50 protein-coding genes, 1 tRNA gene and 2 pseudogenes (1 of these 53 running past the window's edge) are annotated in these 57,671 nt (G+C 60.6%); 28 read left to right on the top strand and 25 right to left on the bottom strand.

Annotated features, from left to right (window positions below; genetic code table 11):
* The 9 genes and pseudogenes from IPF85_RS06880 to IPF85_RS06840 all read right to left on the bottom strand — a co-directional run.
* Positions 1-693: pseudogene (locus tag IPF85_RS06880) on the bottom strand (type I restriction endonuclease subunit R); it reaches 2,507 nt to the left of the window's first position.
* A complete protein-coding gene (locus IPF85_RS06875) occupies positions 690-1,475 on the bottom strand; it encodes a hypothetical protein (RefSeq protein WP_343407334.1) in 786 nt (261 codons plus the stop codon). The pseudogene IPF85_RS06880 and the gene IPF85_RS06875 overlap by 4 nt, the downstream one beginning before the upstream one ends.
* A 216-nt stretch (positions 1,476-1,691) precedes the next feature.
* The gene (locus IPF85_RS06870) at positions 1,692-2,384 is read right to left on the bottom strand and encodes a restriction endonuclease subunit S (RefSeq protein ID WP_343407333.1); all 693 of its coding nucleotides are present in this window, start codon (positions 2,382-2,384) and stop codon (positions 1,692-1,694) included.
* Between the two features lie 164 nt (positions 2,385-2,548).
* Positions 2,549-3,690 (bottom strand): annotated as a pseudogene (locus IPF85_RS06865) (PDDEXK nuclease domain-containing protein).
* Positions 3,691-3,700: 10 nt separating this feature from the next.
* On the bottom strand, positions 3,701-4,069 hold the full coding sequence (locus IPF85_RS06860; protein ID WP_343407332.1) for a type II toxin-antitoxin system VapC family toxin: 369 nt from the start codon (positions 4,067-4,069) through the stop codon (positions 3,701-3,703).
* On the bottom strand, positions 4,066-4,167 hold the full coding sequence (locus IPF85_RS06855; protein ID WP_343407331.1) for a twitching motility protein PilT: 102 nt from the start codon (positions 4,165-4,167) through the stop codon (positions 4,066-4,068). The genes IPF85_RS06860 and IPF85_RS06855 overlap by 4 nt, the downstream gene beginning before the upstream one ends.
* Entirely contained in the window at positions 4,164-4,388 is a 225-nt protein-coding gene (locus IPF85_RS06850) for a hypothetical protein (RefSeq protein ID WP_343407330.1), read from the bottom strand. The genes IPF85_RS06855 and IPF85_RS06850 overlap by 4 nt, the downstream gene beginning before the upstream one ends.
* Positions 4,389-4,399: 11 nt before the next feature.
* On the bottom strand, positions 4,400-5,986 hold the full coding sequence (locus IPF85_RS06845) for a class I SAM-dependent DNA methyltransferase (RefSeq protein ID WP_343407329.1): 1,587 nt from the start codon (positions 5,984-5,986) through the stop codon (positions 4,400-4,402).
* Between the two features lie 271 nt (positions 5,987-6,257).
* Positions 6,258-6,330 (bottom strand) — tRNA-Lys (locus IPF85_RS06840).
* 386 nt (positions 6,331-6,716) lie between these two features.
* Here IPF85_RS06840 and IPF85_RS06835 point away from each other — a divergent pair.
* Positions 6,717-7,892: an MFS transporter gene (locus tag IPF85_RS06835; RefSeq protein WP_343407328.1), complete on the top strand. Its 1,176-nt coding sequence runs from the start codon at positions 6,717-6,719 to the stop codon at positions 7,890-7,892.
* A gap of 20 nt (positions 7,893-7,912) precedes the next feature.
* Here IPF85_RS06835 and IPF85_RS06830 read toward each other — a convergent pair whose 3' ends face one another.
* Complete coding sequence (locus tag IPF85_RS06830) at positions 7,913-8,707, bottom strand: alpha/beta fold hydrolase (protein WP_343407327.1); 795 nt, start codon at positions 8,705-8,707, stop codon at positions 7,913-7,915.
* 419 nt (positions 8,708-9,126) lie between these two features.
* Between IPF85_RS06830 and IPF85_RS06825 the strand changes: the two genes are divergently transcribed.
* Positions 9,127-9,693, top strand: coding sequence for a histidine phosphatase family protein (locus IPF85_RS06825; protein WP_343407326.1), 567 nt, complete (start codon positions 9,127-9,129; stop codon positions 9,691-9,693).
* A gap of 15 nt (positions 9,694-9,708) precedes the next feature.
* Here the strand turns inward: IPF85_RS06825 and IPF85_RS06820 are convergent, their stop codons facing one another.
* On the bottom strand, positions 9,709-10,971 hold the full coding sequence (locus IPF85_RS06820) for an MFS transporter (protein WP_343407325.1): 1,263 nt from the start codon (positions 10,969-10,971) through the stop codon (positions 9,709-9,711).
* A gap of 155 nt (positions 10,972-11,126) precedes the next feature.
* Between IPF85_RS06820 and corA the strand changes: the two genes are divergently transcribed.
* The 3 genes from corA (at position 11,127) to IPF85_RS06805 (ending at position 14,186) form a co-directional block, all read left to right on the top strand.
* On the top strand, positions 11,127-12,092 hold the full coding sequence (gene corA / locus IPF85_RS06815) for a magnesium/cobalt transporter CorA (protein ID WP_343407324.1): 966 nt from the start codon (positions 11,127-11,129) through the stop codon (positions 12,090-12,092).
* Positions 12,093-12,309: 217 nt separating this feature from the next.
* The gene (locus IPF85_RS06810; RefSeq protein ID WP_343407323.1) at positions 12,310-13,353 is read left to right on the top strand and encodes a UPF0158 family protein; all 1,044 of its coding nucleotides are present in this window, start codon (positions 12,310-12,312) and stop codon (positions 13,351-13,353) included.
* An 86-nt stretch (positions 13,354-13,439) separates the two neighbouring features.
* Entirely contained in the window at positions 13,440-14,186 is a 747-nt protein-coding gene (locus tag IPF85_RS06805; RefSeq protein ID WP_343407322.1) for a CDP-alcohol phosphatidyltransferase family protein, read from the top strand.
* Here IPF85_RS06805 and metF read toward each other — a convergent pair.
* Positions 14,174-15,052 (bottom strand): methylenetetrahydrofolate reductase [NAD(P)H], encoded by an 879-nt coding sequence (gene metF, locus IPF85_RS06800; RefSeq protein WP_343407321.1) that lies wholly within the window; start codon positions 15,050-15,052, stop codon positions 14,174-14,176. The two genes, IPF85_RS06805 and metF, sit on opposite strands and share 13 nt — an antisense overlap.
* 189 nt (positions 15,053-15,241) lie before the next feature.
* Here metF and IPF85_RS06795 point away from each other — a divergent pair, with 189 nt between their 5' ends.
* From IPF85_RS06795 to IPF85_RS06775, 5 genes are read left to right on the top strand one after another with little or no spacing between them, the layout of a single operon-like run.
* The gene (locus IPF85_RS06795) at positions 15,242-16,396 is read left to right on the top strand and encodes an ABC transporter substrate-binding protein (RefSeq protein WP_343407320.1); all 1,155 of its coding nucleotides are present in this window, start codon (positions 15,242-15,244) and stop codon (positions 16,394-16,396) included.
* Positions 16,397-16,413: 17 nt separating this feature from the next.
* On the top strand, positions 16,414-17,469 hold the full coding sequence (locus IPF85_RS06790) for a branched-chain amino acid ABC transporter permease (protein ID WP_343407319.1): 1,056 nt from the start codon (positions 16,414-16,416) through the stop codon (positions 17,467-17,469).
* A 14-nt stretch (positions 17,470-17,483) separates the two neighbouring features.
* Positions 17,484-18,410, top strand: coding sequence for a branched-chain amino acid ABC transporter permease (locus IPF85_RS06785; RefSeq protein WP_343407318.1), 927 nt, complete (start codon positions 17,484-17,486; stop codon positions 18,408-18,410).
* 6 nt (positions 18,411-18,416) lie between these two features.
* Entirely contained in the window at positions 18,417-19,205 is a 789-nt protein-coding gene (locus IPF85_RS06780) for an ABC transporter ATP-binding protein (RefSeq protein ID WP_343407317.1), read from the top strand.
* A gap of 52 nt (positions 19,206-19,257) precedes the next feature.
* On the top strand, positions 19,258-19,986 hold the full coding sequence (locus IPF85_RS06775; RefSeq protein ID WP_343407316.1) for an ABC transporter ATP-binding protein: 729 nt from the start codon (positions 19,258-19,260) through the stop codon (positions 19,984-19,986).
* A gap of 141 nt (positions 19,987-20,127) precedes the next feature.
* On the opposite strand, the gene IPF85_RS06770 is transcribed toward IPF85_RS06775, so the two are convergent.
* A complete protein-coding gene (locus IPF85_RS06770; protein WP_343407315.1) occupies positions 20,128-20,769 on the bottom strand; it encodes a histidine phosphatase family protein in 642 nt (213 codons plus the stop codon).
* Positions 20,770-20,896: 127 nt separating this feature from the next.
* On the opposite strand from IPF85_RS06770, the gene IPF85_RS06765 reads away from it, so the two are divergent.
* From IPF85_RS06765 to IPF85_RS06755, 3 genes are all read left to right on the top strand, one after another.
* Positions 20,897-21,196 (top strand): DUF4143 domain-containing protein, encoded by a 300-nt coding sequence (locus tag IPF85_RS06765; protein WP_343407314.1) that lies wholly within the window; start codon positions 20,897-20,899, stop codon positions 21,194-21,196.
* A 273-nt stretch (positions 21,197-21,469) separates the two neighbouring features.
* On the top strand, positions 21,470-22,843 hold the full coding sequence (locus IPF85_RS06760) for a hypothetical protein (RefSeq protein WP_343407313.1): 1,374 nt from the start codon (positions 21,470-21,472) through the stop codon (positions 22,841-22,843).
* Positions 22,844-22,923: 80 nt separating this feature from the next.
* On the top strand, positions 22,924-24,381 hold the full coding sequence (locus IPF85_RS06755; protein WP_343407312.1) for a M23 family metallopeptidase: 1,458 nt from the start codon (positions 22,924-22,926) through the stop codon (positions 24,379-24,381).
* Here IPF85_RS06755 and IPF85_RS06750 read toward each other — a convergent pair.
* Both IPF85_RS06750 and IPF85_RS06745 read right to left on the bottom strand, forming a co-directional pair.
* The gene (locus tag IPF85_RS06750; RefSeq protein ID WP_343407311.1) at positions 24,314-24,673 is read right to left on the bottom strand and encodes a HigA family addiction module antitoxin; all 360 of its coding nucleotides are present in this window, start codon (positions 24,671-24,673) and stop codon (positions 24,314-24,316) included. The two genes, IPF85_RS06755 and IPF85_RS06750, sit on opposite strands and share 68 nt — an antisense overlap.
* Before the next feature lie 12 nt (positions 24,674-24,685).
* Positions 24,686-24,967: a type II toxin-antitoxin system RelE/ParE family toxin gene (locus tag IPF85_RS06745; RefSeq protein WP_343407310.1), complete on the bottom strand. Its 282-nt coding sequence runs from the start codon at positions 24,965-24,967 to the stop codon at positions 24,686-24,688.
* A gap of 241 nt (positions 24,968-25,208) precedes the next feature.
* Between IPF85_RS06745 and IPF85_RS06740 the strand changes: the two genes are divergently transcribed.
* Both IPF85_RS06740 and IPF85_RS06735 read left to right on the top strand, forming a co-directional pair.
* The gene (locus tag IPF85_RS06740; protein ID WP_343407309.1) at positions 25,209-26,591 is read left to right on the top strand and encodes a hypothetical protein; all 1,383 of its coding nucleotides are present in this window, start codon (positions 25,209-25,211) and stop codon (positions 26,589-26,591) included.
* Between the two features lie 684 nt (positions 26,592-27,275).
* Positions 27,276-28,973 carry a hypothetical protein gene (locus tag IPF85_RS06735; protein WP_343407308.1) on the top strand — a complete coding sequence of 566 codons (1,698 nt, stop codon included), beginning with the start codon at positions 27,276-27,278 and terminating at the stop codon, positions 28,971-28,973.
* Between the two features lie 87 nt (positions 28,974-29,060).
* On the opposite strand, the gene IPF85_RS06730 is transcribed toward IPF85_RS06735, so the two are convergent.
* The 3 genes from IPF85_RS06730 to IPF85_RS06720 all read right to left on the bottom strand — a co-directional run bounded on the left by IPF85_RS06730 (position 29,061) and on the right by IPF85_RS06720 (position 33,059).
* Complete coding sequence (locus tag IPF85_RS06730) at positions 29,061-30,818, bottom strand: alpha-glucosidase (protein ID WP_343407307.1); 1,758 nt, start codon at positions 30,816-30,818, stop codon at positions 29,061-29,063.
* A 10-nt stretch (positions 30,819-30,828) separates the two neighbouring features.
* Positions 30,829-31,539, bottom strand: a complete 711-nt coding sequence (locus IPF85_RS06725) for a Type 1 glutamine amidotransferase-like domain-containing protein (protein WP_343407306.1) — start codon at positions 31,537-31,539, stop codon at positions 30,829-30,831.
* A gap of 119 nt (positions 31,540-31,658) precedes the next feature.
* Positions 31,659-33,059: an MFS transporter gene (locus IPF85_RS06720; RefSeq protein ID WP_343407305.1), complete on the bottom strand. Its 1,401-nt coding sequence runs from the start codon at positions 33,057-33,059 to the stop codon at positions 31,659-31,661.
* Positions 33,060-33,266: 207 nt separating this feature from the next.
* On the opposite strand from IPF85_RS06720, the gene IPF85_RS06715 reads away from it, so the two are divergent.
* The 13 genes from IPF85_RS06715 to IPF85_RS06655 all read left to right on the top strand — a co-directional run bounded on the left by IPF85_RS06715 (position 33,267) and on the right by IPF85_RS06655 (position 50,641).
* Positions 33,267-34,808 (top strand): hypothetical protein, encoded by a 1,542-nt coding sequence (locus tag IPF85_RS06715; protein WP_343407304.1) that lies wholly within the window; start codon positions 33,267-33,269, stop codon positions 34,806-34,808.
* Positions 34,809-35,037: 229 nt separating this feature from the next.
* Positions 35,038-35,652: a superoxide dismutase gene (locus IPF85_RS06710; protein WP_343407303.1), complete on the top strand. Its 615-nt coding sequence runs from the start codon at positions 35,038-35,040 to the stop codon at positions 35,650-35,652.
* A gap of 459 nt (positions 35,653-36,111) precedes the next feature.
* Positions 36,112-37,542, top strand: coding sequence for a hypothetical protein (locus tag IPF85_RS06705; protein WP_343407302.1), 1,431 nt, complete (start codon positions 36,112-36,114; stop codon positions 37,540-37,542).
* A 39-nt stretch (positions 37,543-37,581) separates the two neighbouring features.
* Positions 37,582-40,464, top strand: coding sequence for a hypothetical protein (locus IPF85_RS06700; protein ID WP_343407301.1), 2,883 nt, complete (start codon positions 37,582-37,584; stop codon positions 40,462-40,464).
* A complete protein-coding gene (locus IPF85_RS06695) occupies positions 40,461-42,374 on the top strand; it encodes an RHS repeat-associated core domain-containing protein (protein ID WP_343407300.1) in 1,914 nt (637 codons plus the stop codon). The genes IPF85_RS06700 and IPF85_RS06695 overlap by 4 nt, the downstream gene beginning before the upstream one ends.
* Before the next feature lie 4 nt (positions 42,375-42,378).
* Positions 42,379-42,786, top strand: a complete 408-nt coding sequence (locus IPF85_RS06690; RefSeq protein ID WP_343407299.1) for a hypothetical protein — start codon at positions 42,379-42,381, stop codon at positions 42,784-42,786.
* Between the two features lie 44 nt (positions 42,787-42,830).
* A complete protein-coding gene (locus IPF85_RS06685) occupies positions 42,831-43,325 on the top strand; it encodes an RHS repeat domain-containing protein (protein WP_343407298.1) in 495 nt (164 codons plus the stop codon).
* Complete coding sequence (locus tag IPF85_RS06680) at positions 43,258-45,372, top strand: RHS repeat-associated core domain-containing protein (RefSeq protein WP_343407297.1); 2,115 nt, start codon at positions 43,258-43,260, stop codon at positions 45,370-45,372. Before IPF85_RS06685 ends, IPF85_RS06680 begins: the two co-directional genes overlap by 68 nt.
* Before the next feature lie 41 nt (positions 45,373-45,413).
* On the top strand, positions 45,414-45,863 hold the full coding sequence (locus IPF85_RS06675; protein ID WP_343407296.1) for a hypothetical protein: 450 nt from the start codon (positions 45,414-45,416) through the stop codon (positions 45,861-45,863).
* Positions 45,864-45,890: 27 nt separating this feature from the next.
* A complete protein-coding gene (locus IPF85_RS06670) occupies positions 45,891-47,522 on the top strand; it encodes an RHS repeat-associated core domain-containing protein (RefSeq protein WP_343407295.1) in 1,632 nt (543 codons plus the stop codon).
* A 2-nt stretch (positions 47,523-47,524) separates the two neighbouring features.
* Complete coding sequence (locus tag IPF85_RS06665) at positions 47,525-48,208, top strand: hypothetical protein (protein WP_343407294.1); 684 nt, start codon at positions 47,525-47,527, stop codon at positions 48,206-48,208.
* Positions 48,209-48,486: 278 nt separating this feature from the next.
* On the top strand, positions 48,487-49,638 hold the full coding sequence (locus tag IPF85_RS06660; RefSeq protein WP_343407293.1) for an RHS repeat-associated core domain-containing protein: 1,152 nt from the start codon (positions 48,487-48,489) through the stop codon (positions 49,636-49,638).
* A gap of 604 nt (positions 49,639-50,242) precedes the next feature.
* A complete protein-coding gene (locus IPF85_RS06655) occupies positions 50,243-50,641 on the top strand; it encodes a hypothetical protein (RefSeq protein WP_343407292.1) in 399 nt (132 codons plus the stop codon).
* Between the two features lie 51 nt (positions 50,642-50,692).
* Here the strand turns inward: IPF85_RS06655 and IPF85_RS06650 are convergent, their stop codons facing one another.
* The 7 genes from IPF85_RS06650 to IPF85_RS06620 all read right to left on the bottom strand — a co-directional run bounded on the left by IPF85_RS06650 (position 50,693) and on the right by IPF85_RS06620 (position 57,494).
* Positions 50,693-51,235, bottom strand: a complete 543-nt coding sequence (locus IPF85_RS06650) for an SWIM zinc finger family protein (RefSeq protein ID WP_343407291.1) — start codon at positions 51,233-51,235, stop codon at positions 50,693-50,695.
* A complete protein-coding gene (locus IPF85_RS06645; protein ID WP_343407290.1) occupies positions 51,150-51,992 on the bottom strand; it encodes a helicase-related protein in 843 nt (280 codons plus the stop codon). The genes IPF85_RS06650 and IPF85_RS06645 overlap by 86 nt, the downstream gene beginning before the upstream one ends.
* A gap of 153 nt (positions 51,993-52,145) precedes the next feature.
* A complete protein-coding gene (locus tag IPF85_RS06640; protein WP_343407289.1) occupies positions 52,146-53,273 on the bottom strand; it encodes an SNF2-related protein in 1,128 nt (375 codons plus the stop codon).
* On the bottom strand, positions 53,192-53,980 hold the full coding sequence (locus IPF85_RS06635; protein ID WP_343407288.1) for an SNF2 helicase-associated domain-containing protein: 789 nt from the start codon (positions 53,978-53,980) through the stop codon (positions 53,192-53,194). The genes IPF85_RS06640 and IPF85_RS06635 overlap by 82 nt, the downstream gene beginning before the upstream one ends.
* Positions 53,944-55,191, bottom strand: coding sequence for an SNF2 helicase-associated domain-containing protein (locus IPF85_RS06630; protein ID WP_343407287.1), 1,248 nt, complete (start codon positions 55,189-55,191; stop codon positions 53,944-53,946). The genes IPF85_RS06635 and IPF85_RS06630 overlap by 37 nt, the downstream gene beginning before the upstream one ends.
* A 28-nt stretch (positions 55,192-55,219) precedes the next feature.
* The gene (locus IPF85_RS06625) at positions 55,220-56,791 is read right to left on the bottom strand and encodes an AMP-binding protein (protein ID WP_343407286.1); all 1,572 of its coding nucleotides are present in this window, start codon (positions 56,789-56,791) and stop codon (positions 55,220-55,222) included.
* 70 nt (positions 56,792-56,861) lie between these two features.
* Positions 56,862-57,494, bottom strand: coding sequence for a sulfite oxidase-like oxidoreductase (locus IPF85_RS06620; RefSeq protein ID WP_343407285.1), 633 nt, complete (start codon positions 57,492-57,494; stop codon positions 56,862-56,864).
* Positions 57,495-57,671: the final 177 nt, after the last annotated feature.

Below are 57,671 nucleotides of genomic sequence, written 5' to 3'. Positions count from 1 at the left end.
CCGGCCCGCCTCGTCCTCGCTGCCCACCTTCTTCCACTCGGCAAAGTGCTCCCAGCCCGCGCTCACACTCCCTACCCGGCTCTGGCTGCCGTTGGAAAGGATGAGCAGGGCGTTGGGCCAGAAGAGGTGAGGAATGGTGTCCTTGTAGTCGCGCAGGTTGCCGGTGTAGGCGGTTTCCAGGCGGCGGTGGACAGCCTTGAGTTCGATGAACAGCAGCGGCAGGCCGTTGACAAAGCCCACCAGGTCGGCGCGGCGGGTGTGCATCTCGCCGGTGACCCAGAATTGGGAGCAGAGCAGAAAATCGTTGTTGCCCGGATTCTCCCAATCAATGACCTGCACCACGGCCACAGTCTCACCGTCGCCGTCGGGATCGGGCACAGGCACACGCACGCCGTTCTTGAGCAGTTGGTAGACCTCTCGGTTGGCGGCCACCGACCCCATGCGCGAGCGGTCCCGTCTCAGTTCCTCTATGGCCTGGTGGATGGCCTCGATGGGTGCGTCCGGGTTCAGCCGCAGCAGAGCCAGGCGCAGACGGGTGGTGAGGATGACTTCGGCTTTGGTCTCCCGGCCCAACGTGCTGGCGCCATGATCGAATTCATGGTAGGCGTTGACCGTCTCCCAGCCCAGCTCACCCAGCAGGGCGATGGCGGGTTGCTCGACCAGTTCGTCTTCGCTGTAGCCGGAGAAGGTCATGCTTTTTCTCCCACGCTTGTCACGCGATGCTTCTCGAAACTGAACAGCCGATCGCTCCCGAACAACGCCGCGCGGACTTGCTGCGCTGTGATCTGATTGCCTTTCGGCAATGACGCAAGCGCATCGAACAGTGTCGTCCGAGAGAGGGGTAATTCAACCAGGTAAAAGGGAAATGTGCTGGGGCCACCCAGCACGCTCCACAAATGCGTAAGATCGTCTCGGATCGTCCGCAGGTCTGCCGTCCTCGGATCGGGTGAGGGCTTGAACAGCAGATAGGCCAACGCCGGCTTGCCCCCCGCCGCACAGGCGGAAGCGGCACGATGCACCATTTGGTAAACGGCATCGGTGAAATCTGCCCGGTGGAGCGGCTGCGAAGCATGGTGTTGGAGCAAGCCCAGCCAGCCAGCGAGCACGTCGCGACGATTGTCTGGGTTTGCTCCGGTTTCAAGCCACTTGCCGACCGTATCATAGCGCGGCTCGGTCCATTTGGCTTCGATGGCGAGCGAGGAGTCGCCTGAGATCACCATCAGATCGCTATGGGAGGCATTGCCTCTCCCCGTTGGAGGTTTCACCCGGTATTCGAGATGCAGGTTGCACTCTGCAGGCATGCCCAAGTCTTGTAGCAATGAGTTCACCATCGCCGGCTCATGCTTGAGCCACGCCAGCAAGGGGACGGTTGAGCGGGTTGGCGACGCAAACTCGTCGCGAGCATAATGCGACAGCGCATCGTCTACCGCGGCAACCACGGTTCTATCGTAAGAAAGGCTTTTGAGCATCTTCATGCTGTAGCCTCCTCGCCAACCGCGATGTCCAATTCCGACACATCCACCGCGCCGGAGATGAGCTTGGCAGCAGCAGGTCGCGGGTGCGGCGGAGGGTGGTATTTTGAAGGCGCAGAACTGCGGCTTGCCGCTCGAAGTCATCGGCAAATTGGCAGAACCATGTCAATATGTCCGTTGGTGGCGTCACCGTTTCGAGTGAGTAGGCTTGGTTGCGATTCAAGCCCGGCACGGCAGCGTCGTTGTTGAGGAAGTTCTTCGTCTGGAGATCGTAGAACAGAAAACGTAAGGCATTTTCGATGTGACGAAATAGGCCGTGTCGATAGGGTAGAAATCCTCGTCGGACCAGAAGATGCTTCCGACATTGCCCTTGCGCCCAACGACAATACCAGGGCCGTTGACGAGCGGTACGTCGTGATGGCCGACAACACCGCTTGAGCCATACACAGGCACATCGCCTCCACGTCGGTCTTCCTGCTTTAATGCTTTGCCGTAGTTTAATTCCAATACTTCGCCAAGCCTTTGCACCTCCCACCCTCCGGAATCGGGCCCGGGAGAATCGGTGAAGCGGGCGTGCCGGTGCCCGGGGAAGCGGAACTTGACGAACCACTCCCGGTAGAGATTCTGCGCCATCTCCTCCAGAATCTTGATCCGCCGCAGGTTGTTCTCGATCAGGTCGTCGTAGGCGGAGAGGATGCCGGCGATTTTGCGTCTATGTCTAGGAAAAGGAATTTCAAACTCGCGGATTGAATCTTGGAGTGAGGTTAGGAAAAGTTCCCCGCCAGCGTACTTGAGAAGAGCCTCCAATTTCCAGTCGAGGCAGTATTTGATGAATCGAGTATCAATCTTGGTTTCACCACGTATGGAGCAGACACCGCGACCAAGAGAATAGACGCGATCCGCCCAATTCATTCGACCCGTGGTTGACCCACGCACACAGAATATTAGATCGCCGGGTCTACACTCCCTCTTCGAATCTGTGGTAAACAGAGTGCAATTCGGATAGGTCAGGCCAAACTCCGTTGGACCATTAAGCAACGGCAAGCCCGTGCCATCTTGATTGTAGGTATCACCCTTCAGGTGATGTACCCATCGTTATTGCGGCAACCTGCGAGAGAGGTCTTTGCGGAATCTTCATTCCTCCACCAGCAACTTGCCACATTCTCGGCGATCCGCTCTTCCATCTGATTCTCCAGCCGTTTGCGAGCGAGGGCAATGGCCCGATGCAGTTTCTCTTCCAGCAGTTTTTTGGGCGGCAGGGCAGTGAGGTATTCGGCGACATGGATGCCAGAGCTACCCAGTTCCAGCAGTTCGATCTGCTCCTGTTGCTTGCCGGCGCAGAGGATCATGCCGATGGGTGAGTCTTCCCCTTCCTGCCGCTCGTGCTTGTCGAGCCAGCGCAGGTAGAGTTCCATCTGCCCCTTGAAGGCGGGCTTGAACTCCTCCATCTTCAGGTCGATCACCACCAGGCGGCGTAAGCGTCGATGGAAGAAGAGCAGGTCCATATAGAAATCGTCGCCATCCACGGTGATGCGCTTTTGGCGTTCGAGGAAGGCGAAGCCAACGCCCAGTTCCAGAATAAAGGCTTCCATCTCGCGCAGGATGGCCGCCTCCAGGTCTTTTTCGGCAAAAGTGTCCTTGAGGCCAAGAAAATCCAGTAGATAGGGGTCGCGAAACACTAGGTCGGGGGTGAGCCGATCGGTCTCTCGCAGCGCCGCCAGCTCCTGTTCGATGAGCATCTCCGGCTTGCGCGACAGCGCCGTGCGTTCGTAGAGCATGGAACCGATCTTCTTCTGGAGGGTGCGGGTGCTCCAGCGTTCAATCCGGCACATCTCGGCGTAGAAGTCGCGCTGAAGGGAATCCTGAAGGTAGATGATAGAGAGGAAATGGGTCCAACTCAATTGTCTCATCAGTGCTGAGACAATTCGTTCGTCGGGAAATGCCTCGGCAAACCGCAACATGTGGCGTAGGCTTTTTTCGGAGAATCCCCGCCCATACTCTGCCTCCAATTGTCTCGACAGTGTAGAGACAATCTGCTCGCCATATTCGGCCCGTGCGCCTTTGAGAATCTCCTCGTTGATGCGTTTGCCGATGCGCCAGTAAAGCATGGTCAGGGCAGTGCATTGACCGCAGTAGCGACACCTTGCCTGGTCTCCTCGATCATCTGCCGGAGATCTTCCAGAAGCAGAGGCGCTGCTACGGGCGGCACACGTTCCATTTTCACCAGGTCATGTTTTTTGCTCGCCATCACTTCCCCTCCAACAACCTCGCCATATTCTCCGCAATGCGCTCTTTCCGTTCCCAGCTTTTCTCCATACCCGCTTCACGCCATAACGATCAAACATTTCATCGCTGCTCGCCACTGGAGTCCCTTCCACCAGCGACTGGGCAATGATCAAACGGTCGAACGGGTCGCGGTGATGAAAGGGTAAATCCACAACCCGTGCGGTGTGTGACATAGAGATGGACAAGAGGGTAAAGTTGTTGGTCAGCAACTGATCATCCCAGAATGCTGAAAAAGGCGCCGGTAGCGCATACTTGCCCAGACTGATCTTGATGGCGATCTCCCAAAGACTTGCCGGGCTGACGAAAATCAACCCATCTGTGGCAACGATGCTCTCCGCGCCCTTCCGCTCAATCGGGGATCGTCCAGCACAAACCAGAGTAGCGCCTGCGTGTCTAGTAACAGATTCATGACATGTACTCCTTGAAATCATCCAAGTGTTCGTCGTCTTCGGACAACACCTTGAGGATTCCTTTCGCGCTTCCAGGGTACCGTCGTTTTTTGGGGGATTCCGCCTGTTCTGGTAGAAGAACCACCAGGCGGGCAAATTTCCCGTAGGCGTATTGGAACGCCTCCGGCAAATAGATGTGACCGTTCTTATCAATCCGTGTTTCAAATTCTATAGCTTGCATGGATTCCTTCCTTATTGTGTTTCCAATAACTTAACCACATTCTCCGCGATCCGCTCTTCCAACTCCCGAGCCTCAGCGTTGAGGACCTCCAGCTCCTCGTTTTGCTCCTCCAGCCGCTCCTTGAAGTCGAAGTCGTCTTCCGCGCGGGCGGCCACGCCCACATAGCGGCCGGGGTTGAGGCTCCAGCCCTGCGCTTCGATCTCGGCCAGCGTTGCCACCTTGCACAGGCCGGGCACATCGGCGTATTTGGGTTTCTTGCCGAAATGTTCGGCCAGCAGGCCGGCGCTGTCGTGCAGGTTCTCCGTCGCTTCGCCGCGGTAGAGGCGGGCGATGTTGGCCAGGAACTCGATCTGCGCCGGGGTCCAGTCGCGATGCGCGCGGTCAAGCTGGCGGTAGAGGTGGCGGGCATCCATGAAGAGCACCGTTTCGCTTCCCCTCACCCCCGGCCCCTCTCCTGCGGGGCGAGGGGGGAGATTGCGCTTGCCCCGGTCGAAGAACCAGAGCGTGCAGGGCAGGGTCACGGTGTAGAAGAAGTTGGCGCCGACCGCCACCATCACATCCACGGCGCGGGCTTCGATGATCTGCCGGCGGATCTCCAGTTCCGAGCCGCGGGCGTCAGAGGCGGAGTTGGCCATGACAAAGCCGGCGCGGCCGCTGTCATTCAGCGCGCTGTAGAAGAGCTGAATCCAGAGGTAGTTGGCGTTGTCGGTGCGTGGGGGGCCAAAGGGAAAGCGCGGGTCGTCCTTGAGCCGGTCCTTGTCCACGCGATCCACGTTGAAGGGCGGGTTGGCCATGACGAAGTCGAACTTACCGGTGGAGCGGTGCAGGTCTTCGTAGTAGGCATTGCCCTGGCGGATGTCGCCGGCCAGACCGTGGACGGCGAGGTTCATCTTGCCCAGGCGCACGGTTTCGGCCACCTTCTCCTGACCGTAAATGCTCAACTCGGCGCCGGGGTTCTTCTTGTGCTCCGCGACGAAGCGGGCACTCTGCACAAACATGCCGCCAGAACCGCAGGCCGGGTCGAAGATGCGGCCGTGGAACGGCTCGATGATGCCGACGATCAACTGAACGATGGCGGTGGGGGTGAAGAACTCGCCGCCCTTTTGGCCCTCGCTCATGGCGAAGTGGCCGAGGAAGTATTCGTAAATCCTGCCGAACGCGTCCCCCTCGATGTCCATGGGGACGGAGTTCATAGTCTTGAGCAGTTCTTTGAGCAGGGCATTCTCGAAGCGGTTGTAGGTCTTGGGCAGGACATCCTTGAGGTCGGGATTCTCGGCCTCGATGGCGCGCATGGCATCGTTGATGGCCGCGCCGATGTTGGCTCCTTCGGGCAGTTGAATCAGCGCCGAGAAGCGCGCTGTCTCGGGCAAGTAGAGCACGCCCCGCGCCTGATAGTCCACCGGGCCGATGATGCGCCGTCCGCTGCCGGCGCCGGCCAATTCCTTCGCCGCCGCCTGGAACTTGTGGTCGGCATAGCGCAGAAAGACCAGCCCCAACACTGGGACAGAATATTCCGAGGACTTGAGCTTGGAATTGGCGCGCAGTTCATCGGCTGCGTCCCACAAGCGGGCTTCGATGTGGTTTCCGCTATGGTTCATGGATCCTCCCTGGAGCGGTGTACTGGCCGTCTATTCCGCCCGCAAACGCGTGGCCCTCATGCCCCGCGAGTTGACATTGACAAAAAGATAAAGGAATAAGCCTCATCTCCACTATTCTACGCACTGTTCAACTCATCCATAACCTGATTATGCTGGACAATCGTCATTTTTCATAATCTTGATAGCTACCTGCTTAAGGTGGACGGGTTTGTCAAGACACGCAAATGGTAAAAAATACGACCAAGTGAAACCAATTCACTTGGTCGTATGATGACCCGCCAGGGACTCGAACCCTAAACCCAATGATTAAGAGTCATTTGCTCTGCCAATTGAGCTAGCGGGCCACAACGAGCCAGATTTTACCATACGGACAGAGCCTGTGCAAATTTTCCCCAGGATTACGACAACCGATCGGCCGCGATGCGCGTGCGCCCAGGCGGTGAAACAGGCGACTTTGTGGTACAATACCGGTCGAATTCAACGGCCTCCGCAGCAGGCCACGACGATCGAGTTGCACGCATGGAGGAACAACGTGAACATTGCGTCGCCACAGTTCAAGACCCTCTGGCTGGTCGATGGCCTTCTCGCGCGCCCCCGCCCCTCCGCGCCACCCGGCTCTTTGTCGAACTGGCGCCCGGCCCCCGCCGCGCCCCGACCACCCCTAAGGGGTTGGCTCTGTCCTGCGGTTACGCCACAAAGATGATGTGGATTACCACAGCCTGTGATCTTGATGACACCCAAACGACAGTTCAAAATTGGCCTGATCCTGCTGGCCTACGTCGCGTTCATCTCCCTCGGTCTGCCTGACGGGCTGCTGGGGGTGGCCTGGCCCTCGATGCGTGCGGACTTCGCGCTACCGCTGGACGCGCTGGGCATGCTGCTCGTGGCGTCCACCGCCGGCTATCTCACCTCGAGCTTCTTCAGCGGCCGCATCATGGCGCGGATGGGCGTCGGCGGGCTGCTGGCCGCAAGCTGTGCGGCGACGGGCGGCAGTCTGCTGGGCTACACCCTGGCGCCCTCGTGGTGGGCGATGATTCCACTCGGCGTGGGCGCGGGGCTGGGCGCGGGCGCGATTGATGCCGGCCTCAATACCTACATCGCCTCGCACCATGGCGAAAGCCTGATGCAGTGGCTCCATGCCAGTTTCGGCGTCGGCATCACGCTCGGCCCGATCATCATGACCACCGGCTTGAATCTGTTCGGCGCCTGGCGCGTGGGCTATGTCGTAGTCGGCGTGGCCCAACTGGCGCTGGCGGGCTGCTTTGCGGTCACGGCGTCGCTGTGGCGGCAGAACGGGACCGCCGGAGAGGCCGATGCCCCCATGCGCCTGACAGACTTCCAGACGCCTCTGCGCGAAACGCTGCGCCAGCGGGGCGCGTGGCTCAGTATCCTGATGTTTTTCATCTACACCGGCATCGAGGTCACCCTGGGGCTGTGGGCGTACACGCTGTTGACCGAGTCGCGCGGCATTGCGCCGGCGATCGCGGGCCTGTGGGCCGGCAGCTATTGGGGCACGTTCACCGTGGGTCGCGTCATGGCCGGGCTGTACGCGCCGCGGGTGGGCGCCAACAGGCTCGTCCAGATCAGTCTGTTGGGAGCGCTGGTCGGCGCGCTGCTCTTGTGGTGGAATCCCGCGCAGGCGGTGAGCCTGTTCGGCGTCGGGCTGGTCGGCTTTGCTGTGGCGCCCATCTTCCCCGCGCTGGTGTCCGGCACGAGCGGCCGCGTCAGCATGCGCCATGCGGCCAACACCATCGGCATGCAGATCAGCGCGGCCGGCCTGGGCGCCGCGCTGCTGCCCACGGTCGCGGGCAGCCTGGCGCGCTACACCTCGTTGGAGGCGATCCCCGTCTACCTGGCAACGCTGATTGTCACCCTCATCGTGCTGCACCACCAGTCAACGCGCTAGGCAATCGTCTTCTGCACTCGCTACGCCACTTGCACGGTCAAAAACTCCCACAAGGCCGCATTGAACGCGGCCGGCGCTTCCAGGCTGGCGAGATGCCCGGCGTCTTCCAGAACGACCAGGCGGGCGCCCGGCACGGTGCGCGCCATCGCTTCCGATTCTGCCGGCGGGATCAGCTTGTCATCCGCGCCGGTGATCACCAGCACCGGCAAGAAAAGCCCTTCCAACACGTCCTGACTGGCGCCGCGTGTGGCCATGCCAAGCTGCGCGTTGGCCAGCGCCTCGACCGGCGCGGCTGCCATCAGCCTGTGTACGTGAGCCACGAGCTGCGGCTGCTGCTGAAACGTGGCCGGCGCCAGGAGCTTGGGCAGCATGTCATCCGCCACGGCAAGCGCGCCCTGTTGCCTGGCGACAGCCGCGGCCGCCTGCCGATTGGCCTTGCCTGCCGGGCTGTCTGCGCCCGCCCGTGTGTTGACCAGGATCAGCCCGCGCAGCATCTCCGGGAACTGACGGGCAAAGGCCAGGGCCACATAGCCGCCCATGGAATGGCCGCCGATGACCGCGCTGCGGACACCCCGCTGTTGCAGCAGCGCATGCACGTCGGCCGCCAGCATCTCCATCGTGTACGGCCCTGCCGTCACTTCTGATTCGCCAAAACCCCGCAGATCCGGGGTGATGACCCGAAAGCGTGTCTTCGAAGCCTCCACCTGCGGCGCCCAAATCGCGCGCTGCAACGGATAGCCGTGAATCAACACCACCGCCAATCCCTGTCCCTCGTCACCAAACGCCATCTCGAATCCATTGATCGTAGCTCGCATGTTTGACCCCGCTTTCTCCCTTCTAGCTAAATCATCCATCGTGCGCTCAGCGCTTTACGCTCTGCACTTCTCTCTGTGCTCTGCACTTCTCTCTGCGCTCTGCTCTTACCTCTGCGCTCTCCACTTTGCACTTTGTACTTTGTGCTCTGCACTTCTCTCTGCGCTCTGCACTTCTCTCTGCGCTCTGCTCTTACCTCTGCGCTCTCCACTTTGCACTTTGTACTTTGTGCTCTGCACTTCTCTCTGCGCTCTGCTCTTACCTCTGCGCTCTCCACTTTGCACTTTGTACTTTGTGCTCTGCACTTCTCTCTGCGCTCTGCTCTTACCTCTGCGCTCTCCACTTTGCACTTTGCACTTTGTGCTCTGCACTTCTCTCTACCGTCTTGCCTTCCGCCCCGATTTGCGCTACACTCGCGCCCATGTCATTCAATCAACATTCACAAATCGTCTACTTGATTCGCCACGCGACCCCTGACTGGGCCGACCACACCATTCCGTATGACACGCCGCCTGGCCCGGCATTGACGGCGCAGGGACGGCAGGAGGCGCACCTGCTGGCCGCGCACATGGCCGGCGCCGGCATCGGCCGTCTTTTCTCATCTGAGATGGCCCGCGCCCAGCAAACGGCAGACATCCTGGGCCAGCGCTTGTCGCTGCCGGTTGAAATTGACCCAGGATTGATCGAGATTCCGCGCGGCGAAAGCCGTGAAGCCCTGGAACAGCGGATGCTGGCCCTTTGGCAGCGTCGCGTCCTGGATGCCATGCCTACGCAACCGCTGGCGCTGGTTTCCCATGGCGGCCCCATCGAGGTGCTGTTGCGCACCGTGGTGTACCCACCCCTCGACTTGCTGCCTTTCAAGCAGCGCTTCGATCGCCAAAACCCGCTCCCGCCGGCCGGCGCCTGGGAACTCACGCGGCAGGCGGATGATACCTGGCAGGCGACCCTCCTCTTTCATCCCCTGGCCGTTGAGCAGGTCAGGGTGTAGGCGGGTCGGCCGCGTCTACGCCTCCACGGGCACACTGACTGGCGCCTGGTGTGGGTCATGCACGGCCAGGGCCAGGACGGCTACGGCCAAAATGCCGCCCACGAGCGCCAGGATGAACATGGCCGGGTAGCCCGAAGCGTCAATGGCCCAGCCGCCCAGCAGCGGCGCCAGCACCCCGGAAGGTGCGGTCAAGGTGTTAGCCAGGCCCACGTAGGCCGGACGATCCTTCGCACTGCCGAATTGGAGCGTAAAGGTGATGCCGACGAGCCAGAAGCAGACACTGCTGATGCCGGTGAGCACAAAGATCACAAACAGCCAGCCCACCGTGGGGGCCTGCAAGGCGACTATCGGCACGATGACGGCCGCCACGGTGCCGGCGATCATGGCCTGACGGTGCCCCCAGCGATCTCCGAGCATGCCCATCAGCGGGTTGGCAACCATCTGCGTCACCATCAGGCTGCCGGTTAAAAGGCCCAAGAGCGCAGGGTCCGCGTTGAATCGCTTGACCGCGTAGACCGTGACGAAAGCACTGGGAATGACGACGATGCTTTGTAGCCACCGACCGATCAGGTACCAGCGGAAATTGCCATCCACGCGCAGGATGGTCCACAACTGGCGGCGGAAAGTGAGCGCACTCATGGCCGGCGGGGTGTCCGTGTCCGGCGGTTCGCGGGTAGCGGCCAGAAAGACCCAGGAGACGCTCATGGCCGCGGCGCACAAAAAGAAACAGACGGCAAAATTGATCGGGTAGGGCTGATCGTTGAGAATCCATCCGGCCGCGACCGCGCTGCCGGTGCCCAACAACGAGCCAAACGCGGCCTGCGTGCCGAAGAACAGGCCCCAGCGTGTGGGGGGCATGGTGCGGCTGATCATGGTCTGCCAGAAGTTAGCCGTCAGGCCGGCGCCCAAACCCTGAAGCGTCAAAAGGGCAAACGTGATGATCAGGGCCTGGGTGGAACTCAAGCGCGCCAGTTGCAGGGCCAGAACGCCGAAGAGGACATACGGAAAGCGCTCAACGATAGTCAGGGTCACAACCGCGGGCTTCAGCCGCGCACGTGAGGCCACGGCGCGCGCCGTGAACACCTGGGGTAACTGCCAAAACACGGTGTGGACCGCCGGAATGAGACCGATGAGCAGAGCCGAATCGGTCAAGTGACTGACGAAAAGGGGAAAAACGGTGACCCAGGAGGCAAAGCCGACACCGAACACAAAAAAGCCGCCATCCAGCACATTGACGGCGAAGTTATAGCGATAATGGCGTAGCACGTAGGCTGACATTCGTGACCATCCTCCCACACAAGAAAACGCCGCCAACTGGCGACGCTTTGCACTCGGCGCCCATTATAGCAGGCTTGCCCCTTCTTGGCAATCAGTCTATAATGGGCTTCCGAAAAAATCCCAATCCGGTGCAAGTCAACGGGGTGCCGTCAACCATGCTTACGATCAAGGCCTTGTGTCAGGGTGAATTTTCCACCTATTCGAACTCCGAACAGATCGGAGATCTCATTGCGCGCTCGGACGCGCTGGTTTGGATAGACATGGTCGCGCCGACGGCGGCGGATCGCCAGGTGCTGCACACGCATTTCAACTTTCACCCGCTGGCCCTGGAAGACATCGAGCATCGCCATCAACGCCCGAAGATCGAGGTTTACGGCCACCATTACTTTATCGTCGTCTACGGCGCGAACCTGAATGCGGATCTGGAGAGCATTGGGTTACGCGAGATCGCCATCTTCCTGGGCAAGAACTACGTCGTGACGGTCCATGCCGAGCCGGCGCCTGAGCTACAAGCCGCGCTGGAGCGCTGGGAACACAGCACCGAGTCTGTCGGTTCGGACCTGGGGGCGGTGTTGTACGCCATTATGGACGGGTTGGTGGATGAGTATTTCCCGCTGATTGACGCCGTGGCCGAACGTGTAGATGTGCTGGAGGAGAAGATCTTCGAGCGTTTCAACCGTGATGCACTCAACGACATTTTCACGCTGAAGAAGGACCTGCTGGCGCTGCGGCGAGTGGTGGGGCCTCAGCGCGATGTCTTCAACGTGTTGATGCGCCGCGACCCGCCCATCTTGCCAGCCGGTTCCGTTATCTATTTCCAGGATGTGTACGATCACACCGTCCGTGTCCTGGACAGCATTGACATCTATCGTGATCTGCTTTCAAGCGCGCTGGATGCCTATTTGTCGGTACAGAGCAACGCCTTGAATGAAGTCATGCGCCGTCTGACCGTGATTTCGACCATCTTCTTGCCGCTCACCTTCTTGAGCGGCTTCTTCGGCATGAACTTCGAAAGCCTGCCGTTTCATGAGCCGCTGGCGTTTTGGTTCAGTATCGGCATCATGGTGTTGACGCCGATCGCCATGGTCCTCTGGTTTCGTTCACAAGGACTCAGCGACTAACTCTTGCCAATTGACCCACCTCAGTTATCTTGACAGCCTGTGGTTGACCATGTAAACTACTTAACGGCGTCTACGTCTTGACCCTCGATCCACGCGTTCTACTCGACCCTCAAGTCGGCGGCGCGTGCACGATTGATTGAACTCAAACCAGTCTCAAGTTAAAGAAAGTTAAAGATAGGAAACGTAAGCGATCCCTCGTGAAGGAGTGTCCCGAACCATGCGTAAACTCAAGGTGGATCTGTCGGCGCTAGATTTTGCTATCGAAGATGTGTCGGGAGTAACCACCTATTATCTCGATACTGTCAATGGCGCAGTCATCCAGGTACGCACTGAAGACCGTCGTACATGGGCCAGGATATATGATGAGCTAAGTCGCCAGCCGAATGTCACCAGCGCAGATTTTGCCGCCACGTTCGCCCAGGTTGCACGGGGTGAGGTCACGTCCGTCTCTCTCCAGGCCGTGCATGAACTGGAAATGAACCTGGGCCAGCGCACTTTGCGCGTGCCGCGTGCCGATTCGCGCAAGAGTTATGAAGATATCGAAGAATTTATCGCCACCGTTGCCGACGAGCCGTTTCGCGACACCTTGACTCATGCCCTCGGTGGACAAGGCGCATTTCGCCGTTTCAAGGAGACCCTGGCCGGCGACCGCCATGAACGCGAACGCTGGTTCCGCTTCAGGAACGCCCACATGCGCGAGCGCATCATCGAATGGCTTTCGGCTTATGACATCGAGCCACTGCTCGGATCCGCACACGAGCCGGAAACTGGCATACCGTCTGTACGAATACGCCTCCTACGCGAGATGTCCGAGTTGGTCCGTTTACTCATGAAGGCGCCGGGCGTCACCCGCATTGCCATGATCGGCTCCCTGGCTACCGAGATCGAAACCCCGCGCGATGCTGATCTCCTGGTATCGGTGGAAGACGAGTCCAACCTGGCAACCCTGGCCAGGCTCGGACGGCGTTGGCGTGCCTTCGTACAGAGCTTGCATTGCAGTGGTGATATCTTTCTGGCCGATAATCAAGGAAATTACCTGGGCCGCACCTGCCCCTGGAAGGACTGTGGTGCGAATTTCAACCCTCGATGCGATGCTCGGCATTGTGGGCGTCGCCGCTACCTGCATGATGATCTGAACACGATCCGCCTGTCGCGTCAGGTGACTTTGAATCCCCCGGTTGAACTATGGCCTGAAATCGTGCTGCGCGGCCCGGCGCCTCAAGATGTGACTGACGTCTTGCTCAAGCCACTGCAACAGTAACGACCCCGCTTGCTGGCACGGAACGGGGTGATGCCTTACGGCGCGGTACATTCTTGACCGCTGCCAGACCAGACGATGAGGTGTATATGTCGCTAATCGAGGGAGATACGATCGCCATTCGCAACAGCCGCAAGGTTGCCGCGTGGGGCGTTCATCTGTTCACTGCCAGTGGCGTCGCCTGGGGCTTCCTGGCCCTGCTGGCCATTCAGAATCATGATTGGCTCTTGACGTTTCTGTGGATGGCCATTGCCGTCGCGGTTGACAGCCTGGATGGCACCCTGGCGCGGCGACTGCAAGTCAAGGGCGCGCTGCCGGGCTTCGACGGTGCGCTGTTGGACAACGTGGTTGACTATCTGACGTACGTGGTGGTGCCGGCCTTCTTTTTGGTTGAAGCGGATCTATTCCCACCCCAGCTGGCCACGACGGGCGCGGTGCTGATCTTGCTGGCCTCCGCTTATCAGTTCTGCCAGGCCGACGCAAAGACCGAAGATCATTTCTTCACCGGATTTCCCTCCTACTGGAACGTCGTCGTGCTCTATCTGTTTCTGTGGGGTCTCAGCCCGCAGGTCAACCTGGCGATCGTGATCGTTTTGGTCATCCTGGTCTTTGTGCCGGTGCGCTATATTTATCCGTCACGCACGCAGGCCTATCGGCACGTGACGTTGGCAGTGCTTTCCGTGTGGGGTGTTTTGACCGTTGCCGCCCTGGCGCAGCATCCGCGTGTGGCCCCCTGGGTCATGCTCGGCTCGATGCTGTGCATCAGCTATTACGTGGCCCTCAGCCTCTACCTGTCCGTTGGGGCCGGCCGGCGGCGCCAGCTTCAGTCGAAGTAGGACCCCAGCGCATCAACCAGCCGCGAGGTGGCGTGGTTGTTGTTCAAGGTGAACACATGCAGGCCAGGCACGCCATGATCCAGGAGTTCGCGACACTGCTCGATGGTATACTCGATGCCGGCTGCTTGCTGCGCGGGGCTGCCGTCCTCATGGCGCAGCAACGCCGCACTCAACGCATCGGGGATGTGCGCCCCGCACAGAGAGGTGATGCGTTGAATCTGCGAAAACCTGGTAATGGGCATGATCCCCGGAACGATAGGCGCCTTGATCCCCGCGCGCGTGGCCTCGTCGCGAAAGCGCAAGAAGTCGGCATTGCCATAGAAGAGCTGCGTCAACACCACTGACGCGCCGGCATCAACCTTGCGCTTCAAGTTTTCCACATCCTGCACTAAATGGCGGCACTCGACATGCCCCTCCGGGTAGCCGGCCACCGCAATGTCCAGTTCAGCGGTATAGCCCTTGATAAACGCCACCAGTTCGTTGGCATAGCGAAAACCGTCGGGCACAGGCGCAAACTGCGCGTCCCCCTGCGGCGGATCACCGCGCAGCGCCACCAGGTTACGCACGCCCTGCGCCAGTACGCGATCCACATAGTCGCGCACATCGTCACGCGAGGAGCCAACGCAGGTGAAGTGGGGCACGCTCATCACCTGGAAACGCGTATGGATCATCTCCACCAGTTCCAGCGTTTTCGCGCGGGTCGAACCGCCCGCGCCGTAAGTCACCGAAACGAACGCCGGGCGGTGCGCCACCAGGTGCGTCAGCTCGGTCTGCAGGTTGGCCCAACTCTGCTCTGTCTTGGGCGGAAAAATCTCAACCGAGAGGGCCGGTTTGCGACCCGCGTAGATGTCCTTGAACTGCGTCATAGTTGTCCTTGTCACCTCACTCCCTGTACGAATCAGCCGCTATCATACACCACACACAAGCATTCTTCCAAAACTGACTTGACTTTGACGGGTTCTGGCGCCTGTGGTATGATTGCGCCTACCTCAAAGACTCCCAATCATGATAGAACACAACAATCTGTTTGCTTTTTGCTCCATGGAGGGAAGACTATGCGGAACATTCGTCTTGTTTCTCTATTGTTAGTGGCGGCGCTGCTCCTCGCGGGCTGCGCACAGGTGGCAACTCAGCCTGCGCCGGCGCCCGACGGCCTGAGCGGAGAGATCGCCATTGGCGCCGTCTGGTCACTGACCGGCGCGGCCGCCATCTATGGCCCGTCACAAAAACAGGCGGCCGAGATGGCGGTAGAGGAAATCAACAAGGCTGGCTTGCTAGGCAAAGCCACGATCAAGTTGATAACTGAGGATGATCGCTCAACGAAAGAAGGCGCCATCGCCGCGTTCGAGAAGCTGATCAACCAGGATAAAGTCATCGCCATTTTTGGGCCGACCCTGTCCAACTCGGCCAAGGCCGCCGACCCCATCGCCCAGGAGAAGAAGGTAGTGGTGCTGGCCACCTCCAACACGGCCGCCGGCATCGTCGAAATTGGCGATTTCATCTTCCGCAACAGCTTGCCTGAGGCGTCCGTGATTCCCAACACGATCAAGATGACCAAAGCCAAGCTGGGCTACAAGCGGGTGGCCGTTCTCTACGGTGACGACGACGCCTTTACCAAGAGCGGCTATGATGCCTTCAAGGCTGCCCTGGACGCCGAAGGCATCGAGATCTTGACCACCGAGACGTTCAAAAAAGGTGACACCGACTTCTCGGCGCAGTTGACCAAGATCAAGGGGTTGAATCCAGAGGCCATCGTGGTCTCCGCGCTGGCAGAAGAAGCGGCGGGCATCATGTCCCAGGGCCGACAGCTCGGCATTCCCGATAGCGTTCGTTTCATTGGCGGCAACGGCTTCAACTCGCCCAAACTGGCGCAGTTGGCCGGCGCGGCCGCTGAGGGCGCCATCTCCGGCGCGGCCTGGTTCGTCAACTCCGACGCGCCTGGCAACCAGGATTTCGTCAAGGCCTACAACGCCAAGTACGGCGCCAATCCCGACCAGTTCGCCGCGCAGGCCTATGCCGCGGTCTACATCATGGCCTCGGCCATCAAGAACGCAGGCAAGGCGGAGGGGCAGGCAATTCGCGATACCCTGGCGCAGGTCAAGGACGCGGACACCGTGCTCGGTAAGTTCTCCTTCGCCGCCAGCCGCGACCCTGTGCATGCCCCGATCGTGCAGGTGGTCAAGGACGGCAAGTTCGATCTGTTCAAGTAGGGCAGACTGGCACAGTTATGGAACAACTCCCACAGCAGCTCATCAACGGTATCTGGCAAGGGGCTGCCCTGGCACTGTTTGCCATGGGCTACACCCTGGTCTTTGGGGTGCTCGATATCGTCAACCTGGCACACGGCGCCAACTACATGTGGGGCGCGTTCATCGCGTTCTTGTGTGTCACGCAGTTGGGCTGGCCGCTGTGGGTTTCTATTCCGCTAGCCATGATCGGCGCGGGCCTGCTGGCGATTCTGCTCGATCGCCTCGCGTTCAAACCGCTACGCAGCTTGACGATGGGCGGCCTGGTGCTCTGGGCCGGCTTCATCCTTTTACTGCTCGGCATCATCGGCGCCTGGCCCGCGCCCTGGGGGATGATCCTGCGCGGCGCCGGCGCCGCGCTGGCGCTGGCCGGCATCGTGCTTGACTACCGCGCGATCCGGCCGCTGCGCCAGGCGCCGGTGCCGCGCCTGGCGCCGATGATTTCCTCGATCGGCGCGTCCATCATCTTCATCAGCGTGGCGCAGGGCGTTTTTGGTGCGCAGGTCTCCCGCTTTCCCCCTGAGATTTTCCCCACCGCCCCCCTGTCCCTCTTCGGGCGCGCGGTCATTGCGCCGATTCAGGTTCTGGTTCTTGTCCTTGCCCTCAGCCTGATGCTCACCCTGCGCCTGCTCATCGAACGCACATCCCTGGGGCGCGCCATTCGCGCCATCGCCTGGAATGAACGCACGGCCCGCCTGCTCGGCATCAACGTAGACTGGGTGGTGGCGCAGACATTTTTCCTCTCTGGTGCGCTGGCCGGCGCGGCCGGCGTACTGCTGGGCCTGGCCTTCAACCGCCTGGAGCCAACCATGGGCAACGAGGTGGAACTGGCCGGGCTGACCGTCATCATCGTGGGCGGCATGGGCAGCATCGGCGGCGCGGCCGTGGCGGCCTTTCTGGTGGGCATGATTCGTGTCTTGAGTGTGGCCTACCTTGACAGCAGCTTCCGCGATGCCTTCGTCTTTGCCCTGCTCATCTTGGTCCTGCTCGTGCGTCCCAGCGGCATCCTCGGCCGCAGCAGCAGCGTACGCGCCTGATGAGGAGTTGAGACATGCCTGCGTTCATCAGCAACCACATCTCCCTCGTCAACTTCACCCTCATCAACATCGCCCTGGGGCTGAGCATCTACCTGACCCTTGCAACCGGCCTGCTCTCCCTGTCCAATGCCGGCTTCATGGCGATCGGCGCCTACACGGCCGCCATCGTCGCCACGCAAACGAGGCTGCCGCTGGGCGCCGGGCTGGCCCTGGCCATGCTCATCGGCGTGCTGCTGGCCGTACCCTTCGGCTTGATCATCCTGCGCCTGCGCGACATCTACCTGGCGATTGCCACCCTGGGCTTTGGCGAGATCGTGCGCATTATCGCCCTCAATGGCGACAAACTGCTGCGCGCCTTCAGCGGCCAGCCCGACCTGACTATTTTCAACGGCGCCGAAGGCATCACCCTCACCTACCGCACGCCACAGATCATCCTCGGCCTGCCGCACACCACCTGGCCGATCCTGCTCTACGTCCTGGCCTGCATTTACCTGCTGGCCACCCTGCAGCATTCACGCTACGGCCGCTTGATGGCCGCCATCCGCCTGGATGAAGCAGCCGCGTCAACCCTCGGCATCCAGGTGGTGCGCTACAAGCTGCTCGTCTTCGTCCTCGGCGCGGCGTTGGCCGCCGGCGCCGGCGCCTTGAGCACCCCCATCGTACGCGTGATTGATCCGCGCAACTATGTCTTCGGCCGCGCCGTGGACATTCTGGCCTACGCGGTGCTCGGCGGCATGACCCACTGGGCCGGCCCGATCCTGGGCGCCATTCTACTGTCAACCCTGCCGGAGACCCTGCGTTTTTTGCGGGCGCAGCGCGAAGTGATCAACGGCTTGGTCATCATGCTGGCCATCATCTATTTGCCGCGCGGGCTGGCCGATCCACACTTTTGGCGCCGCCTGCGCTTCTGGTCACGCGTGCCCGCCGCGGCGCAGGAGTGAGGGGCCATGCCTGATCGCACCCAGACGCTGCTGCGCGTCGCCGATGTCAGCCGCCAGTTTGGTGGCCTGACCGCGCTCGATCATGTCTCCTTCGATGTCATGGCCGGCGCCATTTGTGGTTTGATTGGGCCGAATGGAGCCGGCAAGACCACGCTCATCAACATCATCAGCGGGCTGACTCCGGTCAACAGCGGGCGCATCACCTTCGACGGCGCGGTGATCAGCGGCCTGCCTGCGCATGACATTGCCCGTTGTGGCATCGGCCGCACCTTTCAGAACATCCGCCTGTTTGGCGACCTGTCGGTGCTGGAGAATGTCATGGTCGGCCACCACCTGCGCCAGCCGGGCGCCATCATCGAGACGCTGCTGCGTCTGCCGCGCAGCCGGCGCGCGGAGCAGGCGACGCAGGCCGCCGCCCTGGGCCTCCTGCGCCGGTTGCGCGTGGAGCACCTGGCGGCGGCCGCGGCCGGGGCGCTCTCCTATGGTGATCAGCGCCGCGTGGAAATGGCGCGCGCCCTGGCGCTGGAGCCACGGCTGCTGCTGCTCGATGAACCGGCGGCCGGCATGATCGCCGCGGAAACTGAGCAACTGGCGCATCTCCTGCTGGAACTGCGCGCGGCCGGCCTGACCCTGTTGGTCATCGAACATCACATGGATTTGATCATGAGCATCTGCGATCAGGTGGTGGTGCTCAACTTTGGCCGCACCATCGCCGCCGGGACGCCGGACCAGGTGCGTCATGACCCCCGCGTCATCGAGGCCTATTTGGGCAATGAAGGCAATGAAGGCCAATGAAGGCCAATGAAGGCCAATGAAGGCAATAAAGAGACCAAGGCGTAGCGAGATCATGCTCACGGTGACGAATCTGCAGACAGCCTACGGTGCGATTGCCGCGCTGAAGGGCATCACATTCACGGTGGCACAGGGCAGCGTGGTCGCGCTGGTGGGCGCCAATGGCGCGGGCAAATCCACCACCCTGAACACGATCAGCGGGCTGTTGGCCCCGCGCGAGGGCCGCATCACGTTCGACGCGCAGGATATTACAGGCTGGCGCGCGGATCGGGTGGCTGCCCTGGGCCTGGTGCAGGTGCCCGAAGGCCGCCAAATCCTGGCGCCGCTGAGCGTGGAAGAAAATCTGCTGTTGGGCGCCAACCGGCGGCGTGACCGCGCCCACATTCACGCCGACCTGGAGGCGACCTTTCAGCGCTTTCCGCGGCTGCGTGAGCGGCGGCGCCAGGAGGCCGGTTCGCTCTCCGGCGGCGAACAGCAAATGTTAGCCATCGGCCGCGCGTTGATGGCGCGGCCACGCCTGGTGATGATGGATGAACCGTCGCTGGGGCTGGCGCCGCTGCTGGTGCAGGAGATTTTCCGCATCATCGCCGATTTGAAAGCGCAAGGCGCAACCATTCTCCTGGTGGAACAGAACGCGCGCAAGGCTCTGCAGATCGCCGACTACGCCTATGTCCTGGAGAGCGGGCACATCGTGCAGCAAGGGCCGGCCGCCCAGTTACGCGCAGACCCAGCCATTGTAGAGGCCTATCTCGGCAAAAGCCGCGCGCCAATGCCCACTTCCTGATGAGGGGCATCTGCCGCGAGGGGCGATGCCGATTTTAACGCCGGGGCGCCGGGGCGCCAAGAAAAAGCCCTTGCGTCTCTGCACCTTTGCGCCCTTGCGTTAGAGTCCGCTTGCCCAACGCTCCTTGCGCGACCGCAGCGTTCAGCGTTCCTCGTTCAGCATTTCTCCGATATGACCGACATCATTCATGCGCACGAGGCGCGGCGCCGGTTCGAACACCACCTCGCTGATACCGCAGTTGTCCATCTGGTACCCAGGCCAGCGATTGCCCTGGTTTTCCAGGAGCAGGGCCAGCACGGTGGCCAGGGCGCCGCCGTGACTGAAGATGGCGACGGTCTGGCCTGGGTGGCGGCTGAGGATGGCGCGCACGGCGCGCACGAGGCGCAAGCCGAACTGCATGGCCGACTCACCGCCGGGCGGAGCAAAATGCGGGTCGCTTGCCGTGCGCACCCACATCTGTTTCTCGTCGCGCAGTTCCTCCAAGGTCAAGCCGTCCCACTCGCCCAAGCGATACTCAGACAAGTCGGGGTCAACCTGCACCGGCAGTTCGCCGAGCGCCGTAGCCAGGGCGGCGGCCGTCTGCCGGGCGCGGGTCAGCGAACTGCTGTAGATGACCTGGATAGGCCGGTTTTCGCTCAGCAGGCGGGCGGCCAGGGCTTGGGCTTGCGCCTGCCCGGTGGCGTTGAGCGGCCTGTCGGTGGCGCCTTCCAACTGGCCGTTGACGTTGGCGTCGGTCTCGCCATGACGGATGAAAAGGAGCGTTGTTGGGACGATTGAATTCATGGATTGATTATGTTTCCCCTGTCTCATCTTATTCTATCACGAAAAGGCGCCACGGCGCAACCTGTTCCTGTCCGATTCGCATCATATAAAAATAAGAGTTGACTTTAAGAAAAATAGGATTAAAGTGGTGGGAGCGGTCTTCGAGACCAGCGTCTACACGGAACTGCTCAAACGCTACGGCAGCCAGCAGGTAGGTTACTGGCGGACCACCGACAAGCGCGAGGTTGACTTTATCGTGCGCCAGCCAGGAGTCACCCTACTGATCGAGACCAAGCTCACTTTTCCGCATGGGACACCTCCCCTGCTGAAGGCTGCTGGCGCCGCCGTCGGTGATGCTGTGGCTGAGGTGGAGGATTATCGAGTCGTGGGGCTGTACGGGCGCCCCGCCGAGGATCGGATGATCTACCCCTGGCAGTTGTACTTCTGATATACTGCAAGCGGGCACGAATTGCGCCTTTTTCCTTAGGCGGAAAAGCGAAGTCTATTCCCGCTTGCAGTATAGCATTCAGTTGCATTACCTTGGATCGTCTGAACCATGCTCACGAAGGCAAAGGGGCCAATTCGTGAAAATTCGTGGCAGAGATCATCCTGTTCGATCCCGGCTTGGCCGGGTTAGGTTATGATGGAACTGCCGCCCATCATAACCGCCCGGTTGGGCGACCGATTGATTTGCGACATTCTGATCTGAGGAGGACAAGCCATGAATGGGTTGCACATGAGATTGACTATCGCACTGGGGGCGCTGCTGTTGGCCGGTCTGCTGGTTGTGTTAGCCAGTTGCGGGCCCGGGTGGCCGCCAAGTGTCACGCCAGAGCCGCTGACTGAGGTCGCGCAGCCGCAAGCGATGCCAAGCAGCACAGCGGGACCTATCGTATCACTATTCCAGTCTCCTATCCAGACGCCGACGCCTATCCCCACGCCGTGGATCGAGCCGCCCCCACCGACCCGGCGACCGACGCCCACCATTCCGCCTGTGCCCACGCGGCTGCCCACGCCGGTGGTGACCCGCATCCCTACCGCGGTGCCGCCCATCATTCCGCTGCCACCGGGAGAGCCGGAACCATACACCATCGTCTATCGAGAGGGCAGTGTGGTGCGAGCCGTGGACAGCGACGGCCGCAACGACCGGGTGGTGATAGACATTCCTGCCCAATTATCGCGCTTTCTGGTTGACCGCAGCTTCCTGGTGGGCACCTGGGCCAGTCCTGCGCCCGATGGCAGCCGACTGGCGCTGGTGGCAAGCGATTTCGAGAACCTCGATACGTTACCGAGGGGGAAACAGGTTGAATTCGCCATCTATCTCCTCGATCCGGCGACCAGGGACCTGCGATTGCTGGTGGAAGACGGCGTCAAGCCGGTGTGGTCACCGGATGGTGCTCGCATTGCCTATCGCAGCACCCGAACCCAGGGGTTGTGGGTGGTAGATGTGGCCACAGGGGACACTCAAGAACTGTTCGCTGTAGGCTATCCCGAAACCGAGCATCAGGCCGATTGGTTCACATGGTCACCCGATGCGCAGAGAATCGCCGTGGTGAAGAACTGGGGCGGTGTCGCCAATGTAGGGGGTATTTGGATCGTCAATGTGGGCAATGGCGGCGAGTCTCGTCAAGTAGTTTCAATGGAGATGAACGCCTTGGGTCTCGAGTGGTCTCCTACTGGTAAGGACGTTTTGTTCCGATCAAGGAAAGGTGAACGACTAACTCCCGGACGACCGCTTAGCATTTGGATTGTCGAAGCAGACACCGGAGTACAGCGGCAGTTGACTCGAAACATGAGCGCTGGCGGCGGCGCACCAGTCTGGTCGCCGGATGGCAATTGGATTGCTTTTGCAGGAACGAATCTATTGGAAGGCGAACCCTATCAATATGACCTTTGGCTGATTAGCAATGATGGGAATGCACTCGCACGCCTGAATAATGACCCTGCTACTGACCTGAACCCAGTCTGGACACCGGATGGGCAGCGGATAGTATTCTACAGGGAAGGCGACGGGATTTGGGATGTGACCCTCAGAGACGGTTCACTCAGGCAAGCCTGGGATCACGATGTCGTATCGTTTCTTCTCTTGCGATAGATTTCGACTCATCGGCGCACAATCAGAACCTGTGTGGAAGTCACTGACAATGCAAGGCTCTCATTCAAGAGGTGATTCTTATGATCAAGCATTCTCACCCACGACATTACGTCATCTATGGCTTGCTTATTCTTGCTGTTACTGCGGCTCTTATGGTCATAACCGTATATGCTGCCTATTCTATCCGAAGGCCCATCACTGATAACGGTGGCATCGTCAATCAAGTCTACTTGTATGGAGAAGAATCTGGTGGCCAAGTTCATAGAGGTGTAGACTTCCGGCATGGAACAGGTACCAATGTTCGGTCTACCGATGATGGAAGAGTAATGGCCGTTAACGAGGATGTGCGTGACAATCAAAACACAGAGGGTGCATTTGGCAACTACGTGATGATACGGCATGCTCGAATGCACTACGATCGTGCAGTGGGTCAAATGGCCTATGTGTACTCAATCTACGCGCATCTGAAGTATAACAGCATAAGCGTCAATGTTGATGATACTGTCAGTGCCGGACAGGTAATTGCCCAGTCCAATAGCACGGGTAATAGCACCCTTTCTCATCTTCACCTGCAGGTCAATCTTTCCACGGATCTCAACCGTACTGACCCAGAGGATTGGGAGTGGTCGCAAAACACCTCGCGCAATCCTGAGCTGTGGTTGGAAGCGTTCAATAATAGCGGTGTTCAGACGACCAGCGCGATAGGCAAACTCACCGATGTCAACGGTAATCCTGTTGGCGGCAAGCTGATCTGGGGAATGGAGAAGCCCCTGGCAGCGGAAGGGGACCCGGCGCACAATTTCCTGACAGCACAGACCTATGCCTACGCCTGGGCCAATGCGGACGACCTGCTTGTGGAGAATTTTGGCACTACGGATGTTCAACCGGGTACCTACCATCTCTATGCGCGCTATCCCAACGGCGCCCTGTATGAAGACCTGGGCAACCACACCTTTGTGGCGGGTCGAACCACCTTCATCGGACTGTATCCCGCTTATCTGCCGGACGTTCTATCCAACTACTACGGCTGGAACTCGACCATCCTGGTGCGCAACAACAGCCAGGTGAAGGTAGCCCAGGTCAACACCAGCTTGCTCGCCGACGATGAGTACGGGGTAGACCGACAGAATACCGACTTCATTGCGCTCAACGGCACCAGGGAGGTGCGCTTCTCCAACTATTGCTTCTATTGTCGGGGCTCCAGCCTGGCGGTGAGCAGCCAGGACCAGGCCGTGATCGTGGAGAATCGCTATAGCGGCGGCGATTATGGGGATGGCAGCGCGGCGGTTGCGTACAGTGCTTTCGACGCGGGTAGCGCCGCGATGTACCTACCCTATGCCGTCTACTACCCGGATGCGGTCACCGGCGGCGTGCCTTTCGTCCAGTATTCCCGCTTCACGGTGCAAAACGCCACCACCGCAGCCGCCAGCCTGCAGCTCACGTACATCAACCGCGGCGGTGTGACCGACTTCACGCGCACCGACACCCTGCTGGCGAACGGCCTTCGCGCAAGCCAACAGGTGTATTGGCCTGTCTAGCAGGCGCCAACTGGGCAACGGTCAGCAACTGCTGGCCGATAGCTATCTCAGCAGTCTTCAGGTCGTAAGCCGCTTGTAGATTGAGCCAGTATTGCGGCGATTGGTCCAGTGCGCGACCGAAAAGCAGTGCAAGTTCCGCCGTCACCGGGCGTGTGCGATTGACGACAGACGACACGCGCATAGGCGATACGCCAATGGCGCGCGCAAACTGTGCCTGTGAAATGCCAAGTTCATGCAGTATCTCAAGCAGAAACTCGCCGGGGTGAATGGGCGGCAAACCACTACTGATCATAACAACCTCTTCTCAGTGATAATCAACGATTTCGACGTCAATAGCGTCGCCATTCTCGAAACGAAAACAGACCCGCCACTGGTCATTGATGCGGATGCTCCACTGTCCGCTGCGGTCATGCCTCAGTGCCTCTAAGCGGTTCGACGGTGGTAGGTGTAGATCCTCGATGCGCGTGGATGCATTCAGTTGTGTGAGCCGCATCGCTGCACGAGCGCGAATCTCGGTTGGGAGACGGCGTGACCTGCCGGTGGTGTAGAAGTATTCCGTTTCGTCATCAGCGAATGATTGAATCACAAGATATATCATAAACGAAATGTTTATGAGTGTCAAGCAACGGCCGCGTCACATCGAGCCTTGACATGGCGCCAAACTGCTCCAAAACTCGTTGATTTTTTCCCCTAAAAACACCCATTTGTAGCCAGTTTGTAGCCACCTCCGTGCTATACTTTAGGGTGTGATGGAACTGCCGCCCATCATAACCGCCCGGTTGGGCGACCGATTGATTTGCGACACTCTGACCTGAGGAGGACAAGCCATGAATGGGTTGCACATGAGATTGACTATCGCACTGGGGGCGCTGCTGTTGGCCGGTCTGCTGGTTGTGTTAGCCAGTTGCGGGCCCGGGTGGCCGCCAAGTGTCACGCCAGAGCCGCTGACTGAGGTCGCGCAGCCGCAGGCGATGCCAAGCAGCACAACGGGACCTATCGTATCACTATTCCAGTCTCCTATCCAGACACCGACGCCTGTCCCCACGCTGTGGATCGAGCCGCCCCCACCGACCCGGCGACCGACGCCCACCATTCCGCCTGTGCCCACGCGGCTGCCCACGCCGGTGGTGACCCGCATCCCCACCGCGGTACCGCCCATCATTCCGCTGCCACCGGGACAGACCGCATCGTATACGATTGCTTTTCGTACCGGTAATCTTATTCGCGCTATCCGCAATGATGGTACGAGCGAGCGCGTGCTAATAGATGTTCACGCCCAAGTGCCACTCTTTTTAGCCAGCCAAGATATGGGTGTTGACACATGGGCCAATCCGTCACCAGATGGAACTCAACTTGCCTTAGTATTGAGCAACGTAGAAAGTCGGACATCCTTAAGTAAAGGTGAAGCACCCGAATATAGCATCTATCTATTCGATCTTCGAATGGGGATCTTGCGGCAGCTGGTGCAGGGTGGAATCGAACCGGTTTGGTCTCCTGGCGGCGCGCGCATCGCCTATCACAGTACTCGGACTCAGGGCTTGTGGATTGTGGATGTGGCGACCGGGGATCGAGGCGAGATTTATCCGGTTGATCGAGAAAATGAACATAAAGCCGTCAATTTCGCTTGGGCGCCCGGTGGACAGCGTTTGGTCTTGGTGGACAGTGTTTTTCGGCGGTCTGCCACGATGGTGGTCGTTGAGGCAGACGGTGGAGGATCTGTTCCTGTGCTGGTGTCACCACAGGCACCGGAACTGTACTTTCCACAATGGTCGCCTAATGGCGATAAGATTCTGTATGTCTCTCTGTTAGGCGAGAGATCAGGTCCTGATTATCCTTACAACTTGTGGATTATGAACCCTGATGGATCCAGACAAACCCAACTCACGCGAGACATTGACGTGACCGCGGGGATTCCCCGTTGGTCTCCTGATGGAAATTGGATTGTATTTACCGGAATTCGATATTATGAAGAGCCCCAACCCCTTACCGACCTGTGGCTTATCGATAGGACAGGAACCGAGCTGAAACATCTAACCTCGAATTTTACGAGCGCCAGCAACGAATGGCTGGCGACCTGGTCTCCAGATGGCACCCAACTGATCTATGTTACTGATTTAAGGAGGGTGTGGACTCTCTCGCTGAGCATTGGAGTGCAAACCGGGCTTTCAGCAACGCCTGATTTCATCGTTCTTTCTTCGTTAGACTATTAGGAGGCAAGAGCAATGACAAACACACTCGTAGAAAAGCAGTTCAGAATAAGTGTACTTATCGCTGCATTCCTGGTGTTACTGATGGCAGCGCTTATTGGTGACATTTACGCAGCATACCAAATTCGACGCCCGATCACTGACAATGGTGGAAAGATCAACCAGTATTATTTGTATGCTGAGGAGTCCGGTGGAAGCACGCATAAAGGCATCGACTTTCCCTACCCAAACGGCACCAGCGTATACGCTGTCGCAGACGGTACGGTTGTCCAACTGCGTGAAGATAGACCGGATGGAGACAGAAGCACCGCTTGGGGCAATTTTGCGCTCGTGCGTCACAATCAGCGACACTATGATCGTACATCGCAACAGATGGCTTACGTCTACTCCGTGTATCTTCATCTCAAACAATGGAGTGTACCAGTACAGGTGGGCAACGTCGTATACGCTGGCCAAACCAAGATCGGTGAAGTGGACGACACCGGTAGTTACTCGCAGGGAAATCACCTACACCAGCAGATTGTTGTTCATCCTGAGTCAGACAGACAGCTGGAGCCTAACACACTCGACTCAGAGGCCCGGTCGCGGAACCCTGAACTCTGGCTTGAATCATTCAATAACGGCGGGACCCAAACAGCGAACGCAGTAGGCAAAGTGACCGATGCCAATGGAAACCCAGTCGGCGGATTGCGAATTCATGGCATACAAAAACCTGCCAATGCCACTTGGGGGAGCTATGGTTGGTCACAGACCTATGCCTACACCTGGGCCAATGCGGACGACTTGGTGGTGGAGAATTTTGGTACCACCGACGTGCAGCCGGGGACCTACCACCTCTATGCTCGCTATCCTAACGACACCCTCTATGAAGACCTGGGCAACCACACCTTCGTCGCGGGCCGGACCACCTTCATTGGTCTGTATCCCGCCTATCTGCCGGACATCCTATCCAACTACTACGGCTGGAACTCGACCATCCTGGTGCGCAACAACAGCCAGGCCAAGGTAGCCCAAGTCAACACCAGCTTGCTCGCTGACGACTGGGTACACCGGCAGAATACCGACTTCATTGCGCTCAACAGCACCAGGGAGGTGCGTTTCTCCAACTATTGCGCCTTTTGTCGCGGCTCAACCCTGGCGGTGGCCAGCCAGGACCAGGCCGTGATCGTGGAGAATCGCTATAGCGGCGGCGATTATGGGGATGGCAACGCGGCAGTCGCCTACAGCGCTTTCGACGCGGGTAGCGCTGCGATGTACCTGCCTTACGCCGTCTACTACCCGGATCCGGTCACCCACGGCGTGCCTTTCGTCCAGTATTCCCGCTTCATGGTGCAAAACACGACCACCGCGGCCGCCAGCCTGGAGCTCACGTACATCAACCGCGGCGGCGTGACCGACTTCACGCGCTCCGACACCCTGGTAGCGAACGGCTTTCGCAATTACGACTTGCGTGATCCAGGCGGTGCAGTGCCGGATCTGAGGCAGACGGACTACTACAATACTCAATGCGGAACGTTGGCCGGCTGCAACTGGACCGGAGCAGTCAAGGTTACCTCGACCAACGGCCAGCTCATCACTTCTGTGCTGACCAACTACTGGCGCTGGTATGTGGCGGCTTACAACGGCGTCAGCGGTGGCGCACGGCCGGTCTTTGCACCTTCCATAGAGCGGCGTTGCACCGACTGCAATCCCAACGCAGGAAGCTGGCAGGGCTTCTCGATCACCATCGTGCAAAACCTGGGCAGCAGCAATGCCAACGTGACCCTGCGCTATCGCAACGCCACAACCGGCAACGAGGACCTGACCATCTCCGGTCAAACCATCACACCGAATGCGGCCAAAGGCTTCAACACCAAGACGGGTGGCAATGTCGAGGCCAGCGTCTACAATGTCCTGGGCGGAGCGTGGGCTGGCGCAGTCATGGTCGAGTCCAGTCAGCCGCTGGCGGTGGCGCAGATCACCATTCGGCCGGACAACAACGTGGCTGGCGCCTATACCGGCGTTCACAGCGGGTTGGCGAGCACGAACACCTACCTGCCGGGTGTCTACCAGAAGAACACCGCCTACACTTCTTGCCCGTCCAGTGAAAACCAGTGGGATCAGTACTCCATCTTGCGCATCCAGAATCCAACTACCAGCAATGCCACTGACGTGGACATCTATTACTACGACCAGAACGGCACGCTGACGTTCCAGGAGTCGAACTTGACGATCGTCGCGGGCAGATCGCTCAGCCGCAATACCCGCAACCATTGTGCTACGATTTCTTTGGGCGGCAACTGGACAGGTTCGGTACGGATTCAGTCTAACCAACCACTGGTAGCCGTGGCGGAGACGCTCAAGAGTGGACAGTGGCTGGCCAGCTACAACAGCATCAACCGGTAGATGGCCTGCGCTTTTCCGGTCAGTCGCTCATGCTCCTGCGGGGGCGATTTCGCAGAAAACGCCAGGGGCGCCAGTTGCCAACTTGCGTCACAATCTAACTTGGGATTTTCGATTCAATGCGCCGATGAAAACCTCGAACGGCGCCAGCGTCAGATGGCGCAGGGCCTGCGGGCCGGCCGGGCGCTCGTGGCTGGAAAACAGGCATTGCACCTGTCCGGCCGCCAGATCGAAGGTCAGGTCTTGGGCCTGGTCCGCCATGTTGAGCACCACCAGGCAACTTGCCTCCGTCTGGTCGAGCTGACGCAGGAAGGCGAGATAAGTGTCGGCCGATTCGTGCAGCGGGACGTAGGCGCCCGTTTGTAGCGCGGGGGTTTGCCGGCGCACGGCCAGCAGGCGGCGATAGAAGTTGAGCAGCGAAGCAGGGTCGTCAGCCTGCTCGGCCACGTTGACCACCTGGGCCGCGTTGGGGTTGACCGGCAGCCAGGGCTGCACGCTGGGCGGACAGAAGCCGGCCTGGGGCGCAGGCGTCCATTGCAGCGGCGTGCGACATTTGTCGCGCCCATGATGGGCCGCATGCGCCACGGCGACCTCCGCCGGCAAGCCGAACTCCGCGTGCGCCATCTGGTAGAGCTGCAGGCCGAGCAGGTCGCGGAACTGACTGACGTCGTCGAGCAGCAGGTCGGTCATGCCGATCTCCTCGCCGTTGTAGAGAAACGGGGTGCCTTGCAGGGTCAGCACCAGGGCAGCCGAGAGCCGCGCCAGCGCCGCGTCGTGTTTGCCGTTGCCAAAACGGGTGTAGACGCGGGACGAGTCATGGTTGCCCAGGGTGTTGCACGGCCAACCGCCGGCGGGCAGTGCGGTCAGGCGAGCGGCCTGATTGGCGCGTACCCAGGCTGGCGTCAGGCGCTCGGTTTGCATGAGCGGAAAATTGAAAACCAGGTGCAACTCGTTGTGGCCGTTGCCCATGTAGGCGATGTCGTCCGTTTCGCCCACGAGCATGGCGCCGGGATAGGCGTCAATCATCGTGCGCAGATCGGACATCAGCGCATGGACGCCCGGCTGATCCACCTGGTGCTGGTACATCAGGCGCCATTGCTCGACGACCTGCTGGCGCTGCTCGTCGCTGGAGGCCAGGGCCATCAGCGCGAACAGATCACGCTGACTCATCTGCGTGGTATGATCGGTCAGCGCAGGGTCTTCGAAGAGGGTGTTGATGGCATCCAGGCGGAAGCCGTCCACGCCCAGGTCGAGCCAGAAACGCGCGGCCGCGAACATCGCCTGCCTGACAGCCGGATGGCGCCAGTTGAGGTCGGGCTGCTGCTTGAGGAAGTAATGGTAGTAGTAGAGGCCCAGCTCTGGCACAAATTCCCAGGCCGAACCGCCAAAGGCTGAGTTCCAGTTATTGGGCGGCCCGCCGTCGCGGCCGGGATGCCAGACGTACCAATCGTGATGCGGCTGCTGACGGCCGCGGCGGGCGTCCTGGAACCAGGGGTGCTGATCGGAGGTGTGGTTGAGCACCAGGTCGAGCACCACACGGATGTCACGCTGATGGGCGGCGTCGAGGAAGTGCGTGAAATCGTCGAGCGTGCCGTACTCTGGCGCCACGCCGGTGTAGTCAGCCACGTCATAGCCGCAATCCAGCAGGGGCGAGGGGTAATGCGGCGAAAGCCAGATCGCGCCGATGCCCAGGTCTTGCAGATAGTCGAGGCGACTGTTGATGCCGGCCAGGTCGCCGATGCCGTCGCCGTTACTATCGGCAAAGCTGCGCGGGTAGATTTGGTAGAAGACGGTCGTTTGCCACCAGGGTTGTGCGCCCGTTGGCGAGAGTTGAGAGTGGTTGGTCATTGGTCGCCTTTCAGCTTGTGGGCAGGCTCACGGTCTCTCCGGCGGTGTAACGCTCCTTGCGACTGGCGTCCCACACCGTTACCCCGCCGCTGCCCGCGACCGTCAAGATGCTATCCATGCAGATCAGGGCGGTGTTGCAGTCAATGCCCACGAGCGTATGCCCGTTGCCCAGGACAAAGTGCAGGATGTTGGTCATGAGGTGCGATATCTCGTCGAAGTGCGGCAGGATGATGGCGTTGGGCAGATAGGCCAAGCCGGGCTGACAGACGGGCGGCGGTGGGAAGCGGGGAATGTGCTCGCCCCAGATCATGGCGCCGGCGCTGCAGCCGGCCACGACCCCGCCGGTGTCCAGGACGTACATGATGGCGTCGAAGACCGGGGTGCCCACGAGAACATCGTACAGGTAGGTGGCTCTGCCGCCGGACAGGTAGACGAAGTTGGCCTCGGCCACCTGGTCGGCCAGGCGGGTATCTTGGGCGCTGGCGCGATCAAATACGGGCAGTGACTGCACCTCTGCACCCAGGCGGGTGAAGTGGTTGATGCCCAAATCGGCCCAATAGCGCAGGCGCTCCTCGCTCTCCGCGCCGGCCGCCGTGGGTAGGCAGACCACACGCTGGGGCGCGGGCAAGCGGCTGAGCAAGAAGCGGTCTATCGCTTCGACGACTGGTAGATATTCGCCGGCGCCTAGCAGCGCCAGTGTACCATTGAAGGTTGGTGTCATGATACCTCGCTAATAATGAAAATGAATGGGCCATTATTCCAAAACCGAGCATGACCACGATCATGGTGAAGAACAGGATGGTGATGTTGCGATTCTTGCTGAGATTCTTCATGCGTTGGTCAGGCTGAGAGTGTCGTTGCGGCGCGGCGCCGCGCCAATTCCCGCAGCGTTTCTTCATGATTTTCTTTGGTGATGGGGAATTTGTACACCAGGTAGATGCCGGCCGCCAGGATGAAGGCGGGAATGGGGCCGATCATCAGACGAATGGCGAGCAGCGTGCTGTCCGGCTGCACGATGAGTGTGGTGGCGCCTTCGGGCGGCGTGATGTAACCGGTCCAGTTGAGCACCTGGCTGACCAGGAAGAGGCCGAGCGCCAGGCCGAGCTTCTGCAAGAGTACGAAGAAGCCGTAAAACGCGCCCTCACGCCGCTTGCCGGTTTCCAGTTCGTCCAGCTCGATCACGTCGGGCAGCATGGCCCAGGGCACCAGGTAGGCCGTGGCCACGCCAACGCCGGCCAGCGCGCCCAGCGCGATGATGACCCAACTGGGCCAGTCCGGCTGCACCAGGAAGAGGGCGAAGGCCACGACGATCCAGAAGATCATGCCGCGGTAGTAGACGCCTTTCTTGCCGGTGCGGCGGCTGACGGCCGTCCAGATGAAGAGCCAGATGAGCGCGCTGCCCTGCACCGCCAGAATCACCACCGGCACCAGGCCGGGCTGGCGCAGCCAGTAGGTCATGTAGTAGATGACGATGGTGGAGACTGTTTGCACCACCAGCCAGGAGAGCAGGTAGATGCCGGTAACATAACGAAAGGCGCGATTTCTGAAGGTGATCTTGAGGCCATCGAAGAACGGGATCTCCTCCTGTTCCGACTCCTGATGGCGTTCGTAGGTGCCCCAGAAGGCGAAGAAGAAGGGCAGGGTGGCGCAGATGGCCCAGACGCCGGCCGACACGGCATAGGCGCCCTGGATGCCCATGCTCGGCTGCACGGCGTTGACGATGAGGGGATGCAGGACCGCGGCAATCAGGCCGCTGCCGATGGAGAAGGCAAAGCGAAAGGAGTTCAGGCTGGTGCGCTCGTCGTAATCACGCGTCAGTTCGGGCGTCAGCGCGGTGTACGGCACGTTGACCACCGTGAAGGCGGTGTCCAGGAGCAGAGAGACGACCAGGTAGTACCAGAATTTGCCATTGTTGCTGACCTGCGGTACAAGAAAGAGCAGGAAAAAGGTCAGGCCGAAGGGAATGGCGCCGAACAGGAACCAGGGCCGGCGGCGGCCCCAGCGCGTCTTGATGCGGTCCGAAAGCACACCCACAATGGGATCATTGACAGAATCCCAGATTTTGGTGAGCAGCAGGATGACGCCGGCCACGGCGGGATTAAGGCGGGCCACGTCGGTCAGGAAAAAGAGCAGGAAAAAGGACATGATGGCGGTGGCGATGGCGGGGCCGACATCTCCCGCGCCGAACGCCAATTTGGTGACGAGAGGGACCTTTTCGGTTGCTTCAGCAGGCGGACGCACGATGAATTCCTCCAGCAGATGGAATCGGGCTTTGCAGCGCCGATGGGCGGTTGGGGGCAGACGATGGATTGGGGGAGTTTACTCCAAATTGACACACAAGGCAATTTGGGGCTTTACGCGGTGCTTGACGCACTGCGTCATGTATGTTACACTAAAATCAGTCAGCAAGAATAGATTTTCGACCGCCGGAAAGATGAGGAATGACCTATGACGACACCTGGAATGACTGTCCTGGAGGAAAGCACGCTTGCCGTCGCGTCAGGGGATGAATCGGCCGCGATACAGGCGCCGACTGTCTCGGTTGGCGATCTGGCCTTACCCGATGTCGTCGCGCTGCTGCACGGCGACGACAAGGACCGGCAAGCGCAGGCCGCGGCCAGGCTGGCCGACATTGGCCTGCACCGGCCGGCCACACTGGCGCCGGTGGTCCCGCAACTGCTGGCCGCGCTGACCGACTGGGACGACCTCGATGCGCATCGGGATGTCGTGCGCGCGCTGGAGGCGGTGGCCGACTGGAGCTTGAAACCTCTGCGCAGCGCGCCGGAGATGGCAGCGCTGCGCCGCGCCCTGTGGGATCAGCGCAGCGCTGCCGCCCGCGCCTTTGCCGCGCAGACCCTGGCGCGGCTGATGGCCGGCGATCAAGACCTGCTACAAGAAGCCTGGGAGGAGCTGGCGCAGGCCATCGGCCATCAGGCCAACACGCACCAGGTGGACGGCATGTTGGAGGGGATTCGCACCCTGGCGGGCAGTGCATCTGGTCGCCCGTGGCAGGCGCAGATACGGGCGTTGGCAGAGCCGTTCAGCACCCATTGGAAACCCCAAGTGCAGACGATGGCGCGTCACATTCTGGATGACCTTGAACACAACAGCGCGCTGCCGCCCTATCTGCGTGCGCTGAAAGTTCAAAGGCCGCACCAGCCGCCGCCGCCGGCCTTGCCTGAGACAGAAGCACCCGCCCCAGGCGCCCAGTATGTTTCCTTACGCGACCTGTGCCAGTTGCCGTTGCCTGAGCAGATCAAGGCCTTTCGCCCTTTGATTCCCAACCTGCTGCTGACCACCTGTGAGATTGACGAACAGTCACTGCGCGACCGGCATGGCGACTTCGCCCTGCGCCTGGCCACCAACGCCAACAGCGCCATGGTCGAACTGACGATCTGGCGCCAGCGCGGGGATCAAGACCCGGCGCTGCTCCTGCACTTTGGCGAGACCAGCAACGGCCAGTTGCAAATCTACCTGGTGGTGGTCAACAACCTGGACGCAGAGCGGTTCGACATTGATTACGACAGCGCAGGACATCCCACGCTGTTGGGGTTAGTGGCGCGCAATCTGGCTGCAGAAGAGGCCGCTCTGCGCGCCGGCCTGACGCCCGGGCAGGTGCGCGCCGGGCTGGGGCTGGTCAGCCGCCGCCTGCTGCCGCGCGTCGAACGGTTGGCGGCCGCGTGGGGCAAGCAGTACATCTTTGCCCAGCCGCTGGCCTATCACAACGCCATCCTGCTGGAGCGCTGGGGCTTTTTCTACCTGACCGGTCAGCGATTCATGGAAGACCTCGATCGGCGCTTTCGCGACGGCGACCTGGCCGGCCGCCTGGATGGCAGCACTTTCCGGCCGCTGGACGCCGGCCGCACCGTGCGCGGGCGCAGTTGGGCGATTCATGACGGCATTTTGGGCGAACCGTGGCCCGAGCTGCACATGGCCCGCCGTGTGGGCCGCCTCAGCCAGGTGTGTACGTTTGCCGACGCTGCCTTCTGACGCTCCCCCCGTAGGTCACGCCTCCGGCGTGACGGCGCTGTCCGCGGCGGAGCATGGTTTGCTGACGGGAAGATATTTCAACGCGAAGACGCGAGGGCGCAAAGGCTCTATCTGATTGCGAGTAAAGCAACATTAGTGTTGCTAAAGTTGACAACACCGGCGCATTATAGTAAAATGATGGCTGTTCCGAACAATCACGAAAGAAAACAGAACGAAGGAGAAATCACCGATGGCTCATACGCTTCCACCTTTACCCTATGCATACAACGCACTGGAACCATTCATTGATGAACTGACGATGCAGATTCACCACGACAAGCATCATCAGGCCTATGTCACCAACCTGAACAACGCGCTGGCCAATGCGCCCGAACTGGCCGAGAAACCGCTGGAGGCCCTGCTGGCTGAGATCGCCGGCGTGCCGGAGAGCATCCGCACGGCTGTGCGCAACAACGGCGGCGGGCATCACAATCACAAGCTATTTTGGGAGATCATGGCTCCCGGCGGCCGCGGGGAACCGACCGGCGCGCTGGCCGAGGCCATTGCCGGCACGTTCAACAGCTTTGCCGATTTCAAGACCAAGGTCACGCAGAACGGCGTTACCCGTTTTGGCAGCGGCTGGTCATGGCTAGTGGTGGACGGCAAGCACAAGCTCGCCGCCTATAGCACAGCCAACCAGGACAGCCCCCTGATGGACGGGCACACCCCGATCCTGGGCATTGACGTGTGGGAACATGCCTACTATCTGAAGTATCAGAACCGCCGGCCTGACTACCTGGCCGCGTGGTGGAACACCGTCAACTGGGACGAGGTCAGCAAGCGCTTCGCAGCCGCAATGGCCTGATAGTTCCATTTTTTTCGGCGCCGGGACGCCAAGACGCCGGGACGCAAAGGGTTTTCAAGTAACCCTTGCGTCTCCTGCGCCTCTGGCGTCTTTTGCGTTAACGGGATTTGCTCACACAGGGACGCCAAGACACAAAGGAGTATTCTCTGATTCCTTTGTGTTCTTCGTGTCTTTGTGTGAGATTTCTTTCTTGGTCACACAGGGACGCCAAGACACAAAGGAGTATTCCTTGGTTCCTTCGTGACTCCCTGTCGTCACCCGAATTTGCCTCTTGACAGATCGCCGCGCGCGTGGTATGCTGTGACCAGCCACAAGCCTGCCCCCCGCCTTCCGAGTCGCCTCCCGCCGTCGGAAGTCCCCGGCGAGAGTTCTCTCTCCCGCCCGCGACCTCCTTCAGCAGTCAGGAAAATGTCCCTGACCCCATCCGTTTCGATTGCTGCACGAAAGGAGTCCGTTGTCATGTTACGCCGCTCTTCTAGTTTCTCTCCCCTCTCTGCTCGACATTCTGCTCTCCCTACTGCTCTCGCGCCGCGCCTGTCGTCGTTGGTTCATCTGTTGGTGGTGTGCAGTCTGCTCTTTTCCACGGCGGCTGCTGCTACCCCCCCCCCCATAAATACCGCTACTAAATTCATGTCTCCTGATCCCAACTTCGATCTGATTGCCGCTCCTGAGGCGACGCCCGCGCCTGCGCTGGTGCAGTTGACGCTGGCCGCGGCGCCGGTGCAGGTCGAGCCGTCCGGCGTCGTGACCTACACCGTGGTCATCACCAACACCCTGGCCGACCGCGCCCTGAGCGGGCTGGTGGTGAGCGATACCCTGCCGCTGGAATTGGCCTATTGGCCGGCCGGGGAGGGGGATTTCAGCTACCTGGAGGCCGAGCGCCGGCTGGAATGGGCCATCGGTCAACTGGCCGCGGGCGCGACGCTGACCGGCACGTTCCAGGCGCAGGCGCTGGGCGCGGTCAGCGGGCAGGTCATCACCAACACCGCGGCCATCGTGAGCGAGGAGGTGGGCGCGGGGGTGGCGGCCAGCGCGGCGATCACGATCACCGCGGCGCCCTGCCTGGGCGAGGACTGTGCGCCGACGCCCACGGCCGAACCGCCGACCGCCACGCCGACGGCGACGGTCGAGTCGCCGCCCTGCCAGGATGAGGAGTGTACGCCGACGCCGACGGCCACGGCAACGCCGACGGCCACACCGTCGCTCTGCCAGGATGATGAGGGGTGTACGCCGACGCCGACGGCCACCTGGACGCCGGGGCCGGGGCTGGATGAGGTGTGGGCGATGCCTGACCAGGAGAGCCGGTTGCAGAGCCGCGATGGGCGGGTGGTGCTCACCATTCCGGCCGGAGCGGTCAGTACACCAACCATGCTGCGCTACACGCCGCACGAGAGCGATCCCGATCAGCCGGCGAACCTTGATTTCCTGTTCGAGCTGAGCGCCACGGAGATGTCGGGGCTGCCGGTGACGCAGTTTGCGGTGGGGTTGACGCTGCGCTATCGCGATCCGGCGGCCGGCGATGAGCAAACACCCTGGCCGCCCGGCGCTTCGCTGTTCTACCAGGATGCGGCCGATGGGCGCTGGGTGGTCTTGCCGACGAGCGTGGATCAGGAGCAGAGGGCGCTGACCACCACCCTGACCCATTTGACGCTGTTTGCGCAAGGCAACGCCATTGTGCCAGAGCCTGCGCCGGGGATCGAAGGGGTGCAGTCGCAGTTGTACAACGGGGCCTGGACCGTGAGCTACCCGATCGCAGCGCCGCCAGGGCCGGGCGGATTGGCGCCTGGGCTAAGCCTGGACTACAGCAGCCGCAGCCTGGCCGGCGACGGACATCATCAACTGGCCGGGTGGGGCTGGGACATCGGCGGATTGAGCTACATCTTGCGATAGACTCAGGGCACGGGCAAAGTACCACTGACCCTGAACGGCGTGACCCACGAATTGGAGAAACACGGCGAGATTTTCTACAGCGTGCAGGACCCCTTCCTGAAGATCCGCCGGCCCACCGCTTCCAACCCTGACTATCCATCGATGGAATATTTCGACCCCAGTACGCCGACGCCCTTCAGGACGATTGATTTGCCCCAAACGCCAGGGGAGTACAACCGGGACAACCTGGTGTGGGAGGTGACGACCGAGGGCGGCATCACCTATCACTTCGAGCCGGCGCTGTATGTGCGCGATTGCAGCAATGGAGACTGGACGCCTTCGGAACTGCGGGTGGTGCATCGCTTCACCAAGTGGGTGTTGACCGAGGTGCGCGACACCACGCCAACGACGCCTAATCGTCTGACGTTCAGCTATGACTACGAGGGTTCGTTGTTGGCGGTGAATGTGCCGGTAGACTGCTCGAACCACGACTACACGGCCGATGCGCGCATCCAGGTGCGTGCGGTGCGGGTGAAGGAGATCAGCTATGGGCCAAACGGCGCCTTCAAGCTGAAGCTATTCTATCAGAACCGGGAGGACCGGGCTCAGCACTTCGACGAGACCGGCTACCAGGTTTTCTGGACACGAAAGTACCTGCAGCGGGTGGAGGTGATGGCCAACAATACGCTGCTGCACAAGCTGGTGTTGGGCATGACGGCGTTCATCAACCCGGCGGCGCCGTCGCAGAGCCGGCTGTACTTGAGTACGATCACGCACTATGGGACCGGCAGCAATGCGCTGCCGCCAACCAGCTACACCTACGGGAGCGGCACGACGGATGGGCACATGGTGACGGTGAACAACGGCTACCAGGGACGGGTGGAGGTTACCTACGGTGGTTCGAGCGGCGGAATGGTGGTGCAGCAGGAGCGGCGGCGTGGGGGCGGGAGCGATCCGGACATCGTGACGAGCTACTGGTACACGACGACCTGGGACAACGAGGCGGGGGGCTTTGCCGAAGCGGAAATGACGCTGGTAGGGAGCGGCGCCTTGATTGGGAGCGGCCAGCCAGACACGCGCATACGACAGTGGTTCCACACCACGACCAATCAGCACCGCTGGAAAGGCAAGCTGTCCAAGACAGAGACGCGTGCGGGTTTGGGCGTCACCAACAACTTGCTGGCGCGTTCGCTGCAGACCTGGAACGAGACCAGCGTGGGGACGCCGGGCGGGATGCACTTCGTCTATCTGCAAGACAAGACCGAATACGTAGGGGACCCCAACGGCACGGACCCGCCGCTGCGTTACACCAAAAGCGTCAACACCTACGATGCGGCGTATGGCAATCTGCTGTTGACCCGGCTATACAGCGAGGCCGCGCCAACGATACCATACCGAACGATCAAGCGGGTCTATTCCCCACGCAATGACGGCACGACCTACATCGTCAATCGGGTGGCGGAGGAGAAGCTGTTCGCGGGGAGCGAAAGCGGGACATGCCAGGGGCAGACGCGCACCATCTACGACAACTACAGCGGCTATGCGGCGTACAACCAGGCGCCGACGGCCGGGCAGTTGAAGGAGGTGTGGCAGGCGGGGCAGGGCGGCACGGGGTGTGACGCGAACTGGATGCGGTCGACGGCTTACGGCTATGACCAATGGGGCAACCGTTGGAGCGAGACGGCGGCCAATGGCAGCGTGGTCACGACGGCCTTCGACAGCACGTTTCATGCCTATGCGATGAGCGTAACGGTGCAGCCGGCCAGTCAGTTGGGCGGCGCGACGCTGACGACGACTTACACGCGCTACGGCATGAATGCGACAGCGGGGGGCAGCGGGTTGGTGGGACAAATACAGAGCGAGACCGACGCCAACGAGGCGGTCACGCTCTATACGTACGATACGTTTGGCCGGCTGACGGAGGTGCGTAAGCCGGGGGCGGGGTTCAGCAACCCGGCGACGGAGAAGATTGTCTACACGACGGACCAGGGGTTGTATGTGCAGCGGCATTTGCTGCGCGATGATGGGAATGGCGACGCCAGCGCGAGTGCGACCTACCTGGAGGAGCGCACGTTCTACGATGGGTTGGGGCGCGTGCGGCAGGTGCAGAAGGAGTACAGCAGCAGCCAGTGGAGCCTGGCGAGCCAGCGTTACGATGGGCTGGGCAGCCTGGCTGCGGCCTCGGCGCCGTACACGGGGACGGTGAGCGGGGTGACGTACCAGGCGGTGAACTGGAGTGGGCTGGCCGCGACGCAGTCAACGTCCGATCGGTTGGGGCGGGTGACGCAGGTGACGCAGGCGGACGGCAGCACCGTGCGCACCTACTACCAGAATCGGCAGACGGCGATGCTGGACGAACTGAACCACCAGACGATCTCGGAGAGCGATGCCTTTGGGCGGTTGGCGAGTGTCAAGCAGTATGATCTGACGCTGGCGCCGGGGGCTGCGCCGAACTGGGGAGCGACGGTCTACGGGCAGGCCAGCTACAGCTACGATGTGGCCGACCGGCTGAAGCAGATGACGGGGCCGGACGGGGCGGTGACGACGATCGGGTACGACCTGGCCGGCCGCAAGACCAGCATGAGCGATCCGGACATGGGTGCGTGGAGTTACACCTACGATACGGCGGGCAATCTGCAGACGCAGACCGATGCGCGGGGTTGCGTCATCACCTTCAGCTACGATGGCCTCAACCGGGTGAAGGGCAAGACCTACAGCGGGTCGAGTGGATGCAGTGCGACGGCGGTGGGTTACACGTATGACAGCGGCACAACCGGCAAGGGGAGACGCACCGGGATGAGCGACAGCTCCGGCAGCGCAAAGTTGGACCTACGACGGCCGCGGACGGGTAACGCAGGAGAGCAAGGCCATCAACGGAACGGGCGGCGGAACCTTCGTGACGCAGTGGGGGATACGACTCGGCGGATCGGCCGCTGTGGATGAAATACCCCGGCGGCAGTGCGAGTCAGATTGGCGAGCAGGTACACTATGCGTACACGACGCAGGGGTTGCTGAACACAGTGCGCAGCAACGGCAGCACCTACTATGTCGGCAAGACGCAGTACAACGAGCGCGGGCAGGTGATGGAACGCTGGCTGGGCAGCACGACCGGGGTGGTGAAGCAGTTGTACGCCTACAGTGTGGCCGAGAACTTCCGCCTGGTGAGCCTGAAGGCAGGCACGAGTCCGAACTACGATAACCGGCAGAACATCAGCTACACGTACGATGATGCGGGCAACGTGCTGACGATTACGGATGCGGCGGCGTACGGCGGGAGCCAGGCGCTGCGCTTCACGTATGACAGACTGGATCGTCTGCAAACGGCATGCACGCTGAGCGGGGGGACCTGCGTTGCCAACAATGGAAACTACGGCGCTTACAGCCAGCGCAATTACGCCTACAGCAATGCGGGCAACATCACCAATTTCGAGAGCGCAGGCACGAACCTCTACTATCAGAATGGCGCACACAAGCATGCTGTGACCCATGTCGGGGGCACGACGGCAGGCTATCAGAAATACTGGTACGACCAGAATGGCAACGCCACCCGGCGCATCAGCGGCAGCCAGGACATCACGTTGACCTACGACGCGGAGAATCGGCTGACTGCGATGTCCGGGGGCGTGACCGCCAGCTATGTGTACGACGGCGACGGCAACCGGGTCAAGGAGACCATCAGCGGCGCGACCCGGGTCTTCGTAGGGAACACTTACGAAGTAGACAACGGGACGGTCAAGAAGTACTATTACGCTGGCGCCGCACGCGTGGCGGAGAACAGCGGCGGTGTACTCTACTATCTGCTGACGGATCATCTCGGCTCCACCGCGCTGACGCTGGACAGCGCGGGGAATCGGTTGAACACCAACACCGAGATTCGCTACTACCCCTACGGCGCGCCGCGTTACACGGCGGGCACGACGCCGACGACGTTCAACTTCACGGGGCAGCGGCGGGATAGTGGATCAGGGTTGCTGTTCTACCAGGCGCGATGGTATGACCCGGTCATCGGGCGATTTCTCGCCGCGGATGCCATCGTTCCCAATCCAGGAAATCCGCAAAGTCTGAACAGATACAGCTATGTCGGGAACCGACCTTTACGTTTTGTGGATCCGAGTGGATTTGACCCCATAGATGCTGCGTGGGAGCAAGCCTTCTACGCCGCGCATGGTCGTGCGCCAACTGACCAAGATCGCCGAGATCGGTTCTTTTCGATCTTGTTTGCCGGCAGTGGGGCTAACGGTTCGTGGACAGATGAGGATTGGACAAGGTATCACGCCAATAGGGAAGGACTCTGGGAAGGTAGCACATCATGGCAAGGCGCCCCGGCTGCAGGATTGGATCGTTTTGTTACTCATCTTCAACAACTGGCCTCGTATTATGCACCCGGCGAGGAAGGATTATACGCCCAAGCCATTGGTTTTATTTGGGGAGGTGTACCGCTTGGCCATGCCATCCCTGCAGCCTGGCAGATGGCAACCAACCCTGGCGCTGCATGGGCCCAATATGAACCTCTCTTCGAAGGCACAGCCAACTGGAGAGCATCATTGGTTGATGACCCCAATCCAAGCCATCATTACGCAGGACTTTTTTACCTGGGGTATTTCTTTGGGCCGGCTGCTGGTTACGCCAGCAATTGGCTTCGAGATGGCCCTCTCAGCGGGTTGAGTAATCCCGATCTGAACTTGGGGTATGTGGCGGTAAGCCACGGGTCCATGTTGTATGATGGAATCATCAGCATGGCAGAGGTTGGCTTGGCCGTGACTTATGCTGTGGATGCGCGATCCGGGCTTTGGGCGAGCAACTCGCCTGGTCATCGTGTGCCATGGTACTACTTTCAGCCGTGGGCGAGGTAGCGCCATGCTGAATACCATATTGACCATAACGATGTGTTTATTTATGTTGACGCTGAACGGATGCGCCTTGATATCGCCTCAACCGACCCCTCCCCGAGAAACACCAACAACACCACACGAACTACAAGTACTGCCCAGAAAAGCGCATATTGGAAGTGCCAATGATCCCAAACTTGGCTCATGCAAACTTGATGTCAACGTATGGGAGCTGCCTGGTATTACTCCGCCGGACAAAAACAGTGTGTACATGGGTGACAGAGGGAAGCTCTTGGGCGTTCTTGCGTGCCATGAAGAGGTCGCCATTATGAGGCTTGCCTGGTCAAATACCGATCAAGAATTCTGGGCCTTTGTCAAATCCTCAGGTTCTCTTGAAGGGTGGATTCCTCTGAATCTGCTCGATTTGACACCGTAGTGGAATACCAGGCCGGTGGATCCCAAGCGGAAAACAGGGATGCGATGGCTGGCACCGATCAGGTGGGCAGCGGCACGGCCACGTGTCCGACGCCGGCCTGGAATGCGAATGCGAACGGCGTGACGACCTATGCTTACGACATCGCCGACCGGCTGCTGCAGATGACCGGGCCGGATGGGGCGGTGACGACGATCACGTACGACCTGCTGGGGCGCAAGACGAGTATGAACGACCCGGACATGGGTGCGTGGAGTTACACGTACGACACGGCCGGGAACCTGGTGGCGCAGACCGATGCGCGGAATGTCACGATAGGGTTTGGCTATGACGGACTGAACCGGCTGACGCAGAAATGGCAGAGCGGCAGCAGCAGCGGGATGGTGTTGGCCGATTACAGCTATGATGCGTTCGATGGGGCCACGCAGTTCGGCAAGGGGCGGCGCACCGGGATGAGGGCATATGTGGGCGGCGATGTCAGCAACAGCGAGTTGGACATACGACAAGCGCGGCCGGGTGACGGCGGAAACGCACACGATTGATGGGGAGGCGTACACCCTCGGTTACACCTATGATTCGGCGGACCGGGTGCGGAGACTGATTTACCCCACCCAGAGTGCGGAGACGGTCAACCTGGCGTACACGACGCAGGGGCTGCCGGCTCGGATGTACAGCAGTGTGGATTATGTGCGCAGCGGGAATGCGGTGTATGATGAGGCCGGGAGGCTGACGCAGTTGAAGCTGGGCAAGCAGAGCAACAACAACAATCCGGTGGTGCAGATTGGCATCACCTACCATCCCTGGACAGCGAGCGGCGGACTGGGGCGCCTGCAGAAGGTGAAGGCAGGAACAACGGCGGATGCCAGCAGTTTGCAGGACTTGACGTATGGCTACGATACGGCCGGCAATGTGCGCTGGATTGTGGATGCGCGCAACAGCGGTCAGCGGCAGTGCTTCAGCTACGACGGGTTGGATCGGTTGTTGCGCGGCTTCACGGGTGATGCGATTTGCGCGGGCTACGACGATGGGACCGGGAGCTGGGTGTACGATGAGAGCTACAGCTACAACAACGCGGGGAACCTGATCAGCAAGACGGGGCAGGGGACGTACAGCTACGGAGTGGCGCAGGCGGGCAGTTGCCCGGAAGGTGCGTTGGTGAAGAAGCATGCGGTGGTAAGCACAAGCAACGGCAGCAGTTACTGTTACGATCAGAACGGCAACATGCGGAGGCGCACGATCGGGGGGAACACCTACACCCTGACGTATGATGACGAGAATCGCCTGGTCAGCATCAGTGGGGCGGCGACGGCAAGCTACACCTATGACGCCGATGGCGCCCGCATCAAGAGCGTGATGAACGGGGAGACGGTCACCACGATCGGCAATCTGTACGAGAAGAAGGTGGCTGGCGGCGCGACGACGCACACGAAATACTACTATTTCAACGGTCAGCGCGTGGCGGTGCGCGTGGCGGGGGTGTTGTACTGGCTGTTGCGCGATCACCTGGGCAGCACGACGGTGACGGCCAATGGCGTCAGCGGTGAGCGCACGGGCGAGCTGTGGTACAAGCCGTGGGGTGAGAGTCGAGGGACGCCCGTCGGCGCGACGCCGACGAAGCGCCGCTTCACCGGGCAGGTGCTGGACGAGGTGGCGGGCGGGTTGTATTTCTACAATGCGAGATACTACGACCCGACGCTGGCGCGGTTTACCCAGGGGGATACGATCGTGCCGGGGGCAGGGAATCCGCAAAATCTCAACAGATACTCTTATGTCGGAAATAATCCTCTCCGGTACACAGATCCAGCAGGATTGTGCGCGGCAGCGCCATGGGGCGCCGGTGTGGGTGATCGCGCACAGAACATGAACTATCAACCCAGTTGCTGGGGTGTCTACTACAACCTGTTGGACCAGGGCATTCCTGGGCTGGACTGGCAATGGGATTATGCGGCGGGCCAGAGCGTGAGCGAGTTTGCCGCAGCGAATTTCGCCGCCGGTGCAGGAGCTATTCTCGGTCTGGCTGGTGGGTTGTCCTACGCAGGTCAAGATATCACTGGCTACTTGCTTCTCATGGTTGGGGGCAATGTCGCCCTTATCAATGGATCGCCCACCTATTACATGTATGTCAACGAGACAGCGGCATACGATGCTGAAACTAACTTCCTTGCCTTCAGTCCCTTTGCCGGTCACTGCATCGGCACATGCCCACTAATGACAAACTGGCTACGAGAACGACACAGACCGGCGGGGATGGGGGGCCGAAAAGAAAAGCTGGTGCCCTTTACAGTGGCATCGGACCTGGCGGTAGCGTCATTCACGTGGGGTGCTCATGACTATATCAACGAGACCTCTTACGTCTACAGCGGGGCTGCATATCTTGATGTCTTGTGGGATATCTCGGGTCTCGCTGCGTTCGGACATAGCGGTGGAACGTTCAAGTGGGCAACGGCCGGCCTGGTGGACTATGCCAAGCTAGCTCGGTCAGGAATCGGTTCCGCGAGATCAATCGGCGGCATTGCGGCTTCACTCGCTGTCGAACCTGTCAAGATTTCTGATTTGGCCGGCAAGTTGCGAGGGCTACCCAGCCATTAACGACTTCGTTCAGTAACATGCTGACGAAAGGAGATGCGCAGATGTCTCGACTCAGCCGTTGGTTGGTTGGCGTGGTTGTTGTCTTGATCGTAGTGGTGGGGGGCATCGTCGTTGATATCGTTACCACGCGACACGTGTTGCCGCGGGGACTGATTCAACCCACACCCTATGCCATTGCCCGCACCTTCGTTGACGCGACCACATCAGGGGATGTCGAACTTGCCAAGAGTCTGACTGATGGGGCGCCCGCATGTATAGCCAATATGGTACGCACCTTCGAATGGTATTCGCCGAAGTACCTGAACGTCCCTGTGGATGAGCTGATTGTGTCGTACTACTATTGGTATAACGACGATCCCGCTGGTGAAACCATTGGCTTTACCTTTTCAGATCGTGACAACTGGCCGGCGACGGCAGGCGTTGTGACATTGCGCGCACGATATACGATGTTTGGTAAGCGTTATACCTGTGGTGCTCTATTTAGCGATTGAGGAAGGCAACGAACGATAGGATCCAAATTGCAGGACTTGACGTATGGCTACGATACGGCCGGCAATGTGCGCTGGATCGTGGATGCGCGCAACAGCGGTCAGCGGCAGTGCTTCAGCTACGACGGGTTGGATCGGCTGTTGAGCGGGTTTACGACCGCGGCCGGCGACAACTGCACGGGCTACACGTCGGTTGGCAACGGGCCGTACAACGAAACCTACAGTTACACTCCGAATGGCAACCTGATCAGCAAGACGGGACTGGGGACGTACGGCTACGGGGTGGCGCAGGCGAGCACCTGTCCGGAAGGGGCGTTGGTGAAGAAGCATGCGGTGGTGAGCACGAGCAACGGCAGCAGTTACTGTTACGATCAGAACGGCAACATGCGGCGGCGCACGATCGGGGGGAACACCTACACCCTGACGTATGATGACGAGAATCGCCTGGTCAGCATCAGCGGGGCAGCAACGGCGAGCTTCGTGTATGACGCGGATGGGAACCGGGTCAAGAGCGTGATGAACGGGGAGACGGTCACCACGATCGGCAACCTGTACGAGAAGAAGGTGGTTGGCGGCGCGACGACGCACACGAAATACTACTATTTCAACGGTCAGCGCGTGGCCGTGCGTGTGGCTGGGGTGTTGTACTGGCTGTTGCGCGATCACCTGGGCAGCACGACGGTGACGGCCAATGGCGCCAGCGGTGCGCGCGAGGCGGAGTTGTGGTACAAGCCGTGGGGGGAGAATCGCGGGACGCCCTATCAGACGACGCCGACGAAACGCCGCTTCACCGGGCAGGTGCTGGACGAGGTGGCGGGCGGGTTGTATTTCTATAACGCCAGATACTACGACCCGACGCTGGCGCGGTTCATCAGCGCGGATACGCTGATCCCCAATGCAGGAAATCCGCAGAATCTGAATCGTTACAGCTACGTCGGGAACCGACCCACCGTCTTCGTTGATCCCTCAGGCTATGCGGCCTGCGCGGCCGGTGACGTAACCTGCTGGCAAGAAGAATGGCGTTGGAAAGACCGCTGGTACAAGGCGCACGGCCACACCGGCGGAAATTGGTTCGGCATTGCAGGCGATCCTGAATTCGAGGATGAGCAAATCCTGCGCGAGACCGTGGGCGAAGCCGGCATCACGATTCTGGGCGCCTGGGATTTTGCCACTCAACTCATCCCCATGGCCACCGGCATTGTGCGCTTCGGCAACAAGCTCAGCGGAGGATTGGCCCAACTGCAGAGGCTGCTCGGCGGCGGCGCCAGGATCAAACCAGGATCGTGTTCCGGGCACCCCTGTGCCTTGCCGCCAGGTACCGACACCGTGAACATACCCAATACCGTACATGATGCCACCTGGCTCATGCACACCGTCGTGCATGAATTGGCGCATGTCATTGACTGGCATAGCCATGTTCAGACGGGAACCGGACCTTATGGAAACTCCATGTATGGGCGTTTTTCAGATGTCTGGAATGAGAAACCCCTGACGAATTATGCTGCGCAGTCCCATTTCTATCCGGCAAGGTGGGATGTGTGGGCTGAGGCGGTCACAGTGTGGGTGTTCGGGAATAGCTACAAGTCATCTGAAAGGCCTCTCAACGTGGATGTGAATGCTCAAATGACACGGATCGGCGAGTTACTCAACGGATGGAGATGAGCATGCGCAGGTATCCTCTTTTGCTTGTCTCGGTTATGACGTTGGGTGTGATGTTGGCTGCTTGTCGCCCTGTATCTACGTCCAGGAGCCAAACGTGCGATGCGCTGTTAGCCACTCCCTTACAGGCTTATGTTGGCCAAACAACGACTCTCGAAGAATTCGCCGACGCCGTGGAAAAGGCCTATGGCATTCCACATGCGATGATCAGCACCAACCCTCGGGACAGCGGTGGTTGGTTCGCTAATTGGGATCACGATGGGCTGAAATACGGCGTGCTTTCCAGAGATGGTAAAACCGTAGATCAGATCGGAATTGAGTATGAACCAAACGGTGTTAATGTAGGGCAGTTTCTGAATTGCACCCACTCTCCGCCCGAATGGTATTGGGCGGCTTATGGATCGAATCCGCCCACCAGCGGCATACGATACGCGTTCGACTTGTATTTCCCAGCAGAAGGCATTGTTGCTACCGGAACGGGATCCGATCGCCGTCAACAGACACCTCCACTCCTGACCAACAAGTCGGCTATTTCACGCGTGTTTATTGGTGTACGGGACTCGCTTCCCGCTTTATACCAACAGCGATGGGGTAATCCGCTGGAAGATGTGAGAACGAATCTTCGCCCGGTGCCGTGGCTGGGTTTGGAAGCGGTTCGTTTTGTAGAGGATCGTGAGACGGGTTGGTAAGAGAATGGAAGGCCGACGGAATGTGCTAATGATTTTGAGACAGGTCGGGGGCGGAAATGAGTGTACGGGTTTGCAGCGTCACCGCTGGCGGAGAACAGTCGGCAACACTTTGGACAGCACCTATCCCCTGAGCAAAGTTTACCCTGAGCGCAGTCGAAGGGACGCCGGGAACCGCTCGCAGCAGGTGAAGCAGGGAAGCACGCTGCTGGCCAGTTACACCTATGACGCGGACGGCAACCGGGTCAAGACGGTGCTGGGAGCAGCACGACGGGAACCGGGTGAAGAGCGTGCTGAACGGGGAGACGGTCACCACGATTGGCAACCTGTACGAGAAGAAGGTGGTTGGCAGTGCGACGACGCACACGAAATACTACTATTTCAACGGTCAGCGGGTGGCGGTGCGCGTGGCGGGGGTGTTGTACTGGCTGTTGCGCGATCACCTGGGCAGCACGACGGTGACGGCCAATGGCGCCAGCGGTGTGCGCGAGGCGGAGTTGTGGTACAAGCCGTGGGGTGAGAATCGCGGGGCGACCGATGAAGCGACGCCGACGAAGCGCCGCTTCACCGGGCAGGTGCTGGACAACGTGGCGGGCGGGTTGTATTTTTACAACGCGAGATACTACGACCCGACGCTGGCGCGGTTCATCAGCGCGGATACGCTGATCCCCCAGCCTCAAAATCCGCAAAATCTGAATCGTTACAGCTACGTCGGGAACCGACCTCTCAGGTTCACAGATCCGACAGGACATTGCATTGATGGCATCTCGACGATAGCATGCGTAGCAGTGGCGGGTTTCATCGCCGGTGGCGTTGTCGACTTGGGCAAACAATTGATCGTGGATCGAAAGGACATTCGGGATGTCAACTGGGCTGAAGTAGGGGGAGCGGCTGTTGGGGGTCTTGTGGCGGGCGCAACATTGGGCTTGGCTCCAGCAGGTGCTTCTCTGCTTGGAGTTGCGGCATTCGGTGGCGTTGGCAGCGCTGCCGGAGGTCAAGTTCAAGCACTCACTCAAGCTGGCATTGAGCAGCTTATGGGCAAGAATCCACAAAAATCGGTCATGGAGCAAGCACGGCAGCTTGGACTATTTGATACTGGGGCCATAGCAGCAGATATGACTGCAGGTGTGGTTATGGGCGGCTTAGGTGGCAAGTTCGCAGGATGGCTACGTGCCAAGCTCCCTTTGCCAGGGTCAGCAAGTGCGATAACGCTCCGAAGCGACATGCCTATGGCTCGTTGGCAGTTGCGCCTTGATCAACCCGGTATATGGACCGTCAAGATGGAAGGGCGAGTTCTCAATATAGACGCGGATGTCTTTGAGAAAATCGTACGCAGTATTGCAATAGGCGGCTATGATGCCGCAGAACAGATCTTGCAGGAGGCGATACAGCAAGGCTTGGTGGATGTGGTTGAGGAGACTGCCCAACCATGAGGGATCATATCTGGCGGTCTATGATGGTCATTTGTCTAGTACAAGGATTCGCGACTGCTTTGAGTCCTTATGCAGGTATGGTGGCGGGATTGTTCGTAGCGATTTACTTGGCGAGTCGCTTTTGGTTTATTGATCATCCCGTGATCTTGATGTACGATTTAGTGTTCTATGTCGTATTATTGGTGGTAGCTTTCCTGGGAGCGGTAGTATATACTGGAATTTGCTATGCCTTGCCATTCACTGGTGTTACCACACGGACTTGTCAGTCCCTAGATTTCACGCATGCACTATGCTTGCATGCCTGGATACTAGGTCTCATCGGAGGGCTCCTATGGCTCTCGCTTCGCACCTGGGTCTGGTGGAAACTCAGACATCGCTAAATAATTGCACCCCCACTGTGCCGATGAAGCCTGAGATACTTCCGTGGCCGAATCTAATGTGCAGTCCAGGCAGGGTGAATGCCACGGCGAGTAAGTCCAGTGTGGGGAGTTATGTGTACGGTGCGTCGTCGCCGGGGAATTGCCAGGCGGGGACACAGACGACGAAGCCACATGCGGTGCAGCAGGCTGGGAGCAACGTCTACAGCTATGACTGCAACGGCAACATGACCGGGCGCACGGTGGGCGGCGTGGCCTACACGCTGGTCTACGATGCGGAGAACCGCGTGCAGCAGGTGAAGCAGGGGAGCACGGTGCTGGCCAGCTACACCTACGACGCGGACGGCAATCGGGTGAAGGCGGTGATTGGCAGCGACACGACGGGCGGATTCTTGCCACGAATGCCACGAATTGACACGAAGGCAGAAGCTCGATTCGTGCAAATTAGTGAAATTCGTGGCAGAGAAAGCGGGGCGGATTTTCGGCCACGAATTGCACGAATTGACACGAAGGCAGAAGCTCGATTCGTGCAAATTGGTGAAATTCGTGGCAGAGAAAGCTGGGCGAATTCTTGCCACGAATTGCACGAATTGACACGAAAAGGCCCTGGAATTCGTGAAGATTAGTGAAATTCGTGGCAGAGAAAACTGAGCGGATTCTTGCCACGAAAAGCCCGTTCATGCCGTGGCAGGCTCATCTTCTTCCTCGCCGCCAAAGGCCAGATCGAGGGCTTGGCTGGTGACGATGGCGTAGGTGCGCGTGAGCGTGGCGCTCACCTCGGTGGCGTCCTGGCCCAACGGTGGCGCGCCCAGGCGTTTGAGCAGCACAGCGCCGACTTCAGGCGCAGCAATACTCACGGTGAAATGCTCCAACGGCGCACCCTCTTGCCAAAACGTTGGAATGAGTTCCTCCAGTGGGCGCCCGTCGGTCAGTTTTTCGGCCGCGGCGCCAATCGCGGCCGCAGCGCCATGTCCTTGTCGCTCGGCGCCATATCCTTGTCTCCCGGCGCGCAGCGCACCCAGGATCTCTTCGCGCGTGCGTCCGCGCAGGCGAAAGATGAGGAAGGGGTCCTGGTCGAAACGCTCACCGAGCAGATAGAAGACCGCAGCCAGATGTTTGCACGGGTTGGCCGCATCAGGGCAGGAGCACTTGGTGGTCAGGTCCTGCTGGGTTTGGGGAAAGAGGGAGACCCTTGGCCGCGTCGAAGGCGGTCTCGACATCGGGCGGCATCTCGCCGTTGAGCAGGCTGGCCGTAAAGATGGCCTGTGCGGCCAGCGCCGTCAGCACGCGCTCCCACTCCTGGTTTGTCAACTGCCCAATGTTGATGGTGATCTTATACGGAGTTGGTCTGGAGCCTTGCACACGGGCGCTCACCTTGCCCGGCTCGATATTGATCTCCAGAACTTGCCCCTTGCGCGCATAGGCGCGGCCGCGCGCCAGGCGGCCGCTGTCCACCAGGCGCTCCAGGGCAGCAATCCAGCGATCGGCCCACCAACTCTTGGCAAACGCGCCCGTTTGATGCTCAGCGCGGATGCCGTCAGCCCGTAATGGCCGCGACGGCGCAAAGTAGTGATCGTTGTCCTCGCGGTAGGACGCGCGGCGTGGACTCATACCCCCTCCTCGGTCGCCACGGCATCCTGCCGCAGCACGAGCAGATCGCGCAACTGCGCCGTGGAAAGCTCTGTCAACCACGATTCGCCCGCCCACGATGCTGTTGGCCAGCTCTTTCTTGCTCTCGATCAGCTGGTCAATTTTCTCTTCCAGGGTGCCCGCGCAGATGAATTTGTGTACCTGCACGTTGCGCTGTTGCCCGATGCGGAACGCGCGATCGGTGGCCTGATTCTCCACGGCCGGATTCCACCAACGGTCGAAGTGAAAGACATGGTTGGCCTGCGTCAGGTTCAAACCCACACCGCCGGCCTTGAGCGAAAGCATGAACAGGCGCGGGCCGTTGCCGCTTTGAAACAGCTTCACCATCTCATCGCGCTGGCGCTGGCACGCCGCCGTGCAAAAACAACGGCTCTTCGCCAAAGGATGCGGTCAGGTGCTGCACCAGCATCTCGCCCCATCTCGAAGAATTGGCTGAAGATCAGCGCGCTGTCATTGACCGACAGCACCTCTTCCAACATCTCAGACAGACGGTTGAGCTTGCCGGAACGGCCGGCCAAATCGCTGGTCGTGCGGTTGCCCAGGAAGTGCGCGGGATGGTTGCAGACCTGCTTCAGCTTCATGAGCGTAGACAAAACCAGGCCGCGACGCTGCATCCTCCGACTCCTCAATCTGCCGCAGCGAATCTTGCACCACCGCTTCGTACAAGGTCGCCTGCTCCGCGGTCAGGTTGCAGAAGACCTTCATCTCGTTCTTCTCAGGCAAGTCCTGAATGATAGTTGGGTCGGATTTCAGCCGGCGCAGCAGCAGCGGCTGCACCAGGGTCTTGAGTTGCGCGGCCGGTTCGGGCTGGTGATAGCGTTCGATAGGCAACGTAAACTTACTGCGGAAGGATTGCTGCGACCCCAGGTAGCCCGGGTTGAGGAATTCCATGATGGACCACAGATCGGTCAGGCGGTTTTCGACCGGTGTGCCGGTCAGCGCCAGGCGATGACGCGCGGCCAGGCCACGCGCGGCCTGCGCCTGTTTGGTCGTAGGATTCTTGATATTCTGCGCCTCGTCCAGGATGACATCGCCCCAGGCCACCTGCCCCAACAGCTCGCGATCGCGCGCGAGCAGGCTGTAGCTGCTGACGACCACGTCGGTCTGCTGGCTGGCCGTCACGAACTCCTCGCCGCCCAAGCGGTTGGCGCCCTGGTGTACCAGCACGCGCAGCGAGGGCGCAAAGCGCTGAATCTCGCGCTCCCAGTTGCCAAGCACCGACGTGGGGCAGATCAACAGCACCGGGTCAGGCTGCGGGTTCTGTTCACGCCCGTGCAAGACCATGCCGATGGTCTGGATGGTGTTATGGCACACGATGCCGTTGGCGACGAAGTTGTGGCGCCCGGCGATCTCCAGGTCATAGACCCAACCGGTGTACGGCACGGGTTCGATGGCCGTGATGGCGCTGAAGACGGTGACTTGCCCAGGCTCGCCCCCGGCCGGCGGCGTGACACACACGGCATCACCGATTTGCAGATCGTTGGTCCAGCCGGCCGGCGTGAGTAGGCAATGGCGGCGGGTGATGGTTACGCGGCAACCGTTGGCCAGGGTAATGGTGCGCAGGACTCTTGCACCTGCTGCCGATAGAGGCGCTGCACCGGCGGCCACCAGGCGTCCATCGGCCTCTTGCCGGGCCTGGGCGTGCAGCGACGCCTTGGCTGCGCCCAGAAGCCTTCCCCATCGAAATACGCCTCCCCGGCGTAGGTGTCCCAAAGAGTCTCGGCCGCCAGCGGCGCACCGTTGACCGTGACGAGCGTCTCTGCGCTCAGGCATTTACCCAGACCCATGTCATCGGCCAGGCAGCCGCCGAGACCCACGCGACGCAAGAAAACCAACCAGGCCAGCCCGCGCTCCTGATACGGACGCAAGGCGCCAACGAAGCCGGACGGCGCCGGCAGTGGCTGCAGTTGATCGTGGTGGCTGAGGTTCTGAAAGAGGTCCTGCAGCCAGGCGTCGAGGGCGACATGGGTGACGGGTAGGCCGTCCACCGCGCCCTGCTCGCCATCGCCCAGTGCAAGGTGCATGGCATCCAGGAGGCCCAGCTCGCCCTGGGCGCGACGCTTTTCCCAGAAGCGGATGGCGGCCTCCACCTGTTCGGGCCGAAATTCAACCCATTGCCCGCGAATGTTGACCAGCGGGCTTTTCAATGCAGCCAGGCGCTCGAACTCCTCTTGCGTCAGCGGGTCTTCGCCCAGGGCCAGTTGCCAGTCATACTCCACCACTTTGGCAAACGACAACAGCCCGCTGGCCTCGCTGGCCGTCTGTTTCTGCTTGAGCTTCAGGCGCACGCCCAACGCGGCCGCGCTTTTTGCCACCAGGGCGGGGTCAGGATACCAAAGCCGCTCTGTTCGAGCAGCGGGGCCGCCTCACGCAGAAAGGTGTAGGCTTCGGGCGTGGTCAGGGCGACGCTACTCGGACACGCCGCGCGCAGGGTCTGTTCGAGCGGGGCAAACAAGCGCGCAGCCTTAGCCAGACCGCTGAGCAAACGCTCTTGCGGCTGCAGCAGGCGGCGATTGAGCAAGGTCAACGTGCTGCTGGCCTCTTGCCACACCTGTTCGGCCGGCACCAACAGGCTTGGATCATCGGTGGCCTGCAGCAGGTAATGCACGACCCAACTACGTTCGCCAGGGGAAGCCGCGGCCGGCGGGGTGGCGAGTTGGAAAGAGACGCGAAAGCCGGCCGTGGTGGCCTGCTGCAAATCCTCCAGCCAGCGATTGATCTGCCCAACCAGGCCGCTGAGTTGAAAGCTGGCGCCGCTCACCTGTGGCTGAGGGCTGAACAGGGCGTCAATCCACGACCGCACCGCGCCGGGCGCCAAGCGGCGGGGCAGCGCGCGTTGCACGGGGCCGGCCCAGGCGCGCACCTGTTGATCCACCCACGTCGTCAGCGCGGCGGTGAGCAGGGTCAGCGGGCCGATGGGGTGCCAGGCGGCGTTGGCCGGCCGCAGGCTGCGACAGGCCGGCGGCATCGCGTTCAGCAGCCATTGGAAACGCGCCTGCTCATCGGCATCCACCCAGGTCGGTTGCCAGCGCGCAACGACGGTTTTGCCCGCTTCCTCCAGGGTGGGGATATAGCGCTGGCGGGCCAGGAGTTCCAGGGCAAAGCGCGCCGCCGCAATCCAGAAGCGCAGGTCGGCGCCCAGGGTGACGCCGGGCGCGGCTGCAGTGGGCCAGGTGACCAGGGCACTCAAGGCGGCCGGCGCGGTGAGCGCCAAGCCATCAATCGCCCAATCGGCCAGGGTCGGTTGCGCGTCGCCCTGCGCGCTCAAGGGCCTGGCCGTCAGCGGCTGTCCATCGTCGGTGGGCAGGCGGGCCAGGGCGCTGCTTTTGGTCACACCGCTGCCCGTGCTGAGCCGCGCCGCGGTCAACAGGCTGGATGTGGGCGCCTGGGCCGGATGCCCGGCCGGCTTGCGTGGGGCCGCGCGGCGGCGCCCCTTACGCCCCTCAGCGTCGGCCGCAACCTCGCCCCAGATGAAAAATGTCTCGACCGTCTCGGCGGCCAACCAGGATGCATGTAAAATGAGCATTGATGTGACTCAATCCAAACTGAGTGGCTTACAGCAAGCGCGCCAGGGCCGCCTTGTCCACTTTGCCCGCAGCGGTCAGCGGCAGGCTGTCACTGATCCGAAACTCGGCCGGCGTCTTGTAGCGCGCCAGACCATGCCGGCAATGGGCGCGCAACTCTTGCACGGTCAACGGCATGTTGGGATGCGGCAACACAAAGGCCACGCCAACCTCACCCATGACCGGGTCCGGCTTGCCCAGGCACGCGCAGCAGGCGACCTTGGGATGCTCCGCCAGGTAGGCTTCGATCTCCGCCGGATAGACGTTGAAGCCGCCGGTGATGAACATCTCTTTGCTCCGCCCCACGACCGTCAGGTAGCCTTGCTCATCCAGGCGGCCGATGTCGCCCGTGTAGAGCCAGCCCTCGGCGTCGAGCGCGGTATCGTTGTCCAGCGGAGTTTGCACATAACCCTTCATCACGCAGGGTCCGCGTACGGCGATCTCGCCGATCTGGCCTGGCGGCAGCGTTTGGTGGGCGCTGTCCACGATGCGTACGTCGAACTCAGACGCAGCGCGGCCAGCCGTGCGCACCAGCGTATCGGCGTTGTCGGTGGGGCGGGTGTAAGTCACCATGCCGGCGGATTCGGTCAAGCCATAGCCATGCACGGCAAAAGGCGCCAGGGATGCAATGCGCCGCATGGCGGTCGGAGTGGTGGGCGCGCCCGCGACGATGGTCATGCGCAGGGAGGACAGGTCGAAATCGGCGAAATGGGGCAGCAGGAACTCCATGATCCACATCGTCGGCACCTGGCCCAGGATCGTGACCCGCTCCTGGGCCACCAGGGTGAGGGTGTCAACGGGGTGAAAGCGCTCCAGCATGATGAGGGCAGCGCCGCTGAACATGGCGCCCACGGTGATGAGCACCGCGCCGCTGACATGATTCATGGGCAGGTGCAGGATGATGCGGTCAGTGCTGCGGAAGCCGAGGTGACGGACCTGCGCGCTGATGTTGCTGATGATGTTGGCATGGCTGAGCCGCGCGCCTTTGGGTGCGCCGGTGGTGCCGCCGGTGAAAACGATCAAGGCATCATCGTCGGCTTGCAGCTGCGCCTGCCGCGCGGTCAGGGCGGCGCTCAACCCGGGTTGAGCCTGGGCGGTCATGAGATCGGTCAACAGATGGGCGCCATCGGTCATGCCATCCGCATGAGCCATGGCATCGCCGATGATGACCAGGTGACGCACGCTGGTCAGGGTGGACAGGAAGGGCTGCAAGCGGGCGGCCGCATCGGCCTGCAGCACCAGGAGCACCGGTCGCGCCAGCGGGGCCAGGCGGCTGACCTCCAGGGGCGTGTACTGGCTGTTGAAGCCGGCCAGGACCGCGCCGCAGCGCATGGCCGCCAGGTAGGTAATGATGTATTCGGGCCGCGTGGTACACTGCAGGCCGATGCAATCGCCGTGTTCGATGCCCAGGGCCATGAACGCGGCGGCCAGCCGATCAACCTGCTGCGCCAGCATCCGCCAGGTAAGCCGCATGTCCTGAAAAACAATCGCTTCTCGGTCGGGCCACCGGTCGGCCGCGGCGTCGAGAAGGGCGCTCAGGTGGGTAGCTGCTGGATGCGTCATTCCTGCTCCAGTTTACCCGCAATTCTACCATGACGGAGCCGTTTTTGCTAATGCATGAATTCTTGGATCGTCACCATCCAAAGCGTTCTTCGCGCCAGGGGTCGCCTTCCATGTGATAGCCGTTCTGCTCCCAGAAGCCGGGGCGGTCGCCGGCCATGAACTCCAGGCCGCGCAGCCACTTGGCGCTCTTCCAAAAGTATTTGGTGGGCGCCAGCATGCGCAGCGGATAGCCATGCTCCGGCGTCAGCGGTTTGCCGTCATATTCGAAGGCCAGCATGGCGTCCGGGTCTGCCGCCAGGATTTCCAGGCTGATGTTGGTGGTGAAGCCATTCTCGCCGTGCTCCATCAGGTGGGTAGCTTCGGGCTTGACCTGCACCAGTTTCAGCACCTCACTCCAGGGCACGCCGGTCCAGGTCGTGTCCAGCTTGCTCCAGCGCGTCACGCAATGGATATCGGCCGTGATCGTCTTGCGCGGCAGCGCCATCAACTGATCCCACGTCAGGCGCAGCGGTTCCGCGACCAGGCCGAAGATGCGGAAGTCCCATTTGGACAAATCCCGGTAGGCCGGCACGCTGCCGTAGTGCAGCACCGGGAAGCGCTCGGACAACACCTGTCCCGGCGGTACGCGCTGGTTGGCCGATCGCGTCGGCACATTGGCTTTCTTCAGGCGCTCCACTTTCTTCGATGGATTATCGAACCACATAGACTGTCTCCCATCAGTAATCCAGGATGACCGGATTGCCCATCTTGCAGGCATCCATCGGCATAGTCCTGGTTGGCGCACGTTTATTACAGGCCAATACAGGCTATGACTGTGCCGAGGCGTACTCAGTCACTGTGTGGCTACTCAGCCTGCCAGGAATGCGGACAGGATTGTCAG

Source organism: Candidatus Amarolinea dominans (assembly GCF_016704685.1).
Classification (GTDB): Bacteria; Chloroflexota; Anaerolineae; order SSC4; family Amarolineaceae; genus Amarolinea; species Amarolinea dominans.
Note: the sequence above shows the minus strand (reverse complement) of the source record. Positions and strands in the feature narration are given on the sequence as shown.

Coding starts and splice junctions, on each gene's coding strand:
- IPF85_RS06770 (WP_343407315.1), bottom strand. CDS start 20,769: ATGAATTCAATCGTCCCAACAACGCTCCTTTTCATCCGTCATGGCGAG.
- IPF85_RS06830 (WP_343407327.1), bottom strand. CDS start 8,707: ATGCGAGCTACGATCAATGGATTCGAGATGGCGTTTGGTGACGAGGGA.
- IPF85_RS06675 (WP_343407296.1), top strand. CDS start 45,414: ATGTCTCGACTCAGCCGTTGGTTGGTTGGCGTGGTTGTTGTCTTGATC.
- IPF85_RS06845 (WP_343407329.1), bottom strand. CDS start 5,986: ATGAACCATAGCGGAAACCACATCGAAGCCCGCTTGTGGGACGCAGCC.
- IPF85_RS06650 (WP_343407291.1), bottom strand. CDS start 51,235: ATGTCGAGACCGCCTTCGACGCGGCCAAGGGTCTCCCTCTTTCCCCAA.
- IPF85_RS06790 (WP_343407319.1), top strand. CDS start 16,414: ATGGAACAACTCCCACAGCAGCTCATCAACGGTATCTGGCAAGGGGCT.
- IPF85_RS06795 (WP_343407320.1), top strand. CDS start 15,242: ATGCGGAACATTCGTCTTGTTTCTCTATTGTTAGTGGCGGCGCTGCTC.
- IPF85_RS06805 (WP_343407322.1), top strand. CDS start 13,440: ATGTCGCTAATCGAGGGAGATACGATCGCCATTCGCAACAGCCGCAAG.
- IPF85_RS06645 (WP_343407290.1), bottom strand. CDS start 51,992: ATGGTGAAGCTGTTTCAAAGCGGCAACGGCCCGCGCCTGTTCATGCTT.
- IPF85_RS06825 (WP_343407326.1), top strand. CDS start 9,127: ATGTCATTCAATCAACATTCACAAATCGTCTACTTGATTCGCCACGCG.
- IPF85_RS06835 (WP_343407328.1), top strand. CDS start 6,717: ATGACACCCAAACGACAGTTCAAAATTGGCCTGATCCTGCTGGCCTAC.
- IPF85_RS06785 (WP_343407318.1), top strand. CDS start 17,484: ATGCCTGCGTTCATCAGCAACCACATCTCCCTCGTCAACTTCACCCTC.
- IPF85_RS06740 (WP_343407309.1), top strand. CDS start 25,209: ATGAATGGGTTGCACATGAGATTGACTATCGCACTGGGGGCGCTGCTG.
- IPF85_RS06690 (WP_343407299.1), top strand. CDS start 42,379: ATGCTGAATACCATATTGACCATAACGATGTGTTTATTTATGTTGACG.
- IPF85_RS06725 (WP_343407306.1), bottom strand. CDS start 31,539: ATGACACCAACCTTCAATGGTACACTGGCGCTGCTAGGCGCCGGCGAA.
- IPF85_RS06630 (WP_343407287.1), bottom strand. CDS start 55,191: ATGCTCATTTTACATGCATCCTGGTTGGCCGCCGAGACGGTCGAGACA.
- IPF85_RS06755 (WP_343407312.1), top strand. CDS start 22,924: ATGATCAAGCATTCTCACCCACGACATTACGTCATCTATGGCTTGCTT.
- IPF85_RS06870 (WP_343407333.1), bottom strand. CDS start 2,384: ATGAATTGGGCGGATCGCGTCTATTCTCTTGGTCGCGGTGTCTGCTCC.
- metF (WP_343407321.1), bottom strand. CDS start 15,052: ATGACGCAGTTCAAGGACATCTACGCGGGTCGCAAACCGGCCCTCTCG.
- IPF85_RS06875 (WP_343407334.1), bottom strand. CDS start 1,475: ATGAAGATGCTCAAAAGCCTTTCTTACGATAGAACCGTGGTTGCCGCG.
- IPF85_RS06750 (WP_343407311.1), bottom strand. CDS start 24,673: ATGATCAGTAGTGGTTTGCCGCCCATTCACCCCGGCGAGTTTCTGCTT.
- IPF85_RS06620 (WP_343407285.1), bottom strand. CDS start 57,494: ATGTGGTTCGATAATCCATCGAAGAAAGTGGAGCGCCTGAAGAAAGCC.
- IPF85_RS06780 (WP_343407317.1), top strand. CDS start 18,417: ATGCCTGATCGCACCCAGACGCTGCTGCGCGTCGCCGATGTCAGCCGC.
- IPF85_RS06665 (WP_343407294.1), top strand. CDS start 47,525: ATGCGCAGGTATCCTCTTTTGCTTGTCTCGGTTATGACGTTGGGTGTG.
- IPF85_RS06705 (WP_343407302.1), top strand. CDS start 36,112: ATGTTACGCCGCTCTTCTAGTTTCTCTCCCCTCTCTGCTCGACATTCT.
- IPF85_RS06685 (WP_343407298.1), top strand. CDS start 42,831: ATGGCTGGCACCGATCAGGTGGGCAGCGGCACGGCCACGTGTCCGACG.
- IPF85_RS06710 (WP_343407303.1), top strand. CDS start 35,038: ATGGCTCATACGCTTCCACCTTTACCCTATGCATACAACGCACTGGAA.
- IPF85_RS06820 (WP_343407325.1), bottom strand. CDS start 10,971: ATGTCAGCCTACGTGCTACGCCATTATCGCTATAACTTCGCCGTCAAT.
- IPF85_RS06810 (WP_343407323.1), top strand. CDS start 12,310: ATGCGTAAACTCAAGGTGGATCTGTCGGCGCTAGATTTTGCTATCGAA.
- IPF85_RS06625 (WP_343407286.1), bottom strand. CDS start 56,791: ATGACGCATCCAGCAGCTACCCACCTGAGCGCCCTTCTCGACGCCGCG.
- IPF85_RS06855 (WP_343407331.1), bottom strand. CDS start 4,167: ATGAATCTGTTACTAGACACGCAGGCGCTACTCTGGTTTGTGCTGGAC.
- IPF85_RS06775 (WP_343407316.1), top strand. CDS start 19,258: ATGCTCACGGTGACGAATCTGCAGACAGCCTACGGTGCGATTGCCGCG.
- IPF85_RS06850 (WP_343407330.1), bottom strand. CDS start 4,388: ATGCAAGCTATAGAATTTGAAACACGGATTGATAAGAACGGTCACATC.
- IPF85_RS06655 (WP_343407292.1), top strand. CDS start 50,243: ATGACCGGGCGCACGGTGGGCGGCGTGGCCTACACGCTGGTCTACGAT.
- IPF85_RS06730 (WP_343407307.1), bottom strand. CDS start 30,818: ATGACCAACCACTCTCAACTCTCGCCAACGGGCGCACAACCCTGGTGG.
- IPF85_RS06695 (WP_343407300.1), top strand. CDS start 40,461: ATGAAATACCCCGGCGGCAGTGCGAGTCAGATTGGCGAGCAGGTACAC.
- IPF85_RS06680 (WP_343407297.1), top strand. CDS start 43,258: ATGTCAGCAACAGCGAGTTGGACATACGACAAGCGCGGCCGGGTGACG.
- IPF85_RS06715 (WP_343407304.1), top strand. CDS start 33,267: ATGACGACACCTGGAATGACTGTCCTGGAGGAAAGCACGCTTGCCGTC.
- corA (WP_343407324.1), top strand. CDS start 11,127: ATGCTTACGATCAAGGCCTTGTGTCAGGGTGAATTTTCCACCTATTCG.
- IPF85_RS06760 (WP_343407313.1), top strand. CDS start 21,470: ATGAATGGGTTGCACATGAGATTGACTATCGCACTGGGGGCGCTGCTG.